47 protein-coding genes and 1 pseudogene are annotated in these 45,198 nt (G+C 63.7%); 25 read left to right on the plus strand and 23 right to left on the minus strand.

Annotation, left to right across the window (positions count from 1 at the left end; translation table 11 throughout):
- Nucleotides 1-2,061: a hypothetical protein gene (locus Pla133_RS25490; protein WP_145168567.1), complete on the plus strand. Its 2,061-nt coding sequence runs from the start codon at nt 1-3 to the stop codon at nt 2,059-2,061.
- Between the two features lie 218 nt (nt 2,062-2,279).
- On the opposite strand, the gene Pla133_RS25495 is transcribed toward Pla133_RS25490, so the two are convergent.
- Genes Pla133_RS25495 through Pla133_RS25505 form a run of 3 tightly spaced genes read right to left on the minus strand, consistent with a single transcriptional unit; the run spans nt 2,280 to nt 3,942 of the window.
- Complete coding sequence (locus Pla133_RS25495; protein WP_145168555.1) at nt 2,280-3,257, minus strand: tyrosine-type recombinase/integrase; 978 nt, start codon at nt 3,255-3,257, stop codon at nt 2,280-2,282.
- Nucleotides 3,254-3,667 carry a type II toxin-antitoxin system VapC family toxin gene (locus Pla133_RS25500; RefSeq protein WP_145168557.1) on the minus strand — a complete coding sequence of 138 codons (414 nt, stop codon included), beginning with the start codon at nt 3,665-3,667 and terminating at the stop codon, nt 3,254-3,256. Before Pla133_RS25500 ends, Pla133_RS25495 begins: the two co-directional genes overlap by 4 nt.
- Nucleotides 3,664-3,942, minus strand: coding sequence for a type II toxin-antitoxin system prevent-host-death family antitoxin (locus Pla133_RS25505; protein WP_145168559.1), 279 nt, complete (start codon nt 3,940-3,942; stop codon nt 3,664-3,666). Before Pla133_RS25505 ends, Pla133_RS25500 begins: the two co-directional genes overlap by 4 nt.
- A 65-nt stretch (nt 3,943-4,007) precedes the next feature.
- On the opposite strand from Pla133_RS25505, the gene Pla133_RS25510 reads away from it, so the two are divergent.
- From Pla133_RS25510 to Pla133_RS26870, 8 genes are all read left to right on the plus strand, one after another.
- The gene (locus Pla133_RS25510) at nt 4,008-4,430 is read left to right on the plus strand and encodes a hypothetical protein (protein ID WP_145168561.1); all 423 of its coding nucleotides are present in this window, start codon (nt 4,008-4,010) and stop codon (nt 4,428-4,430) included.
- Nucleotides 4,430-5,128 carry an RNA polymerase sigma factor gene (locus tag Pla133_RS25515; RefSeq protein WP_145168563.1) on the plus strand — a complete coding sequence of 233 codons (699 nt, stop codon included), beginning with the start codon at nt 4,430-4,432 and terminating at the stop codon, nt 5,126-5,128. The genes Pla133_RS25510 and Pla133_RS25515 overlap by 1 nt, the downstream gene beginning before the upstream one ends.
- A complete protein-coding gene (locus Pla133_RS26820) occupies nt 5,125-5,694 on the plus strand; it encodes a hypothetical protein (protein WP_419192491.1) in 570 nt (189 codons plus the stop codon). Before Pla133_RS25515 ends, Pla133_RS26820 begins: the two co-directional genes overlap by 4 nt.
- A gap of 4 nt (nt 5,695-5,698) precedes the next feature.
- The gene (locus tag Pla133_RS25520) at nt 5,699-6,658 is read left to right on the plus strand and encodes an ImmA/IrrE family metallo-endopeptidase (RefSeq protein ID WP_419192492.1); all 960 of its coding nucleotides are present in this window, start codon (nt 5,699-5,701) and stop codon (nt 6,656-6,658) included.
- 120 nt (nt 6,659-6,778) lie between these two features.
- Nucleotides 6,779-7,111, plus strand: a complete 333-nt coding sequence (locus Pla133_RS25525; protein WP_145071093.1) for a multiubiquitin domain-containing protein — start codon at nt 6,779-6,781, stop codon at nt 7,109-7,111.
- On the plus strand, nt 7,104-7,514 hold the full coding sequence (locus tag Pla133_RS25530; protein WP_419192493.1) for an E2/UBC family protein: 411 nt from the start codon (nt 7,104-7,106) through the stop codon (nt 7,512-7,514). The genes Pla133_RS25525 and Pla133_RS25530 overlap by 8 nt, the downstream gene beginning before the upstream one ends.
- Entirely contained in the window at nt 7,511-8,887 is a 1,377-nt protein-coding gene (locus Pla133_RS25535; protein ID WP_145071095.1) for a ThiF family adenylyltransferase, read from the plus strand. The genes Pla133_RS25530 and Pla133_RS25535 overlap by 4 nt, the downstream gene beginning before the upstream one ends.
- Nucleotides 8,884-9,234: a ubiquitination-like system serine protease family protein gene (locus Pla133_RS26870; protein ID WP_473091803.1), complete on the plus strand. Its 351-nt coding sequence runs from the start codon at nt 8,884-8,886 to the stop codon at nt 9,232-9,234. Before Pla133_RS25535 ends, Pla133_RS26870 begins: the two co-directional genes overlap by 4 nt.
- Nucleotides 9,235-9,238: 4 nt before the next feature.
- On the opposite strand, the gene Pla133_RS26830 is transcribed toward Pla133_RS26870, so the two are convergent.
- From Pla133_RS26830 to Pla133_RS25545, 3 genes are all read right to left on the minus strand, one after another.
- Complete coding sequence (locus Pla133_RS26830; protein ID WP_419192494.1) at nt 9,239-9,403, minus strand: hypothetical protein; 165 nt, start codon at nt 9,401-9,403, stop codon at nt 9,239-9,241.
- 700 nt (nt 9,404-10,103) lie between these two features.
- Nucleotides 10,104-10,304 (minus strand): hypothetical protein, encoded by a 201-nt coding sequence (locus tag Pla133_RS25540; protein WP_145071097.1) that lies wholly within the window; start codon nt 10,302-10,304, stop codon nt 10,104-10,106.
- A gap of 4 nt (nt 10,305-10,308) precedes the next feature.
- Complete coding sequence (locus tag Pla133_RS25545) at nt 10,309-10,635, minus strand: hypothetical protein (RefSeq protein ID WP_145071099.1); 327 nt, start codon at nt 10,633-10,635, stop codon at nt 10,309-10,311.
- Between the two features lie 478 nt (nt 10,636-11,113).
- Here Pla133_RS25545 and Pla133_RS25550 point away from each other — a divergent pair, with 478 nt between their 5' ends.
- From Pla133_RS25550 to Pla133_RS25580, 7 genes are all read left to right on the plus strand, one after another.
- Nucleotides 11,114-11,344: an AbrB/MazE/SpoVT family DNA-binding domain-containing protein gene (locus Pla133_RS25550; protein WP_145071101.1), complete on the plus strand. Its 231-nt coding sequence runs from the start codon at nt 11,114-11,116 to the stop codon at nt 11,342-11,344.
- Nucleotides 11,345-11,349: 5 nt separating this feature from the next.
- Nucleotides 11,350-11,745, plus strand: a complete 396-nt coding sequence (locus Pla133_RS25555; protein WP_145071103.1) for a PIN domain-containing protein — start codon at nt 11,350-11,352, stop codon at nt 11,743-11,745.
- Nucleotides 11,746-11,986: 241 nt separating this feature from the next.
- On the plus strand, nt 11,987-12,250 hold the full coding sequence (locus Pla133_RS25560; RefSeq protein ID WP_419192495.1) for a ribbon-helix-helix domain-containing protein: 264 nt from the start codon (nt 11,987-11,989) through the stop codon (nt 12,248-12,250).
- Nucleotides 12,247-12,603, plus strand: coding sequence for a type II toxin-antitoxin system RelE/ParE family toxin (locus tag Pla133_RS25565; RefSeq protein ID WP_145071105.1), 357 nt, complete (start codon nt 12,247-12,249; stop codon nt 12,601-12,603). Before Pla133_RS25560 ends, Pla133_RS25565 begins: the two co-directional genes overlap by 4 nt.
- A 288-nt stretch (nt 12,604-12,891) precedes the next feature.
- Nucleotides 12,892-13,617, plus strand: coding sequence for a toll/interleukin-1 receptor domain-containing protein (locus Pla133_RS25570; protein ID WP_145071162.1), 726 nt, complete (start codon nt 12,892-12,894; stop codon nt 13,615-13,617).
- Nucleotides 13,618-13,628: 11 nt separating this feature from the next.
- Entirely contained in the window at nt 13,629-13,949 is a 321-nt protein-coding gene (locus tag Pla133_RS25575; protein ID WP_145071107.1) for a hypothetical protein, read from the plus strand.
- Complete coding sequence (locus tag Pla133_RS25580; RefSeq protein WP_145071109.1) at nt 13,946-14,449, plus strand: hypothetical protein; 504 nt, start codon at nt 13,946-13,948, stop codon at nt 14,447-14,449. Before Pla133_RS25575 ends, Pla133_RS25580 begins: the two co-directional genes overlap by 4 nt.
- A 421-nt stretch (nt 14,450-14,870) precedes the next feature.
- Here the strand turns inward: Pla133_RS25580 and Pla133_RS25585 are convergent, their stop codons facing one another.
- The 5 genes from Pla133_RS25585 to Pla133_RS25605 form a co-directional block, all read right to left on the minus strand.
- A complete protein-coding gene (locus Pla133_RS25585; RefSeq protein WP_145071110.1) occupies nt 14,871-15,713 on the minus strand; it encodes a hypothetical protein in 843 nt (280 codons plus the stop codon).
- A gap of 266 nt (nt 15,714-15,979) precedes the next feature.
- Nucleotides 15,980-18,358, minus strand: coding sequence for a DUF7948 domain-containing protein (locus Pla133_RS25590; protein WP_145071112.1), 2,379 nt, complete (start codon nt 18,356-18,358; stop codon nt 15,980-15,982).
- A gap of 380 nt (nt 18,359-18,738) precedes the next feature.
- Nucleotides 18,739-19,362 (minus strand): RNA polymerase sigma factor, encoded by a 624-nt coding sequence (locus Pla133_RS25595; protein ID WP_145071115.1) that lies wholly within the window; start codon nt 19,360-19,362, stop codon nt 18,739-18,741.
- A gap of 9 nt (nt 19,363-19,371) precedes the next feature.
- Nucleotides 19,372-19,551, minus strand: a complete 180-nt coding sequence (locus Pla133_RS25600; RefSeq protein ID WP_145071117.1) for a hypothetical protein — start codon at nt 19,549-19,551, stop codon at nt 19,372-19,374.
- Nucleotides 19,548-20,177 (minus strand): tetratricopeptide repeat protein, encoded by a 630-nt coding sequence (locus Pla133_RS25605; protein WP_145071119.1) that lies wholly within the window; start codon nt 20,175-20,177, stop codon nt 19,548-19,550. Before Pla133_RS25605 ends, Pla133_RS25600 begins: the two co-directional genes overlap by 4 nt.
- 436 nt (nt 20,178-20,613) lie before the next feature.
- Between Pla133_RS25605 and Pla133_RS25610 the strand changes: the two genes are divergently transcribed.
- Entirely contained in the window at nt 20,614-20,997 is a 384-nt protein-coding gene (locus tag Pla133_RS25610) for a hypothetical protein (protein WP_145071120.1), read from the plus strand.
- A 119-nt stretch (nt 20,998-21,116) separates the two neighbouring features.
- Here the strand turns inward: Pla133_RS25610 and Pla133_RS25615 are convergent, their stop codons facing one another.
- Together Pla133_RS25615 and Pla133_RS25620 are read right to left on the minus strand one after the other, a co-directional pair.
- The gene (locus Pla133_RS25615; RefSeq protein ID WP_145071122.1) at nt 21,117-22,505 is read right to left on the minus strand and encodes a C-type lectin-like domain-containing protein; all 1,389 of its coding nucleotides are present in this window, start codon (nt 22,503-22,505) and stop codon (nt 21,117-21,119) included.
- A gap of 164 nt (nt 22,506-22,669) precedes the next feature.
- A complete protein-coding gene (locus tag Pla133_RS25620) occupies nt 22,670-23,800 on the minus strand; it encodes a tetratricopeptide repeat protein (protein ID WP_145071124.1) in 1,131 nt (376 codons plus the stop codon).
- A gap of 347 nt (nt 23,801-24,147) precedes the next feature.
- Here Pla133_RS25620 and Pla133_RS25625 point away from each other — a divergent pair, with 347 nt between their 5' ends.
- Both Pla133_RS25625 and Pla133_RS25630 read left to right on the plus strand, forming a co-directional pair.
- Nucleotides 24,148-24,426 (plus strand): hypothetical protein, encoded by a 279-nt coding sequence (locus Pla133_RS25625; protein ID WP_419192486.1) that lies wholly within the window; start codon nt 24,148-24,150, stop codon nt 24,424-24,426.
- A 65-nt stretch (nt 24,427-24,491) separates the two neighbouring features.
- Complete coding sequence (locus Pla133_RS25630) at nt 24,492-25,106, plus strand: hypothetical protein (RefSeq protein ID WP_145071126.1); 615 nt, start codon at nt 24,492-24,494, stop codon at nt 25,104-25,106.
- A gap of 165 nt (nt 25,107-25,271) precedes the next feature.
- Here Pla133_RS25630 and Pla133_RS26835 read toward each other — a convergent pair whose 3' ends face one another.
- Nucleotides 25,272-26,378 carry a JAB domain-containing protein gene (locus Pla133_RS26835; protein WP_419192487.1) on the minus strand — a complete coding sequence of 369 codons (1,107 nt, stop codon included), beginning with the start codon at nt 26,376-26,378 and terminating at the stop codon, nt 25,272-25,274.
- Nucleotides 26,379-26,997: 619 nt separating this feature from the next.
- Between Pla133_RS26835 and Pla133_RS26840 the strand changes: the two genes are divergently transcribed.
- Both Pla133_RS26840 and Pla133_RS25645 read left to right on the plus strand, forming a co-directional pair.
- The gene (locus tag Pla133_RS26840; protein WP_419192488.1) at nt 26,998-27,375 is read left to right on the plus strand and encodes a plasmid mobilization protein; all 378 of its coding nucleotides are present in this window, start codon (nt 26,998-27,000) and stop codon (nt 27,373-27,375) included.
- Nucleotides 27,365-28,816: a relaxase/mobilization nuclease domain-containing protein gene (locus tag Pla133_RS25645; RefSeq protein WP_419192489.1), complete on the plus strand. Its 1,452-nt coding sequence runs from the start codon at nt 27,365-27,367 to the stop codon at nt 28,814-28,816. Before Pla133_RS26840 ends, Pla133_RS25645 begins: the two co-directional genes overlap by 11 nt.
- On the opposite strand, the gene Pla133_RS25650 is transcribed toward Pla133_RS25645, so the two are convergent.
- The 9 genes from Pla133_RS25650 to Pla133_RS25690 all read right to left on the minus strand — a co-directional run bounded on the left by Pla133_RS25650 (nt 28,813) and on the right by Pla133_RS25690 (nt 40,653).
- Nucleotides 28,813-29,127: a hypothetical protein gene (locus Pla133_RS25650; RefSeq protein WP_145071131.1), complete on the minus strand. Its 315-nt coding sequence runs from the start codon at nt 29,125-29,127 to the stop codon at nt 28,813-28,815. The genes Pla133_RS25645 and Pla133_RS25650 overlap by 4 nt on opposite strands.
- A gap of 37 nt (nt 29,128-29,164) precedes the next feature.
- A complete protein-coding gene (locus Pla133_RS25655; RefSeq protein WP_145071133.1) occupies nt 29,165-29,524 on the minus strand; it encodes a hypothetical protein in 360 nt (119 codons plus the stop codon).
- 343 nt (nt 29,525-29,867) lie between these two features.
- Complete coding sequence (locus Pla133_RS25660) at nt 29,868-31,460, minus strand: type IV secretory system conjugative DNA transfer family protein (protein WP_419192490.1); 1,593 nt, start codon at nt 31,458-31,460, stop codon at nt 29,868-29,870.
- 229 nt (nt 31,461-31,689) lie between these two features.
- Nucleotides 31,690-33,138 carry a hypothetical protein gene (locus Pla133_RS25665; protein WP_145071137.1) on the minus strand — a complete coding sequence of 483 codons (1,449 nt, stop codon included), beginning with the start codon at nt 33,136-33,138 and terminating at the stop codon, nt 31,690-31,692.
- Nucleotides 33,131-34,300 (minus strand): hypothetical protein, encoded by a 1,170-nt coding sequence (locus Pla133_RS25670; RefSeq protein WP_145071139.1) that lies wholly within the window; start codon nt 34,298-34,300, stop codon nt 33,131-33,133. The genes Pla133_RS25665 and Pla133_RS25670 overlap by 8 nt, the downstream gene beginning before the upstream one ends.
- A 1,578-nt stretch (nt 34,301-35,878) precedes the next feature.
- Nucleotides 35,879-36,760 carry a hypothetical protein gene (locus Pla133_RS25675; RefSeq protein WP_145071141.1) on the minus strand — a complete coding sequence of 294 codons (882 nt, stop codon included), beginning with the start codon at nt 36,758-36,760 and terminating at the stop codon, nt 35,879-35,881.
- Nucleotides 36,761-37,532: 772 nt separating this feature from the next.
- Nucleotides 37,533-38,072, minus strand: a complete 540-nt coding sequence (locus Pla133_RS25680) for a hypothetical protein (RefSeq protein WP_145071143.1) — start codon at nt 38,070-38,072, stop codon at nt 37,533-37,535.
- A gap of 3 nt (nt 38,073-38,075) precedes the next feature.
- Complete coding sequence (locus Pla133_RS25685) at nt 38,076-39,032, minus strand: ParA family protein (RefSeq protein WP_145071145.1); 957 nt, start codon at nt 39,030-39,032, stop codon at nt 38,076-38,078.
- Nucleotides 39,033-40,293: 1,261 nt separating this feature from the next.
- On the minus strand, nt 40,294-40,653 hold the full coding sequence (locus Pla133_RS25690; RefSeq protein WP_145071147.1) for a hypothetical protein: 360 nt from the start codon (nt 40,651-40,653) through the stop codon (nt 40,294-40,296).
- Between the two features lie 735 nt (nt 40,654-41,388).
- Between Pla133_RS25690 and Pla133_RS25695 the strand changes: the two genes are divergently transcribed.
- The 4 genes and pseudogenes from Pla133_RS25695 (at nt 41,389) to Pla133_RS26850 (ending at nt 43,139) form a co-directional block, all read left to right on the plus strand.
- The gene (locus Pla133_RS25695) at nt 41,389-41,934 is read left to right on the plus strand and encodes a hypothetical protein (protein WP_145071150.1); all 546 of its coding nucleotides are present in this window, start codon (nt 41,389-41,391) and stop codon (nt 41,932-41,934) included.
- Complete coding sequence (locus Pla133_RS25700; protein WP_145071153.1) at nt 41,931-42,584, plus strand: hypothetical protein; 654 nt, start codon at nt 41,931-41,933, stop codon at nt 42,582-42,584. The genes Pla133_RS25695 and Pla133_RS25700 overlap by 4 nt, the downstream gene beginning before the upstream one ends.
- A 69-nt stretch (nt 42,585-42,653) precedes the next feature.
- Nucleotides 42,654-42,809 (plus strand): annotated as a pseudogene (locus Pla133_RS26845) (plasmid mobilization protein); the annotation flags it as partial.
- 189 nt (nt 42,810-42,998) lie between these two features.
- Nucleotides 42,999-43,139 (plus strand): hypothetical protein, encoded by a 141-nt coding sequence (locus Pla133_RS26850; protein ID WP_419192497.1) that lies wholly within the window; start codon nt 42,999-43,001, stop codon nt 43,137-43,139.
- Nucleotides 43,140-45,198 lie beyond the last annotated feature (2,059 nt).

Raw genomic sequence — 45,198 nt, forward strand, 5'->3', positions numbered from 1 at the left:
ATGCATGGACTTACGATAGATAAACGGACAGCCGTTAAGAGTGGGGCATTATTACTAACCCTGCTGGCGCTTTTAGCTGTGGCGTTTCTGATTGTCACGAGGCAACGCGGTGCGACGCAGTCCCCCAATCAGGTCAACCGTGAATCCGCCCAGCAGGGTCATGAATCGGCTGAAGGCGAAACTTTGGCTGAAGCTGAGAGCAATGCGGAGTCCCGCACCCCAGCCTCAATCCCCCCGGCGACACGAGGGGCAGAGTCTCCCGCAAGACCCCCCGGCATTCTGGTCGAGGTCGCTCCATGCGGATCCATCGGCTACGGGGGTCACGAGGTCGAGATCTCGATCGAGAACATCTCATCCGTAGGAGGCTGGGCGCTGAAACGATCTGCTCGAACCGAGAACCTCGCGTCGTTTTTTGAGGGCGTTACCCCCGGACGGTGGTCTGTCAAATCAGCGCTCGGCCATGATGAAGTCGTTGCCGTCGCTGCAGGCGACTTCGTGCGGGTCGAGCTAGCTGTAGAGGGCCTCACCGAGCACTGTGTCGTCGCGGTCGTTGATCCCGCCGGATCAGCGGTAGCTGAGGCAACAGTCTTTGCCGACGGCTTCGATCGAGGCAAGACGGGCGAAGACGGCACCATAGCCATTGGCTGTATCAAAAGGGGCTCACTACTGTCAGCCTCCTCAGCCGAGTATGCAAGCCCAGCGCCCATTCAGTTCTCAAACTGGAGGCCACAACCCGTTGAGATTCAACTGAGAGAAAAAGGCGCGTCGCTAAACGTGGAGCTCTCCCAGATTGCGGGAGTCGAGACCATCCGAGTAAGCGTTGGCATCATACACACCACATTAATGGCCTTTGAAGAGATTGGCTCGGATTGGTACACGTCGAATCCTCTTTTGGAGGCCGAGATGCTTCCGGGCTCAGTCCGAAAGTTTGAGGGCGTGCCCGCCGGGCGCTGGGTGGGCATTACGGCATCGGGCGCGAACGTGGCAACAGCCCAGGAAGCCATTTGGCTCCGTGAGGGTGAATCACGAACTGTTCGCCTCGATCTTCAGAAGGGGGTAACCGTACACGGAAGAGTAATCGGGGAGAACTTACTCCCGCTCGCCCAGGCATGGGTGGGGGAGGCTCCACTCGGACTGTACGGAAAGCGATCAGTCGAGACAGACGCTGACGGCTGGTACGAGCTCCACCAGATCTGCCCTGGAGAGCGGAAACTGGAGGCCATCGGCCCACCCGGATGCAGCGTTGTTGAAGTTGTCAGCATCAAGGAAAACTCGACGAGCGAGTGGAACCCCGTCCTTGCATGTGGATTTCAGATCTCTGGCCAAGTAGCAACAACCGAGGGCGAGCCCGTGCAAGGCGTGCTAGCCGCGCTCCTCGACCCGGCTCGACCGAACCTCTGGCTCTCCACGGTGAGGACCGGGCGAGAAGGTCATTTCGACCTCTGGGGGGCGCTGCCTGAGGGCAACATCATCTCCGTCGTGCGTTCAGGCGAGGGGCTAGGATACCTAGAGGGTGCCCGGATGGAGGGCCTGGTTGGGGGGACAACAGGTCTCGTGCTCGAGTGGCAGGAACCAGCCACTGGGGTTCAGGTGCGCGTGACCGACCCCGTCGGCCGCCGACTTGAGAATGTAGTGCTCGAGTTTACCCCCCTGCCCAAAGCTGACGACAGCGTCATCTGGAGACGGCTTGACGGCGAGGGGGGTGCACTCACGCCGTCCGGTCGATTCAGCCTATCCCTAAGACACGAGGAATTCGGTGTAGCGGATTTAGGAGAACACAACCTAGAGGCGAATGCTTTAAAGGATCTCGGTGAGGTCAACTTCAAGGCCCCAGCTTGGATGTCTATGCGGCTCTCTATTCAGCAGGCTAGATGGTCTATCGAGATAAGGCTGGCCGAATCAGGGCATCTCGTTTTTAAGGAAGTTGACGCAACTGGTCGGAGTTTATACGGGCCCTTTCAGCCGGGCTCCTACAGAATAGTCGCGTCGCCTCCGCATGGGAATGATTTCAGCACAACGGTCGTCCTTGAGGATGGGGAAACGTCGGTGATCGGGTGGTAGCTCGGGTTGGTCAGTAAGGACTAGGACAGCAGGTTCACCCCAGACTCGCACGCCACCAGGCTGTGCTCCTCCAGGAGCGCACGGGCCTCGTCGGCTCGAGACCGAGCTAGGCAAAGAAATAGAGTTGGGCTCACCGGGGCGTCCGCCTTCGTTTTCGGGCCCTCAGCCGGCTCCGAAGACCTGACCACCTCTTACTTGCGAAGCATCGGAGGCAGTCGCTAGTACCGGACCTTGAAGGTGGGGGAATCCTCCGGCCGCGACCGTCGGCGATCGTAGAGCCGGGTGGTGCTGATACTGGTGTGCCCGAGCCACTCCTGGACGTAGGCGATGTCCGCCTCGTGCTCGAGCGCGTTGGTGGCCGCGGTCGCCCGCAGTGCATGCAGGCACAGCCCGTCGACGTGGACGCCGGCCTTGGCGGCGTATGTCTTGGCCATCTTGTAGACCCCGTCCCCGGTGATCGCCCCGTCGAGCTTGCCGGTGCGGTTGTTGCGCACGGGGCGGAAGAGGGCGCCCTTGCGGTCCTCGCGGTGCCCGGCGAGCTCGAGGTAGTCGTCGATTGCCGCAAGCGCTGCAGGATGGATCGGAACGTAGCGAGTCTTGGAGCCCTTGCCGAAGACGGTCAGATGCATGACGCCGCGTCGCTCGGCCATGCTCTCGACCCGCAAGCCGGCGAGCTCGGATCTGCGCAGGGCGTGGAAGAGGTAGGTGCCCAGAATCGCCCGGTCTCGCACCGCCTTCAGGCTGTCGCCGCGGGGCGCCTGCAGGAGCTTGCGCGCCTGCTCATCAGACAGGGCTGGGGTTTTGCCCTCATTGGCGCCGTCCCCAGGGCGCTTGACGCCGGCGACGGGGTTGCTCTCGACCGCGTTCTCGTTGCACAGGTGGTCGAACAGAGACGAGACGGCCGAGAGCTTGCGCCGGATGGTCGCCGCAGCGAGCCCGTCAGCCTCGAGGACGCCACGCCAAGCGAGCAGATGGGCCCGCGTGACGAGGCGGAGCTCTGCAGGGGTCTCGACGCCGCAGAAGCTCACGAAGGCTTCTACGTCGCCCTGGTAGGCCCGCCTGGTGTTGGGGTTGTCGATGTTGGCCAGCCAGACCGCGGCGGCCGGCACGTCGGAGAGGTGCTGGAACTGGGCCGCTGAGAGCCGCCTCTCGCCCTGCCGCGCCGGTAGATGGGCTCGACGATCTTGCTCGCTCATGCGTCCACCCAGGGGTTGATGAGAAGGGCGCCCGTGCCCTCGAAGTCCTTCACGTTCCGCGTCATCACGTGGAAACCGTGACGCAGAGCGGTCGCGGCGATCAGCGTGTCGATCGGTGGGGTGGTCCTGGCCACCCGCGCCCTGACTTCGCCCCAGATCCGCGCTGTTTCGGCGTCGACGTCGACGATCCGGTCGTCGAAGTGCTGCTCCATCTCTAGGACGAGCCTCTCCAGTGTGTCCTTGCGAGGGCTCGGGTCGAGTCGCGCGATGCCGTGGACAAGCTCTCCGAGCGTCAACGCGCTGATGAAGGTGTCGCGGCTGGTGAGGCCGCGGACGCGGTCCTTGACCCGCTGGGCGCCCTTGGGACGCAGCGTCTCCGAGATCACGCAGGTGTCGAGCAGGACCCTCATGAGCGGCGCTCCTGATCGTCGAGTCCTAGCGCCTCGAGCGGATCGGTTGCCCGACCTGGGCCGGAGTGGCGCGACAGATCGAGGTCGCTGATGTCCGGCCAGCTCATGAGGAACTCAACGAAGTCTGGGCGGGCGCCGGTGAGTCGGTCGAACTCGGCGGCCGAGAGGACGACAACGGCGTCGTCCCGGCGCTCGATGCGTTGGGGCTCACCAGCAAGGGCGCGGCGCACCACCTCGCTCAACTTGTTCTTGGCTTCCGCCAGCTTCCAGATCATGTGCAGGTCTCCTCGTCTAGGTTAGATCATCTAGACATGATCGCACACCCTGACCCCGCTGTCAAGTGTCCCCAGGGACGCCGCCCACCTGCCCGCCATTCCGCGCCCAGACGCGCGGTTCCAAGCCACCGGCGCTGTTCTTCGACCTGACCTCGAAGGACGGGACCGCGTTCATCGCCATCGCCGATGAGGAGGCCGACCGAAGTCAGCTCAGAGAACATCGCGATGGAGCTACTCGGCGTAGCCGCGATGGGGGAGGGGGCAGCTTCGCCGGCACCAATCCTTGCCAGCCCACTGAAGTGGAGCGCATCGTCGAGAAGTGCATTCGCGTCGCCAAACAGCACCGCGGCTTGGAGCCGTTCACGGTCGCCCGCAAGGTCAAGCACTGGACCCTTCAGCAGTGGCAGGACGCTCACTTGCGTCACCGATCCACTCAGATGCGGCAGTGGCAGGCTGCCGAGGTTGACGACGAGCTCGGAGCCTTTTGATGGCCGATTCAGAAAACTCGGAATCCGATGTCCGCGAGTCCGCCGGGGCACGGCAAAGGGGAGCAGAGGAGGGTCTCGACTCTATGACAGCATCGCAACCACAGCCCGCCACGTCCCCCGAGGACGACCGCGCAAGCCCCGAAGAAGCGGCCCTGGCCATCGCCGGGCTCTCCGAGAAGGGTAAGGCGACCCTTCGGTGGGTGGCCCGATCCTATTGGAACCAAAGGATGAGCGGCCCCAACGCCGGGTCTGACCCCGACGATCTCCTCCAAGAAGCCATCGTCCGAACGCTGCAGGGTTCAAGGCGGTGGCGAAGGTCAGTCACCATTGTCAAACACCTGATCCGATCTATGCAGAGCATTTCTTGGGAGGCTCTGAGGGTCAGGAGGGCGCAGCCGCATGCCTGGGCCGAGGATTCTGTGGACGAGCTCGATCCCGGCGATCGCCCGGACGAGGCGGAGGGTTCCATCGTGGTGGATGTCGTCCTTGCTCGGGAAGAGCTCGCGCAGCTGGAGGGACTCTTCGAGCACGACGAGGAAGCGCTTGAGGTGCTTCGCTGTCGCTCGCTCGAACTTTCTCCGTCCGAGACCTGTGCTCATCTCGGCATAGAGAGACCCCGGTACGACACGGTGAACAAGCGCATCTGGCGGAAGCTCACTGAGTCAGCCAAGAACAACCAAAGCGAGGAAGGGCAATGAAGAAGAACAACGCGGAGCTCGTGGCCAAGGCCCGAGCGATGTCCGTAGCGTTCCGGGAGTCCATCCTGGAGGCGTCCGAAGGAGAGCTGAGACAGGCTCTTCAAAACGAAGGTCTCGATCTCGACGAGGAAGCTGCGCGTGCGCAGGACGTCATCGAGAAGGCCTTCGAGAAAGCCGGAGTTCATCTCCCGGCGCCGGCGAACGAGGGGCCGGAGCACCTCGGAGAGCTGCTGCTTCTCTTGCGACGCAAGAAGAAGCTGACTGAAGCAAAGCTCGCCCTACAGGCTGGCGTGCCGGTGGAGGACGTCCTCCGGACAGAATCCGACCCGACGTTCGTGCCATCACTTCGAACGCTCGCGCGCCTGGAGGACTTCTTCAAGCTGAAGGACCGAACCCTTTCGATCCTCGCTGGAGCCGTGCGTGTTCAGAAGGATGCCGCGGAGTTCCGTGAAGGCGTCGAACAGTTCAAGTGGGCAGCCTTCTCCCGTGGCATGGGGAAGCTCAGCCGGGAAGAGAAGAAGCAGCTGGACCAGATCATTCGCTTCTTGGGGGACTACACGGAATGAGGGGATGAAAAACACTCCGATTGATCCATTCGCCGCGGAGGAGATCCAGGGGATCGTCTCACGTGTGCTGCGTGAGGTGGGCGCTGAGCCGCCGTTGAATACCGACGAAGTCCTCGAACGGCTGAAGCTGGATCTTCGTTACTTCAGCCTGACCGACCCGAGCTTGCGCCAGGAAATGGTGCACCGGGCGAAGGTTGGCACCATCGGTCTTGCCAAGAAGGCTGTAGAGAGTCTGTTTGCGATCGCAGAGCGAGCACAGGTTTGGGGTTTGTGGCTTCCCTGGCAAGAGGGGTCGGGAGAGTCCACTCGCGGCCGAGTTCTCATCAGCGATGAGGCTCCGAAGCTGAAGCATCGGTGGATCAAGGCGCACGAGATCGGTCACAGCCTCATTCCTCACCATAAGCGGTATTTGTTCGGCGACCCCGAGGCACTGCTGAGCCCGGCGTGTCAGGAAGAGCTCGAAGGCGAAGCGAACTACGCCGCCGGTCAGCTCAATTTCATGCAGGGGCGCTTCGTCGAAGAGGCGAGCGATCACGCGATGGACATCAAGTCCATCCAAGCCCTCGCCAAGACGTTCGGGAACTCGTACCCGTCGACCCTCTGGCGCTTTATTGAGGAGGCGCACAGGGGAGAGCCGCTCGTCGGTCTCGTGACGGCCTTGCCACACGACCACACAGCGGCGGAACCCTGCCGCTACTGCATCGAGTCTCCCGCTTTCCGGGAGCGGTTCGGTTGCGTCACCGAAGCTGAACTCGTGGACGCTCTGCGAAGCTACTGCCGGTACGACCGCCGCAGAGGCCCGCTTGGCACCGGAGAAGTCTGCCTAGAGGACGCGAACGGCCAGCAGCACGTCTTCCACTTCGAGACGTGGGCCAACAAGTACGACGTCCTCTCCATCGGGGTCTACGACGGCCCTGTGAGGTCGTCGGTCGTCGTGCCGCCGGGGTCTCTCAGGGCGACGTGATTTCGTCGAGATCAATGTCCGCGACGGGGGCCCAGCACGGCACAGGAGGGTGAGCAGGCAGGCCTGGTGCCACGGTGGTCCAGAAGTAGCCGGCACGGCACCAATACGAGGTAGAGAACCATGACACAGAATGATCCCGAGCAAGAGCTTCAGGACGAGCTCGACGTAGAGCAGTTCACCAAGGAACACCCGGCGGACTGCGGTAAGCCCCACGCGAAGGTCTACATCATCCGCGTAGACCGCAAAACCATCCGCGTTCCGCACCCGGAGCTCACCGGACAGCAGATCCTGCGGCTGGTCGAGAAGACCCCGGAGACCCACAAGCTCTTTCAGAAGTTCAAGGGTGGCGAGACCAAGGAGGTCGCTCCTGGCGAGACCGTGAGTTTCGTGCGGCCGGGCGTCGAGCGGTTTATGACGATCCCCTGCGACACCACGGAGGGGTCCTGTGGCTGACCTTCGGCGGGAGTTCACGCTCCCGCCCGAGGACGTCGCGTTCTTGGAGGAGATGGGGTGGCCCTGGGAGGCCATCCGGGACGGCAACACGATGTGGCTCGTCATCCACGAGTACGCCATCCCGGGCGGCTACCAGACCAACTCGACGTCGGTCGCCCTGCAGCTTGCTGCGACCTACCCGGAGGCCCAGATCGACATGGCCTACTTCCACCCGGCCCTCTCCAGGATCGACGGTGCCGCCATCCGGCAGCTCACCGATCACCGGCTGGACGGCAAGGTCTGGCAGCGTTGGTCCCGCCACAGGACGGCCCAGAACCCGTGGCTGCCTGGAACCGACGGCCTTGATACGCACATGCTCCTCGTGGGTGAGTGGCTTGTGCGCGAGCTCCGGGTCGCCGCATGAAGCTTCGCATGACCGGCGGCCAGCACTCCCTGCTGGCCGCCCACCTGTTTCCAGGGGACGGCAAGGAGGCCGTGGCGATCGCCCTGTGTGGTCGCCGAGGCACCGATGCCCTGATGCTGCACGAGATCGAGGCGGTGCCATACGAGCTCTGCGACCGCAGCTCTGGCTACGTGACCTGGCCACCGACCTTCCTGGAGCCGCTCTTGTCGAGGGCGAACGACGAGGGGCTGGCCCTGGTCAAGTTCCACTCACACCCGTGCGGGTACCCGCACTTCTCCGAAACCGACGACCAGTCCGACGGACAGTTCTTCGAGTCCGTGTTCGGCTGGGTCGATGGTGATCGCCCACACGTAAGTGCCATCCTGCTCCCCGGTGGATCGGTCATCGCTCGCGCGGTTCATCCCGATGGCTCCTTCGAGGCGATCTCGAAGATCAGCGTCATCGGTGACGACATCCGAATCTGGACAGAGGACAGCGGCGGGGCGGTGCCGGAGTTCGCCGTACGACACGCACAGCTTTTCGGAGCGGGGACAACGAACCTTCTATGCCAACTCACCGTGGGTGTCGCCGGATGCTCAGGTACAGGGAGCCCTCTGGTCGAACAGCTGGCGCGTCTGGGGGTGGGGGAGCTAGTCCTCGTCGACCCCGACCACGTCGAGGAGAAGAACCTGAACCGCATCGTCGGCTCGACCATGGAGGATGCCGTGCAACGCCGGCCGAAGGTTCAGGTCCTGGCACGATCCGTGGAGGCTATGGGCCTCGGAACTACCGTCAGCACCTTCCACGCTCCGCTCCAGGATGACCAGGCCCGGAAAGCCCTCGCGTCCTGCGACGTCGTCTTCGGTTGCATGGACAGCCTCGGGGGGCGGAGTATCCTCAACCGCCTGGCGCGCTACTACACGCTGGCCTACATCGACCTCGGCGTGAAGCTGGAGGGCGACGGCCACGGTGACGTCGATCAGGTGGCAGGGGCTGTGCACTATCTACGCCCCGATGGAGCAGGCCTAGTTCAACGCGGCGTCTTCACCGCCAAAGCGCTCGAAGCGGAGAGCTTGCGCGACACCGATCCCGAAGGGTACGTCGACAGGCTGAAGCGCGGTTACATCGAGGGCGTCCAGGAAGACCGTCCAGCCGTGGTGAGCGTGAACAGTTACTTCGCCAGCCTTGCGGTCATCGAGCTTCTCTCGCGGTTGCACCCCTTCCGGTCTGGCGAGAACGCCGCCTACGCGGTCCAACGCGTGAGCTTGACCAACACGCTTTGGGTGCTCGAAGAGGACCCAGGAGCTGGCCCTCACGAAGAGCGGATAGTGGGCAGGGGAGATGCGACGCCCTTCTTGGGCATGCCGGGCCTTGGTGAGGGCGACGAGACATGAGTTGGATTGACCGCCTCTGGTCGTGGGCGAAGGGCTTCTTCGTCCGGCGGCCGGCTGCGCTCAAGACCATCCGGGTAGAAGAGCCTCCCGAGGTCTTGCGCCCTCGAACCGTCTATCTGCTTGGCGAGGGCGAGCACGTCTGGAGCGTTGTGATGCTCTGTCCTTGTGGTTGTGGAGAGGAGATCCAGCTCAACACTGTCGGTGGGCACCCAAGGTGGTCCGTGGAGGTCGAGATCGATGGAACAGTGACGCTAGCGCCCTCCGTTTGGAGGAAGGCGGGCTGTGAAAGCCACTTCTTCCTCCGTAGTGGCGCTATCCAATGGTGTTCGAGCCGATTGGAGGGTTAGGCGCTCACGCGCTTCCAGACCCAACCCGGCAGCTTGCCTTGTCGACGTTGGCCAGCCAGACCGCGGGCGCCGGGACGTCTGCCAGCTGGTGGAACTGCTCGGCCGACAGCAGCCGTCTGCTGTGGCCGCTCGAGGTGGTCAGGGCGCGCGTGCTGGGTGTCTCAGTCATCTCATCTTCGCGCCTGTCTCTCGAATGGGTCCGCGGCCGCCGAGGCTAGATCACCCGGGATCTCTGTCACGGATGGCGTCTCTGCTGACAGGAACCATGTGTCCCGGCAATCGTGCCGCGGCCAGCAGCAACAAAGAGCGCCATGAAGATCGAGCCAACCCAGTCGAGCGTGGAGGAGCTTCTGCGAGCGACTACCCCGAGCCAGTCTCGTCAGCGATCGTTGAAGACGATGCCCTACACGTTCCGGGTCATCACATGAAGGCCGTGACGCAGGGCTGTCGCCGCGGTCAGCGCGTCGATCACGGTTAGGGTCTTCAACGCGCACCGGTTCTGGCTAGCAACTTCGCCTGACGATGAAGTCGAAGGGCCCTTGAGCTACTGGCCAGTAGAGACGTAACAGCTGAGCTTTCATAGAATTCCCTAGCCTGCTCGGGGGTGCCCATGAATCCGTCGCAAAGCCTCTCGAAGATATCGGAAAGAGAGTCTCGAAAAGCGCCGATCCAGTCCAGTATCTCGGATGGGCTAGAGTCTCGGCCCAGTTCTGTGTTCGGACCGTACGGCCAGTTCAAAGGCGGGCCGACGTACTCGAGTTCCGCATTGGCCTCCGCGATCACACACTCGCGCGCACTTTCCAGGTCGTGACTGTCAAGGAGCCCGTGCGATCTTCTTCCGCGAGCGCCTCTCTTGCGTCTGCGCGCCATCAGAACACCCTCAACACCTCGCGGCGGCCGTCCTCATGCTCGAGGACGACCTGGCCGCCGTCGCGCCGAACCTTCAATAGGTCCTCGTAGACCGTAAAGGCCCGGCGCAGGACTTCGGTGAGGGACTCAGCTTCACAGTCCTCTTGTAGGCGCCCGAGCTGTTCCCGAACCCTCGAAGTAACGTTGAAGCTGAGCCTCACGCGATCATGCTTGGAGCCTCGGGGACTCCCTTCCTTGGTTGACATGGATGTAGATGCTTAGGAGGGCTATCAGCTGTCCACCGAACGCTGCCTGATAGGCGTACCAAGGCGTGTTCTGCCAGGCGGCGACAGCGATGGCCAACAGGGCCAACAGGCTGACCGCTGCCGAAGCAACGGCAGGGGACCTGGACAGCTTGATGACAAGCCACTTGCCGATGCGTGCCTCGATGGCGGAGGGCTCGACGGTCGCATCCGTGAGGCCCTCCCAGATCGTGGTGTCTAAGTCTCGTTCGGTGGTGTTGCTGGTGTCAGTGCTTGTGTCGTTCGTCAACGCTGGCCTTGGAGTCGATCTGGCGCTCGAAGGCCAGCGGAGGGAACGACCACTGTTTCCTACTCATGTGAGGTTCGGATCAGGGGTCGACTCGTCCGCTGCGCGAGGTCGCCGGTCTCCGGGGCTTCTGCGTCATCGCGAGGGGGTCGAAAGAGAGATGGTGAGAGCGTTGGTCGCGACCTCTAGGAGTCCCATGAAGAAGCACGAACGGTGACGACCGGGCAGCGGAGCCAGCTAGGGCTCGGCGTATAACGTGAGTATTGTACACGCACGATGTGTGCACTTCAAGCCAAGACTCTCACGACCCTTTCGGGCTCGCTCCATTGGACGCGTGATTCGTGATAATATATTTTATCACGACCAAAACCAGCGCGGTGGGGGGGCCCAATCGACCTTCCAGACCCCGCCAGCAATGACAGTCTTGCAGCAATGCAGAATTACTGCTATACTGCATGTGGACCTGGAAGGGAGGCCCAACATGCCCGAACGCATCATCATCAACAGCCGAGGGGTCGTGACGATCCCCGCAGCGCTTCGCAAGGCCTTCGGCCTGGAGGCCGGCGAAGAACTCTTCGCCGAGGAGACGCCCGAGGGCATCCTCCTGAGGCCTGCAGTCAGCGTCCCGATCGAGATCTACACCGAAGAGCGGATCGCGGAGTTCGCCCAGGATGAGCCCGAGATCGAGGCGCTCCTGCCCGAGCTCGAGTGAGCTCGATGCGGGTCTTTCTTGACGCCAACGTCCTCTTCTCGGCAAGCAACGCCGGCAGCGCGACCCAGAGACTGATCGCGTTGGGCACCGCCCGCGCTCAGCTGATCACCAGCGAGCTCGCGATCCTCGAGGCGCGCAAGAACCTCCGCCTCAAGCGTCCGTCCTGGCTTGAGGCCTTCGAGACGCTGCGGGAGTCCATCGACATCGTTCCGACCGTCGTCTTCGGTCTGCAGGTCAAGCTGGCCTCGAAGGACGTGCCGCTGCTCTGCGCGGCCATCCGGGCGGAGGCCGATCTCTTCGTCACCGGGGACCGCCTCGACTTCGGGCACCTGCTCGATGAGGTCGTGCACGGGGTGCGCATCATCTCCCCTCTCGGCCTCGCCGAGCGCTTGCTCGAGTAGGAAGCCGCGGATGTGCTGGACCAGGCTCCGCTCTATCGGCCGCCCTTGCGCGTCCTCTGCGGTGGCCAGATCAGCTCGTCACTCCAACCGGGTGAGCCTCCTGCGTTGCGGCCCACTCGCTGCCGTGGCTGCCTGAGGGGCCTTGAACCCCATCAAGCTGGCCGCCACAGCGTGACGATACTTGACAATATTCGTCACACAGTGCTATCTTGAGGAAGAGACCAACCACGGAGGCAAGCCAATGGCCCGATCCATCAACCTGTCCCTCACCGACGAGCTGCGCGCCTTCTTGGACGAGAACTCGGGCGACGGGACCCTCTTCTCGACCCCCAGTGAGTTCGTTCGTGCGCTGATCCGCGAGCGGAAGGAGCGCACGGACGCCGCAGCGCTTCGCCAGGCCGTTCTCGAGGGCTACGGCGACGTCCTGCACGGCCGCACGCGGCCCTTCACAGGCGACCTCCGCGGGATGCTGGACGAGTACCGCACGGAGCGCCGCGGCGGATGAGCGAACTGCGCCTCACAGACAGGGCCCTGGCCGATCTGGACGAGATCGCTCGGCGTTCGGTCCGGGAGTGGAGTTCGAGGGTCGCCGGCGAGTACCTAGACGACCTGAACGCAGCGCTTGGGCGCCTCGAGGAGAACCCGGGGCTGCTCCGAGGGCACTCGGACTACTCCGGGCGGCTGCAGTTCTACGGCGTCCGTGAGCACGTTCTGGTGTGCGATGTCTTCGACGGGCGGATCTTCATCCTGACTGTCTGGCACGGTGCGATGGACATCGTTGGGCGCCTAGAGAAGCTCGAGCCTCAGCTTGTTCAAGAGGCAGAGCTCATGGCACGCAAGCTTGAGAAGCCGCTCTGAGTTCCTTCTTCGCGTTGCGATGTTCGTGGCCCAGGCCTTGAGGTCCCCCGCTTCTCGGTAGCCTGTTTCGCCTTGCCGCGGGGTTTGGGCTACGTAATCCTGAGAGCGGCAGCCCTGGCGTGGCTGCCGAATTGGCGGGCGGGGCCGTTTTGAAAGGCCTTTCTGTCGAATTGGCAGCCACGCTCTGGGCCCAACCAATATTTACGGGAACTGGGTCGTTGGCACAGCTTTTGATTTGGCCGCTCATGAATGATTATGAATCGGACCTGGGGAAGGGAATCTAAGGGCATGGCCAGATGCACAGCACCTGTACGGGGACACAGTTCACCGAACGCAGCTGCGGACTGCCCTGCATGCGGCGGCCGCTATGGGCGATACGCCAGCTACGGGAGCTCGCCGCGGTCGTCCTATTCCTATTCAGGCGATAGAGGCGGCGGCAGTTCGAGTGGCGGTGGCGGCAGAGTCCGAGCCACTACGAAGCCGCACTGGTCGCCGCCCGGCTCATCTGTGTCCTACACGCCTACCGAGGTTCGTGCACTGACATCGGTGAGGAGCAGCGTCGAGAGCCTCGCGAAGGTCCCCGACCTCCGGGATGTTTTCCTGTGCCATGCGTGGGACGACCGGATGGGGGCTGCGCAGGAGCTTCACGGTCTGTTGGAGTCAGCCGGTGTCCGCGTCTGGTTCAGTGAGAAGGATGTCGGCCTCGGTGTTCCATTGCTCCGCGCGATTGACAAGGGGTTGGCAAATTCACGAGTTGGAGTCGTGCTGGTAACCCCGGCTCTGCTGGACCGTATCTCCGCGGAGGGCATTGCTGAGAGGGAGCTTTCGGCGCTCCTCGCCCGTGAACGGCTCATCCCGGTTGTACACAAAACAACGTATGAGGCTCTCCGCGACGTCAGCCCCCTGCTGGCCTCGAGGGGCGGGCTGAACACAGCGGAGGAGACGATGGAAGGTGTTGCGACCAAGCTCTCTGAGCTGATTACCGTTGAACGTAGCCTCACAGGTCGTTCGTAAGTCGAGGAGCCATGAGAGAGTTCGCTGAGTTCGAGTCGGATGCCGACGTTCGAGAGATCCTGAAAGGCAACGGCATCTTCGAGGCCCATCGCCTGATCGCCGAGTACAGATGCTACCGGACCCGGAAAGACGGCGGAACGCAGGACGTGCTTGTGCGGATCTTCGATGTGGGAGCGGGCAACCCCCGAGCGAGATACTCGTGGAATGTCTCCGTACCGGACGCGAATGAATCGGGCTCGGTGCCGGCGAACCCCGCGGACTCCATCATGGCCGCCGGGCACGAACCGCACTGGACCCTGCTGGAAACGGACGCAAGGAAGGGGAAGGGATGAGACTGCATACTGACACAGACAAAATCGCGCGACATCTCTGCGAGATTTCGCAAGACGGCTGCCCCGGCTCCGAACAGTTCCCTGTCGCCGGCATCCGATCCTTTCTCGGGATCAAGGACGGTGATCTAGAGATGGCCTTAGACGAATTGGAAGAGCGTGGGCTTGTGACTCTGCCGCGAGAACTTGGCGGTCAGCCCCAAGTCGTCCAAGTAGAGTGGGAGCTGTTCTTCTCGATGGACGAGTCCGTGATGGGCTGGAGCCTCGAAGGAGACGCCCTCGCTGTAGCTGAAGCGATGGCTGGCAGGTCGTCCGGATCCGCCAATAGCGCTGACCTTGCAACCGACCTGGGGTGGGGCCACCGACGTCTGAACCCGCCAACTCACTATCTCGTTGCCCGTCGTGCTCTCGACGCGCGCAAGCCAATGACCAAGCGGGGCTTCTACTATCCGAACGTCTCAAGGACGATTGGGACGGACAGGTTCATCCGCGACAACTCTTAGCGGTCCTCAAACCGCACGGTGTCAGAGTAGTTGCCGCTCGCACCCACGCTGATCGTCGGCCTTCTGCACGGGTGGATTCGCGGCCTCGAGCTCGCTGGTCGAATAGTACCCTCTCGAGTGTCGAGGAGCGTGCATTCTCAGAGGGCCCGTGGTGGCGACCCGAAGAAGGTCGTGGAGCTCCGAGGGCGGCTAGGCGTTCATACGAATTTGGCTCCAGCGTCCTCGCTGAATACACCAGCCAGCCGGCGAATCTGATTCGCCGGCTTGGCTGTACTCGTTGCACGCGGCCGTTCGGAACGGCGCGGCTCGCGCGTCCCCGAATGGGCCCCACGGATTCAGGCGCTGTGAGATTGAGATTGTGAGCCTCAAGGCAGCGTTCCAGAGGTTCAGCCGCCGGCTGAACGTGCTTCCGCTAAGACTGTCATTGCGGCGCTATCGCCGGTCGTTCGCATCGACTTCGGAGTTCCCGTAAGTTCTCTTTCAGGCCCCTCTCTTGGGAGTAACGGAGACGCTGATAGAAGCGCTCCACGGCCAGCGGCAGCTGGCGATGCAGGTGGCTTGCGTGCCTTCTGAACTTGGCGACAAGCATCCTGGCATGCATGAGGTGTGCTTCTGCGTCCATTTCGTCGACGGTCAGCGCTTCGTAGCCTGAGATGTCCGCCAATAGCTGCGCCTTGGTCGTTTTCAATGTTGGCTCGATGATCGCCAGGGTTGCCTCACTCACTCCGACGTCACGCCAGAGGTCGATCTGGGTCTGGCATCTTGCAATGCATCCCGAAATCAGTGTTTCCAATGTCCTCGATGCACTTTCGAGTTCGACGGGGTCGTCAAGTGAAGCGGGCGCCACAGACTTCGTCGTCTCCAGAATCTCGGACGGTGCGCCTAGGAGTTCGGCGCACTGGAGCATCTCGCCTCGCGTCTGCTCAAGTTGATCGATGGTTCGCGAGACCGCGCCCTCTAAACTGACCGTCTGCTCTTCGGCCTCGTCGACGCAGACAAGGTAGGCCATAAATGTAGCAGTCCTTTGGTCCCGCTCCTGCGCGGCTAAATCTCGCTCGAGCTGCGTTTCTGCCAGCTTTGAGCGAACACCGGACTCCATGAATACGTCGATGACGGTGAGTGCGAGCATTGCGAGGAGGATCGCCATCCCGATGCCGGTGATCGAGCGTCGCGGCCCTCGTGAGCCAGGCCGTGATTCAACGAGCACAATTGTGGCAAGTGCGAAGATAAGGAGTGTCTGAAGGGTGGGGATGACGTATTGCATTGGGATCTTACAGTGAGTTGCTCTTGCCCGGATTGCTTCCGCCCCTGTGGTCGCACAGCGGCGCCCGGTCGTACGAAGTTCAGACTCTCGAACCGGGCCCCTTGGCGAGAAGTGCCTGTCCCCGCTTCGCTGCGGGTTGCGTTAGTCTCTGCGGCCGTCGTCTCTCCCCCATCAGTTTCAGCGACCTCGAGCGCCTGCAGATCGCTCGTTGCCCGCCCTGCTGCGCGAGAGGGCCCAGCAGGGCGAGCTTCGGCGGAGCGGGCTCCCTAGAGCCCCAGTGTCACCGGCACCGCGTTGCTCGCGAGAGCAAGGGTGCCACCGGTCCCAAGGAGGACGTAGGCGTGATGCAGTGTCGCGCCGGCCAGACTGCCACTGAGGCCGGGCGGCACGGCGAAGGTTACGAGTGCCTGTCCGAAGCCGTCGAGAACGCCTGCCCCTGTGCTTAGGACCAGCGAGGGACTTGAGAGCACGATGTCGAAGTATGCGTCAGGCTGTAGGGGGACCACGAGGCCGTCCACCTGGATTCCAGGAGAGGTGCCCGTGATAGAGCCCAGCATGATGAAGGTGGAGCCGCCGAACTCAATGCCCGGGTCGAGGACGAGCGACTGCGTTCCTTGTCCGCTGATCGACGCCGTCTCCACCCCGAAGGCGGGCGTCAGCGGGTCGACGGCGACGCGTGCGAGGTAGGTGCCATTGCCTCCGTTGGGCGACGGATCCCAACCGGGGGCAGCAGCTGGAGCGCTCCCTGCGGTGCCTAGGTAGATCACAGCCGTCCGCTCCCCCTGGAGGTCTAGTGCGCCGGCGACCTCGGATCCATTGGAGGCGCCGAGGTACGAACTGTAAAGGAGGCTCAAGCCGCTATCGAGGCGAACGAAGAAGGCATCCAAGCCACCACCCGCGAATGCAAGCTGGTCCGCATGGATCGTGAGCGGGAAGTCCGGCGAGTTTGTGTAGCCGGTGACGAAGATCTCGCCCGAACTGTTGACGTCGACCGCACCGGCTGAGTTGTTGCTGCCCGATCCCGTCAGTTGGACCGCGGACGCGAGGACCAGGTTGGGGATGTTGATCGTTGCCACCAGTCCGGCGCTCTGCCCATCGAATGCTCCCGAAACAACGAGTTGTCCCGTTGCCGGGTTGAGCGCGACATTGCCGAACTCGTCTACGCCGCTGTTGAGAGCGCCGAAGTCCAGAAGGATGTCGACCTGCGGTTGAGACAAGAAGGCGTCGTAGCGGGCTACACAGGCATCCTGGTTCACGACGCCGACCGCGTAGACCCGGCCATCTACGACGGCGAGATCGCTGAACACCTCGGTGTTGGGGTCGGTCGTGTTGATGGATTTCTCGGAGAAGACCGACAGCCCGGAAGTCAGGAGGGCCACATAGGCAGCCCTCCCCACGCCATGCTTCGCTGGGTCTTCGATCCAGCCGGCGACGTAGCTACCTGTGACGGCGAACAGAGAGTCATCACCAGTACCGACGATGCGGTTGGCCGCAATGATCGTGTCGAGCGCGCCATTGAACCGAGCCACCAGCCCATCTGTGTTTCCCGCGACCGGCCCCGACGCTCCGGGGAAGTCGCTAGACCAGGTGGCCCCCGCGATAGTTACTTCCCCGTTCGCGGCGACGTCGAGCGCAAAGGGCGCGTCGATATCGCTACCACCGAAGAGGGTGATCGCGATCGGCGCGGTGAGCGCCGCATCCATGTGCGCAATGAAGCCGTCGGTCGAGGCTGTCGCGCCGATCGGACCGACTGTCAAGGGGAAGTTGGGCGAGAGGGTGGAGCCGCACGCGAAGATTGTCTCGTCACTCGCGACCGCCACGTCGGTGGGCGAGTCGTTGGCACTGCCTCCGATGAAGGTGGCTGAGAGGATGGGATCGATCGTCAGCGGACGGCTACGGTCGTACGGGCCGACATCGAACCCGTAGCCGCCAGGCCGAAGGACGTAGTGAACCGACGACTGGGAGGCGTCGGAGCTGAAGGCCTCGGGAGCGCTGAGCTGGAACCCGCCATCGCTCACTTCCGACCGGAGCGCGCCGGAGGCGTCCAGCGACCAGCCCTCGAGACCGTCCACGGCGACATCGATCGCCTCGGGGTCGGCTCCCGGAGGGACGTGAAAGAGCATCTCGACGGCGCGTCCGGTGTGCCGGAGCTCGACTGCGACCCCCTCCCCCGTGGCGCCTAGGCTCAGGGCGTGGCGTCCAGTTTGATGTGGCGCTGTCAATAGCGAGCCCGGTCCGAACATCGTGACCTGGGTTCCCACCGCATGCGGGCTGCCGTGCCCCTCGATTGCGGGCACGAGTCCCTCGACACGTTGCCGGATGACCCAGCTCCGCTCTGCGCCGGGAACGGGGTAGGCCTGATCCACGGACCCATCCTCGAGGATGCGCACGACGCCGCCGTCGATCCAGGCGACGTAGGCCACCGAGGGTGGGAAGGCGCCCTCGTTGCGCAGGAAGCCCAGGCTTTGGAAGAGCCCTTGCGCAGGCACCTCAAGGCGCGGCGCGGCTGCACCAGCGGGTGCCCAAGTTCCCGGCGATGGCAGCGCGAGTGTGACTGAGGGGACATCCGGGACGTGGATAGGTTCGGGCAGCAGCCGCGGTATACCGCCCTGCAAGACGGCCGCCGCGAAGAAGCAGTTCAGCATGTGTTCCTCCTTAGTGCGTTCTGTTGAGTAGCGCCGCGCGCTCGTTGCGCCCGACGATGACCCTACGCAGGCGAACGGCAGAGGATTCGAGGCTGACGGATCAATACTCCTGATCCGTCGGTTCCTCGGCCTGTGTGCAACCCGGAACATGGGTAACAGATCGTCCCGCCACGCTCGGGGGTGGCTGGCTGAGCGCCACGGCCCCGAGCGTGACATGTCGGGCTCTCCCGGACCTTTAGTGGAAGCCGCGTGAGGCGGAACGGGCGCGACGCGCAGTGGTGCTCGAGTCCGCGTACGTGCGCCACCCGGAACGCTTCGCCCGGCGGCCTCCTCTCCCAGAGGTCCTGTGGATCAACAAGCCGGCGCTCGCCACATCTAGGTCAGCCCAAGCCGGGCTCATCGAGGAGCCCGCGCTCCTTGATCAGCGCGACCAACCCATCAAGTGCCCGTCGCACGGTCTTGTCGGGGACTCCGGTCTTATGTGCGACCTCTTTCCAGGTCCGCCCGCGGAGACGCAAGATCAGGACCCGAAGCCCGAGTCGCGTCTTCGCCGAGCGAAGCACACGCAGTGGGCGCGGCAGCTCGAAGTAGCCCCCTTCAGCCGCTACAGCCGGACCGTCCTGCTGGCAGACCAACTGATCCGCCCCTCCAAGCCCCTCTTCATCGAGGGATGCCTCGCGGTTCTTCCGCAGCGCGTCGCGAGCCGTGTTCGCGGCGATCGTGCGGCCCCATGCCGCAAGTCGCCCAGGCCTAGCAAGCGACTTCAGCTTCTCGAGGGGGGTCGCCGTGTTGAGGTCCGCGAGGATCTTGGCCCATGCGTCCTGGGTCAAGTCGTCGCGGAGCCTCAGAGGTGCCTGATTCAATCCCGCGCGGATCGCTGGGTCGAGCAGCCGAGCGAGCTCGTCCATCGACGCTGAGTCTCGGAACATCGAGCTCGGAGCATCGCTCTCCAATCCGCACTGGACCTTGAGGAGCTGCAGGATGCCTGGATCGTACTTCGACATGGCGTCTCCTCAGGAGTTGGCGTCGGAGGCGAGCTCGATCGGGTGATCGGTGTTTATGACGTCGAGGGCGGCCTGCTCCAGGACGTAGGCGGTCCGCAAGATGAGTCCGTGCGACGGAGCGCTGAGGCTCTGCTCAGCGAGGCCCACGAGGGCGGCGGCAGTGATCAGCCAGAGTCGAAGATAGTTCATCGCGAGACCTCCAGGTGCTGCCCTACGCGAGTCCCCCATGAGGGACACTGACGGGCGAATGCCAGGTCGGTGTTCGTTGCGAATGCCTCGATGAGACGCGTGCACTGCTTCCACATTGGGAGATCGCTCTCCAACCTTTCGAGCGCGCTCTCCACGGCGACCTCGTCCCGTCCAAAGCTCGCGATGAGGAGCTCCAACTCAAGGACGCTCGGCCGTGAGGGCTCGAGGGAGATGGCTCGGTACAGGAGCTCCTGAGCCCCACCACGATCTCCCAGCATCAGCTTGACCTCACCGAGGTTCACAAGAGAGGCCGCTTCGAAGTCCGTCCCGCGACGAGCTGCGGCAACGAACTCCAGCAGCGGCTCGGCTTCCTGATGCCGGCAGAGGGCGTGTAGGGCGATCCCGATGAGGAAGTGCGCAACGAGATCTCCTTCGTCCTTCCAGTCGGGTCGCTCGGCCTCAACCAGGGCGATGACCTGGTCCGGCTGGTCATGCAGGAGTGGCGCAACTCGATCGAGGAACGCTTGATCCTCTGGCGAGTACCTTCGGTCATGCGCCTTGAAGTGGGTCGTATGGCGGAGGCGGACGTGCGCCGCCATGGCCGGGTGCAGGATTGAGGTCGTCATGGCCAGGCGAACGATTGGGGGCTTGGAGGTTGGCCAACATTTCTCGCCCTTTCTCTGGAGGACGGTCTTGCGGTTCAGCTCGAGCGGGTCCGCCCGAAGATTCCGACCAGAACACGAGAGCTCACTCGTTGACTGGGGCACGCCCCCTCCAGCCACCACCACCCCCGCTTCTCCATGTTCAGATCCCCGCAGCCGCCCTCCTGGAAGGCCCGCCACCGCAGCCCCAGCCGCGACTCCAGTGGTCGCATCCGTCAGCGGTTGGGCCTCCTCTCCTGGCTCCGCATCCAGATACCGAGACTCGCTGACCGCCTTCTCTTCCTTGGGGACATCCGCTCCCCCTCGGTTCTCCGACCCCGCCTCACCTAGACCCCAGCTCATCGGGGACCAGGATGGTCCTGAACGCTCTCGCTCGCTCTACACGAAAGGACGACCCGCAATGACCTCAGGCACGATGAAGTACACGATCCTGACCGACAGTGGCAACGACGGAGACAATCCGGCCGCGCTCCGAGTCGAACTCGACCAGAACGCCGTCGTGTTCGTGCAAGCGACGGCCATTCGCAAGCCCGGCAAGGCCTGGTTCAATATGGCCATCTACAAGGATGGCTCGGAGGTAGCCAGCGTCGCGACCACCGTGAACCACAAGCACGACGAGGGGAAGTACACCCTGCTCCACGTCGAGGAGCTCGGCGCTGGCAGCCACGAGTTCCAGACCCGTCGGTCTGCGCGCAAGAGCGCTGGCCTCGAGCTCGGCGGCAACCAGGGCTTCAACGAATCCTCGCTCAAGATCTGGTACCTGCCGGGGGCCTGCCTGGACTGAGCGTTGAGTCCGTCGCTGTTCTGGCGACTCTCGCACCGTCTCGCACAACTAGCCCTGCACCGCCCGGCGAGGCCCGTCCTCGTCGGGCGGCTGCGTTCGTGCCCTACAGGCGCGCGCGCCTACACCTCCAACCGAGATACACCGCTGTAGAGGAGCGCCGCCGCCGGCGTGTACGCCACCGCGCGAAACTCGAGCATCAGGCCCGGCGGCAAGAGGCCCGCCGGGAAGCTCACTGGTCCCGTCTCATACGGGTTCGACGTCGCGGGGAAGTGCACCGGCGAGAAGGCCTGGAGCGAGAACCCGAGGCTGGCTTGGAAGAGACTGTCTGCGACGAGGCCATAGCTTGAGAGCGGGCCCGAGCCTGGGCCCCCAGGCGCCGGTGATAGTGACACCAGAACGATCACGCCGAGCGTGCTCGAGGGCAGAAGCGGATCGCCCGTCGGCTGCGGCACCATCTCGAGCGTCAGGTCGCCCACCCCCCCCCCACTCGTTCGCGCGACGAAGGGAATCGGGTACTCGGCGATCCAGGCCAGCGGAGGTCCTTCGTTGCATCCGTCCGGCGGCAAGTCGTTCCAGGCCGGCGCTTCCTCGAAGAGGTAGTGCATTCGGTTCTCATTGTCGCTCGGACACGCGTTGTTGGGCTGCTGCTGGAAGTGCTTCGGCAAAGACGGATTCCCCCACTCACCGGGGTACGGATCTCCAGGCAGAGCAACCTGGGACCCGTCCGGCCACAGCCACGTCCCCTGCGGCTCGCCGGAGCCTGGCACCTGGGCCCCGCCGAGCCAGGGGCCGATGATCCCAGAGAAGTCCGCCGGCGCAAGGAGCCCGCGAATGAAGGCGTCGCTCTGCGAGTCCTTCGGGCTGCCCAGGATCGCCCCGCGCGTGGCTGCGTTTGCCTCGGCCTGGCCCCAGGTTAGCGTCGCGGCCTCTCGGACGATCTCATAGCCGCGGCCGTTGTGCTCGAGGATCGCAACCGGGCCCTCGGGCGCCTGCACACCGAACTCGATGATGTAGGAGCGATTGGGGTAGTCGCTCGGTCCCGCATCATTCCAGGTGCCGCAGCCCATGGCGAACGCGTTCTTGCAGAAGTAGGCGAGCCAGTCCTGACCACCGCTCGTGTTGCCAGGCTGTCCGGCGGCCCAGTTGGTAAAGCCCCACGTCTCCCACGGAATCTGCACCAGGGGATCCGCCGTCAACCACATCCAGGATCCACCCGGCTCGGCGCCCGCTGGATCCTGGATGCCGCCCAGCCAGGGTCCGCGCACTCCCTGCGACTGGCCTCCGCTGTCCATCTGCCAGAACGAGAGATCGTCGGCGACGAGCCCGACGATGAAGTCGTTCTCAGCAACGCTCTCCGGCGTGGCCAAGTAGCCGCCTGCCTGCTCTGCGAGAACGCGCGCCTCCGGCCAGGTTACGCTGGCTTTGACCGGAAGATAGGTATGTCCATTGCCGCCGGCCTGGACGCTCCACATCACAGCACCCGGAGGACTACTCTGCGCGGCCGCCATCGGGAGGCCTGCGATCGTGAGAAGTCCCGCTCCAACCATTGCTTGGTTCTTCATGACCTCATGAACGCACGAGAAGCGAGAACTATTCAGGTCACGGCTCGAATCCAGGAGACGGTTGACCAGCTTGCAGCCCGACCAAAGAGAACACCAGGCTTCTTCAGGGATCAGCCGCCCTTGATCTTCTCAGCGATCTCGAACACTCGATCAGCATCGTCGTTGCGCCCGAGGTATCTCAGGGCCCAACCCTTCATCCTGTGCAGGCCCTCCCGGCCCGGCATCAATTCGAGAGCGGCATTGATGTGACCAAGCGCCAGCTCCCAGGCATCTGTTGCGGCGGCGTCCTCCCCCGACGATGAGAGTGCAATCGCCTCGTTGAAGGTCGCAACTGCGATCGAGCGCTGCAACGCGGCGCTTTCAGGGAACTGCTCAAGGCCTGCCTCGGCGGCCTCTCGAGCCTCAGCGTGGAAGTTCCGGCCATCGTCGCTCTCGGACACTTTGGCGAGGTCTCCAAGACAGTTGACGAGAAGGGCGTAGGCATCCTCGGAAGGCGCGATGTCGAGGGACTGCCGCAAAGGCTGCTCGGCGGCACCGTACTGACCCGCGTCCTTCAGGCTGCTCCCGAGAGCCGTGTACGGCTCCGCGAGGTGCGGCGCCTCTTCGATCGCCTGTTCGGCGTAGTCGATGGCGCGCTCCAACATGCCGAAGTCTCGCGCGGCGCCAGATAGGTTCGCCAGCGCTGCAGCTCGGGTCCGCCGGTCGTCCAACGGAATGCGCGCGAGAGCCTCTTCATAGCTGCCTAGTGCTTCCTTAGCGTTGCCGAGGAAGTGCTGAGCAACCGCTCGGAGGTTGTGGCCGTCTGCTCGAGACGGCTCCCTGAGAATGAACTCTTCGGCGTTCGCGAGGGCCGACTTGTACTGCTGTGCGAGCAGGCACCATTGACCCCGAAGAAAGAATGTGCGCGCGTACCCTGGCAGCAGCCGTTCCGCGTCTCGCAGGAGGGCGTACACGGCCTCAAGATCAATGTCTGACAGCGTTGCGCTGGCTTCCATGGTCCGGGTGACGTTCGAGCCCATTCGCGCCGTCGCCTCGTCGAGCTTCTTGTCCACCTCAAGCAGCGTTGCCAGCTGGACATCCTCTTGATCTTTGACAGTGTTGAAGACCCCAAGAGTGAGGCCAGCTAGGGCGGCAATGGTGACCACCCATTCGCGCAGTTCCTTGAAACCAAACCCGCCCTCTACGCGTTCCGTGGTTTGGGTGGCACTGCTTTTCTCGCGGTCTCGGCTGATGTCGTGCATGGTCAGGTCGGTGGTAGGCGTGCTGGGGTATAGGCGTGCACCACCGGGACTGCTACGGTTCCGGACGCTCGGTATTCGTGGCGGCCGTGCCCTTTGCTAGCGGAAGACCCGTCGTCCACCGCCGGCGGCCTCCCCTGTCGCACACAGGTTCACGTGCGCCCCTTGCCCCGCCTTGCCTTCGGGCGGATTGAGCGTGCGCTGATCCTGGCGGGGTCCCTCGCCCTGCAAGGGCCCGTGTCCTCGCTCCGCTTCGCTGCGCCGAGGGCCGCGCCAAACCCTTGCACGCCTTCGCTTTTCCCCCACCGGTCGGACAGGCACATCAACCGCCAACGACAAGGAGAAGCATCATGGCGAACAACAAACCACACGACACCATCCGGGACGGCAACCTCAAGGCCACGATCTGGGCCAACCAGGGCAAGAACGGAACCTTCCACACGCTCGATCTGACCCGCAGCTACCGTACCCAAGACGGGTGGCGCGACACCACCGCCGGGTTCAGCAGCTCCGAGCTCCTGCGCATCGCTCGCCTGGCCTACATCGCCTACGACGAGATCGCCCTCCTCCGGGCTGCTGGCAGCGGATCCGAAGAGGTTGCGACCCCAGACGATGGGAGGCGAGGATGAGCCAGGGCCCATCCTCTAGCCGTCGGCAGATCACTCTGCCGGCGGCGACGCGGACCGGAAGCCCGGTGCCCTGGCTGACGAGCATCCACTCGACGATCAACCGTGGCCACTGGGGCGCCTCGTCCTACCGAGGGAACTGCGGTGGGTACCTCATCAAGGACCTGCTGGCCTTCTACGAGCCGACCCACGTCCTCGACCCGATGACGGGCAGCGGCACCTGCCAGGACCTCTGCAAGAGCCTGAAGGTCCCCTGCACCAGCTTCGACCTACGTGCCGGCCGGTGCGCCGGCGAGGCTGGCTCCTACGCCGACCTGGAGCCCTACGACTTCCCCCCCTACTGGCGGATGATCCGCTACGGCGACGACCCACGGTGCTTCTCGAGGGCTCCCACACTCGAGGAGTTTATGGGACGCCTTGGCGGGATCCTGAAGTGCTGCCAGAGCGGCCTGGCGCCCGGCGGCAAGATCGCCGTGCTGATCGGGGACTACCACGATCCGGGGCTTGGTCGGCAGGTGCCCCTGAGCACCCTTACGACGAGCCTAGCCATCGACCGGGGCCTGTGGCCCGCCTGCACGCCGATCATCCGGTTGCAGCACGGGAACGCGTCTTCCAGGCGCTCGCACAGCTCAGCCTTCATCCCGGGCGTCCACGACACCTGCCTGGTGTTCGAGCGCGCCTAGGAGCCGCCCAGAGGGGGGGCTGGCTCCGCGTCCTCCCCTCTCTCCCTACTCCCCACGACGGACGCAGCCCCTTGCAGCGTCGTCGAGTAGGACGGCCACATTTGCTCGTTGCAGGCGGGCTCACGGAGCGGAACATGCCCTTGCGAAGGATCGGAGCGGGCCGTTCTAGCTGGGTTCAGGGCCGTCGTCGTGGTCGACCGCATCGGGAAGCGGTCGATAAGGACTCCGCCCGATCAGCCTCTCAGCCTCGCTTCGGTGGTAGGTGCCGGAGGTGACTGTCTCGTCCCACCACTCTTCACCGGCGCGCTCGACGACCTCGTCGATGTCCTGCAGGAGACTGCTGCATGCGGCTTCAAGCTCGTGCGCACGATGGGTTGGCGCTGAAGTGACCGCCGGTCGTGATGGAAGATCGGAAGGCAGGGTCAACACCGTGCCGGCGCTCTCGCAGTAGAAGCGCGTAGTCGAACCAACGATCAGCGCGTCGAGAAGCGGGATGCCCAGCACCTCGCCCGCGGTCTTGAGTCTCTCTGCGACCCGCTTGTCCTCGATTGACGGCGCCACGTCACCGGATGGATGGTTGTGGCCCACGATGACGGCCGCGGCGTTCGCCAGTACACCGGCCTTGAACACCTCGCGAGGGTGCACCAGCGTGTTACTGGCCGTTCCGATCGAGACGATGTGGGCGTGCGTGAGCTGGTGACGGCCGTTCAGATAGAGAGCGGCGAACTGCTCGCGGTCTGACCGCCCGATCAGTCCTTGGAGCAGTTGCGCGGCATCTGCTGGCCGCAAGACCTTCCCGCCGCAGGCCTGCGCCCAGGCGTCGGAGAGTAGCGTCTCGATCATCCGGATGGCGGGCCGGGCGGCGGGGCTCGCGATCGTTGTTGTCGGCGGGCGCCCCTTCGACGGCGCTGCGTAGGTCGGCGGATCCTCTTCGCGCGCATCCCCCGGAGTCTCGCGGACCTCATCCAGCTCTCGGCGCACCTGGCTCAGCGGTCTCGAGGCGAAGTGCAGGTCACGTTCGACCCGCAAACCGCCGGGGCCTTCCAGGGCCTCGAGCTCGGCCAGGCTGATGTAGCCCAGCTCCACCTCGTGACCACTGACCAGGCCGAAGAGGGTGTCGTCGCCGTCGAACTCGGTGATGAACCACGTCCATCCCGCCCATGGCGTGAAGAGCTTCGCGTGCACTATGGGGTCCGCCGTGTGCTCGGTGGCATAGAGCCGCGGCAGAGCGGCCCGGAGTTCATCTGGCAGCAATGGCGGCGAATCGGACATCGATCAGCGATGCCACGATTCGGGCTCCAACGTCAACCGCCGCGACGCGACCTCTCCACCTGCTGCCCGGCATGGCGGACAGGGGGCCGCATACAAGCCATGCGTACGTAGGCACCCGGCCCCGTTCCTTGACGTCGGGAAGGGAGTCGGGATAGAGTGTGCAGGTAATCGGGTAGCCAGATGTGTTTTTGTCGGACAAAAATCCCCTTCGGGCCCCTCCGGGGATCTGGTCGGGGCTTCCCCCCCGAACGAGGACTCGATGCCCATGACTGAGTGCTGCGCATCAGGCCCCCGTGGGCATCGCCCGCAAGCGCATCCGGCAGGCGGCCGCTCCTTGCGGCAGGGGCTCGCCCCTGGAGGCGACCAACCCTCCGGATTGGATGGGGCCAACGGTTCGCCGTTGGATCGCGACCGCGGGGGACTTCGCTCCCCCATCGGACACCCCGCGACCAGGATCAGGGGAGCCTCCGAGCTCCCCTCCTGGACCAGTCCCCATGGCCAACCCTGCGCGGGTTGGATGCGCGCCACCGGATCGACGGTGGACCCCGACCAAGGGCTCGCTCCTTGGATAGCGACCAATTCTCGGTCCTAGGCCCGAGCGAAGGAAAGGAGAACGGCGATGGCCAGACCGGCGAAGCAACCTGAAGAGCGGCGCTCAGCGCGTGCAGAGACGCGCCTGACCGTTGCCGAACACGAGTACGTTCGCCAACAGGCCAGGATCGCCGGGCTCGAGGTTTCTGAGTACATCCGCCGCCGAATCCTCGGGTACGAAGTGCCCTTCGGCGCGACTCGTCGCACCGACCCCGCCCTCATCACCGAACTCAACCGCCTGGGCCTTGAGCTCAGTGCGATTGGCAACAACGCGAACCAGCTCGCCCGCTCGAGCAACGCGGGCCGGCAAGCTCGATCTTCCTGGACGGCTACCGCGAGCCGGATCAACGCGCTCGGGGACCAGGTCTCCGCTGCCCTCGAGGCGCTGGTTCTCCGTGATTCCTAAGCTGCACAAGAAGGGACGTAGTTTCGCCGGGGCAGCGGCCTATCTCCTGCACGACAAAGACCATGCCGAAACCAGCGAACGAGTCGCCTGGACCGCGACGCGCAACCTAGCGACGCACAACCCGGAAGCCGCGTGGCGCGTCATGGCCGCCACAGCCATGGATCAGGCACGGCTCAAGGAGGAAGCCGGGATCAAGGCTACTGGCCGCAAGTCCAAGGAGAGCGTGCTCCACATCACACTCTCCTGGCACCCGGATGAAGCCGACAAACTCACGCGCGAGGAGATGATGGCGGCGGCTGACGGTGCCCTGATGACTCTCAAAGCCGACCGGCACCAGGCCCTGATCGTCTGCCATTCAGATGAGCCACAGCCGCACGTACACATCCTGCTCAACAGGGTCTCCCCCGAGGACGGGCGGCTCCTCTCCTCCTCGAAAGAGAAGCTCGCCCTCTCGCGTTGGGCGGAGCGCTACGAGCGTGACCGCGGGCAGGTCCTGTGCGAGGAACGCGTCCTGAACAACGCCGCTCGCGACCGTGGCACGTACGTGCGCGGCCGCGCCGACAGGCCTCGGCACATTGTCGAGCTCGAAGCGGGCGCGCCGGGCACTCTATGGGCGACGCGCCTGCGCGAACAACAGCGCGAGAAGGACCTCAAGCTCAGCCGCAAGTCGAGAGAACTGCGTGAGCGCCATGCCCAGGCGTGGAGAGATCTCGATCTCAAGCACGACACGGACAAGGTCGCCCTGAAGGTGTCTACGAGGCGTCAGGTCACGGTCGCCAGGCAGGAGGCCGGCGCCAGGTTTCTGGACCGCTTTGCAGCGCTCGCCGTCGAGCAGGAAGCGGAACGAGAGGCTTTCGCGGCGCGAGAGGCGACCCTCTTCGGCAAGGGCCTCAACACGCTGCGCGCGATCGATTGGTCCGGACTTCTTCGCCAGGAGCGGCGAAGCGCAGCGATCCGGGAAGCGTTTGGGCTCCTCGCTGGCCGTGTCGGTCCGCGCAGCGAGACGCTCCGCCGGAAGCAGCAGCGCGAGACTTTGGCGCTCGAGCGGGAAGAGCACGCAGCGAAGCACCAAGCGGCCGCCGGCGTGCGAGGCGAGGCGGGGCAACGCCTACAGTCCCTACGGGATCGCTACCTCCTCGACCGGGCGGGGCTCCAGGTCGAACACGCGGTCGATCGTGCCGAGCTCGCGCAGGACTGGCGTACGCGGCGCCAGGAGCGCGCTCAGGCGTGGGAGAAGGCGCGAGAGTACGAAGCCACGCACACGTTCGAGCGCGTTGCGACACCGGATGATGAGCGTCGGCGGGCCGCAGCGGCCTTCATGACGCGGATGCGCAAGGCACGGTCTGAACGGCAGCGCTCTGAGCCCCTCTCGCCCGGCGAGGCCTTCCGCAAGCAAGCTCGGCGCGCCGAGCGTGATCGCGAGGGCGGGATAGAGCGCTAGGTCGACTCCCCACCACTCTTCGCACGCTCCTCATTCTCACGAACCATCTCTGCAATCCGGTAGACGACGCGTGGGTAGACCAGTTCAAGCGGGAGGCCGTTCAAGGCGGCTTCCCGAAGCGCCGTATCGCTGATTGACCTGGAACACACCCCGCGCTCCGAGGCGTAGTCGTGGGCCCTCCAGACCACATCAGGCATCCAGAGCATGCGCCGCCTCCCCTTTTCAGGAAGGGGGATAAATGAAGGTTCGAATCGGAGCATCTGCTCGATCTCCTCCTCCGACTCAGGCTTCTCTACAAGAAAGACACGCATGTCTATGCGTAGCACAGGTCTGGCCTACAACGCAAACTTAGAGGCCCGCTCCACGATCTAGCTCTGGCTGAGCAGCCTGGTTGAACCGCGCGCGCAGCGAAGCCTCCCGATTGAATCTCGCTGATAGAAGAGAGCCCTTCTCCCTCTCCTTCGCCTCTCCAACCCTGGATGCAACCTCGTTGAAACGCTCGTGGAGCCGGAACCGCAGGTCAGGCGGGCCGCCCGCGGCCACGGGCTCCCAGACAACTCCCTGATAGCCGCCTCCAGGAACGGGAGCCGGACCAACCGGAGGCCTGTACTCGAGAGTAAGACCCCCAGGATCTTTCGGAGGGGCCCCGCGGGCCGCTTCGTTGAAGTCTTTGGTCAGGTCGCCATCGACCTTGATCTCGTCGCTCATGGCTGGTTCCTCACGATGTTGAGTCGGTCCGCGGCTAGTTCCAGCCCGCGATGCAGGACCATCGCGCTGTACTCGCTTGGCTTCGGGTCCATAGGGATCAGGAGAAGAAGGGGGCGGTTGCCCGCGTGAGGTGAGCGCGGCTCCCGTGCAACGCCCGTGACACTCCAGTAGATGGTCTCCGCCGCACGGCCGCGTCTCGGCTCTTCAGTCCAACGCGCGTGCGGGAGACCAACATGTTCAGCGAAGAACAATGCCGCAACGAACATAGCAGCGCGGCGGCGGAAGGCCCGCCACCGCAGAGATCGCTGAAGCCCGAGAGCAAGATCTACATGCTCGTTGGATTTCATAGGAAGACCTTGAGCAAGCGTTCCCACACGCCGCGGCGCCGGTAGTACGGATTGTGTCGCGCGCGCACCCTAAGCCTCGGGTTGTCCAGGTAGCTCTGGCGGTGGGATCTAACCGGAGGAAGGTTCGAGATCAGGGAGACCTGCTCTCGATCACCGAGCGTCCGCAACTCCCCTACCGACAGGAGCGGTCGCCTGCCTTGATTCATGTTCGTCGTGAAGCCCGTGCTTAGATCGGTAACCAGCGTAGGGTCGCTGTTCACGGAGTGCTGGTTGAAGGTCGCCTCGCCGCTGAGCTTGCTGAAGGTCTCCAGCGTCTCAACGTCGCTCGTCGACCCAAAGAGCGTCACAACATCGACGCCGAGGAACTCCCTGTAGGAGTCACCGTAGAGACGCTTGAGCGCAGCCAAGAACTGGACGAGCATCACGATGCGTAGGTGCTGCCGATAGAGGGCCAGCGAGCGGAGCAAGGTCGACATCCTCGAGATGTTCTGCAGCTCATCGACTAGAAGTGTCACCCTCCTGTGCGCCTTGTCGCGCGCGATCAGCTCGGCCGCAAGGGAGATCACAAGCGCGATGTAGCCACTGAGGTTTTGAATCCGCTCGGGGGGGACCCCGAAGTACACGGCGACAGGTTTCTCCCCACTCTTCAGCGTCGAAAGATCTACACCTCTCATGCTTGTACTCCGCGCCAGCGCACCATCAGCATGGAACGGCTGCAGGGCATCGCACGCCGTCCCAAAGACCCCGCTCCACTCCTTCGGGCTCCGGGTGTAGGTCGCCCCGATGCGGTTCCCGAACCGCGCCAGCTCGCCGTGGAAGGCTGTCGAGTCCATCATCTCTGCGACGGCCGCCTCGAACGTCTCGGGATCAGAGAGGAGAAGAGCGCGCAGACCCGTGAGGGTGACATCGCCGTCCCGGTGCCACAGGAGAAGAGCAAGCCCGGTCAAGAGCTCGCGACCAGCAGACAGAAAGAAGTCGTTGTCGGAGTTCTGCCCCTCCCTCTCCGGTACGAGGAGCTGACACACCATCCACATGTCGTCCACGGTGTTGCGATCTGTGATGAAGCCGAACGGGTTGAACCCCGCATCGACGATCGGATCAGCACCCGGAAACCTGGCATTGTAGTCATCGGCGTAGGGGCAGATGCAAAGCACCTCGTGCCCCATGGCGCGATGCGCTGACGCCGTGACGTAGAAGAGCTCCATCTTCACGTCAACGGCGAACACACTCTCCGCCTGAGCTCCATCCAGTGCCGAGCGCAGCAAGATCTGCGCAGCGCAGCTCGTACTCTTTCCAGCCCCGGGACCGGCCAGAATGAGCTCTGAGACGAAGTCGTAGCTGATCTCTCTTCGGCTCTCCGGCTCGATGCCAAGGAACACCCCCTTCCCACTCAAGAGCCCCTTGGCCTTGAGCTCCTTCCGCGTCGCAAACTTCGAGGAGGGCTGTCCTGCGTTGGAACGCGTCGCCCGCCCTCGCGCTTGCCGCACAGCGGCGGCCACGTCCCACCTCTCCCATCCAGCGGCGAACCGTGTGACGGCGACAATCCACCCGATCGCAGCCGCGACCGCAGCCACATCGTCCCCAGCCATCGCCTGCGGCCAGAACCACCACCCTATGCAAAGTCCACAAGCGGACAGGAACCACGAACCAAGCCAGCCTATCGGTTCCGCGCGCGTTACTGCTCGGCCAGACATCTCACCACTTCTCACGACGACCTCGTCTCAACACGAACGAGTCTGCCGGACTCAGCGCTCAGAGCCAGCGCACACAGCGCTGCGTGCGCCGGCCAGAAGGCGCTCTGTTTGTTGCGCCGGGTGATCACCGTGTGCCACCGGCGGCCTGGTGCGCGGCCCGAGCCTCGTCGAACGCGGCTCCCACCCACGGCTTCAGAAGGCCCACGCTGTTCGCGATCGTCTCGCCGCTGGCAACAGCCCGGAAGAAGTCCGCCTGACTTTGCGGCCCGGCGTCGAGGCCCTCGAGCCCGGGCGTGAAGATCGACAGGATGCGCGTCGCAGGGTTGGCGCTCCGAAACGACTGGACTCGCTGCAGGGCCCGCTGTCGGTCAACGTCCGTCACGCCGCTGTGCAGGCTGCCATCGTCGCCGATGATCACGAGGATGGGGAGCGCACTTGCATCGCCGCGTTCGAGCTGGTTCACAGCGACCCGGACACCGTGTGACATGTCGACCGTCGCGCTGATCGTCGAGAGCTCCGGTTGAGCGCGCGTTCCATCGGGATTCTCTCGGCCTTCGACCAGATCTCGCAGCGCCTCAAACCCAACGTTCCTGCCGCCACCCCCCATCGAGCGTAGCGGGAAGACCTTGGTATCAGTCGGACCGGCACACATCACGATGCCGAGCTCGACCAGGTGCCCCTCGCCGACCATGCTTTCCACAAGGCTCAGCGCCGCTGCGCCAGTCTGCTTGATCTCCGCCGCTTGTGAACCGCTGCAGTCCTGCACGACCACAACCCGGACTGATAGAGGCGCCACGACGGGCTTCGGCTTGTAGATCTTGACGCCGATGCCTTCGCTCGGATTGAGTGGTGGGTCGACCGGGAACGTCGCGACGCGACCTTCTCGTGCGGCGCTCATGACGGCGGTTGCGTCGCTCCCCCACCCTGCAAGCGCGCCGCCCTGAGCACCCAACCACGCCGACCAGAAGCGTTGCACGCCTCGCTCGTACGTACCGGGAAGGGTCTCCGTATCCACCATGTGGAACCGCATCCCCTCCAACTGCGTGGCGCGTTGTCGGGTCCCGAGTGGTGTCTCGAGCGCAGATGCGCCGATGTGGCCATCTGTCCCAAGCATGTCTGGGCCCCAGATCCAGTCAGCCTCACGCGGGACTCGATAGAGAGGGCTTCCGACGAGCACAACGTCGCCGCGTGCCTCGGACTGCGCGATCAGGTCGACCACCCTCGGAAGGTCGATCACGTTGAGGTGCTGCGCCCGCTCTGGATCGAGGGCGATGCGCTGCACGATTGCAGCCTTCATCGCCTTGATCTTCGGCGCGGCGAGCCGCAGGCGACGTTGCTCGTTTCCCTCCGGCACCTCGAGCGTGGCTAGCCCTGACGGCGCCAGCCCGTCGAACAGCTTCAGTTCCCGTCCGGGCTCCTCTTCGAGCACAATTGCGACGACTGCGATGAGCACGGCTTCAGCCGTCTCAACGCGCATCTCGGACGGCACCACTACGGAGAGGGACTGCGCATGCGAGACGGCCATGAAAGGCGTCAGTAGCAAGGACGCGATGGTTGTGAGGGTCTTACGCATGGGTTCGGGTACCTCTCAAGAAGGGGTTGTCGTCTTCGTCCGTGTCAAGGTCTTGGATCGCGTGGGTCTCGTCTTCCGAGACGGCGCTTCTAGGGCTGATCTGGAGTTCTCTGTCCTGCAGTCGGTCCGCGTCTCGGGCGATCTCCAGCTTCGCGCGCCGCGTGCGGTAGACGACCACGGCGTCTTCCGCCACGTTCCGGCGCCCGATCTCGATCCGATCCATTCGCCCTTGGAAACCCGCGAGCAGCTTGCCTGTCGCGATGCGCTCTTCAGCCGCAGCCTTCGACTCGCGCTCGAGCGTGCGCACGATCTTCGGTTTGCCGAGGGTCCAGCTTCCGTGCTGGTGGAACTCGCGCGAGATGCACAATCCGAGCGCTGCCGCACCGCAGATCTCGCCGAGGACGGCAAAAAGCAGCACAAGAGGTGGTCCCGACCGCGAGCCTGGGGCTTCTTCCTCTTCGGGAGGCGAATCGCCCCTCTGCTGATCAAGCAGGTCGCCCAGGTCGATCGAAGCGAGGCTCTCGATGTCGATCTGCGCCTCCGCTGTCATCGTTGCGCCGTACTCCGTCAAGAACGCGTAGGCCCACATACCAATGAGCGACACGCCGATGACACACAGCGCGGTCAGGAGCCGAGTCTTCGCTTGCTCACTCTGCAGAACCTTGTCCCCCAGGACCTCCAGGAGGATCGCGGCTACGAGAGGGAGAAAGCCGAACCGAAGGCCCACATGGAGGTCATCAACGAACCCGCCCTCGACGAGAAGCTGGCCGAGCTGCACAACCGACATCGCCATCAAGATCAACGCCCCGAGGATTGCAGCCAGGACCCACAATCGCTCGAAGGCGCTCCACGGTATGCGCCCATCTCGCGGCACCGGCTCGTAGCGCCAGAAGCGCTTCAGGTCGCGCTGCCGCGCTTCATCTTGATTCTCGTTTACCGCGATCTGGCGCCCGAGGGCCTCGATCGCGAAGACGGCCTGGGACCGCACTTCGGCAACATCCTCGTCGTAGCGCCGCTCATGCACGTCGCGTAGGAACGCCTCTGGATCTTCGGTCTCGGGCGAGAACGCGATGGAGATCGCGTCCGGCGAGACTCCTCGAAAAGGAAGAAGTGGGCGCGCGAGCTCGGCAGCAAGTGCGGCCCAATCAGGGGCTTCGATCACGCCCCCGAGAAGTTCATCTGTGGCACGTTCCGGAGGACTCTTGGGCCTGTCTTCATCGTCTCGATCAGGTTCTTGGGGCAAATCTTCCACCTCGAACGCTTGCGCGCTCCACTTCTCCCGCCACCACACGGGCGGCGCCTTCCATGCCGGCACGCAACAACGCGCGCCGGTCGTTCCTCCTCCGCCGTCTGAGCCAGTCAGCTCATCGCGTGGCCTCGATGCCTAACGCCGCGTCCACGGCTGCCTTGGCCAGCGATTGCGTCACGGCGGCAAATGTCAGTCCAGCCGACCTGCCCGCCGTCATGCCGCCCGCATGCCTCGATCACCGCAGCATGGACCAGGCGCCTCGCCGTTGGCTCGGCCGATTCACCGCGCAGAAGTCGCGTGCTGGCCTCGGGTGGCATCGGGGCCAACGCGTAGCCCATCCACTCCAGCGTGACGATTGCGAACCGCTCCTCTATCCCGCGACGGTTCACCCCTTGGTCTCCGTCGTTGAGGCAGCTTCTGCCGCTGGGCTCTGCGCAACGTGCTGCGGGTCACCGCTGTCCCCCTCCGGCCGCGCCCCCTCCCCCATGGGGCTGCGTGACCGCCGGGGCTTGCGCAGCCGCGGTCGGATCTCGACCCGAAGGCCTATCCCTGCCAGCGAACGGGCGAGGCTGTCACCCAGCTCACGCAGCACGAGCCGCCGCCGGTCTTCTTCGGCGATCTCAAGCGGCCGGATTGCCGCCCGCTTGGCGCGGGCAGAGAGCGGGGCTGCCTGGATCTGCTCGATTAGCGCCCGTGATGAAGGATCGGCCGCCTGACGCGCTGTGACACGCCCCTCAGCAGCACGGGCGAACTCGTCGGTGAAGGACTGGAAAGGCGGCGACGTGGGAGAGCTGGGCTGCGAGCTGCGCATAGCACCCATTGTAACCCACGGGGTGACTTTGGTCCGCCAAGAACGGCACCGCGCGGGTGCCTTGCTCTAAGGTGCTACTGATTCGTCGCTTACGCCGCCTAGCTGCCGCCGGGCCTGAGACGGGCGCTTCCGAAATGATGGCGCCGCCTTCCTTCTCACCACCAGCTCGACCTCGTCGAGGCCAAGCGTAGTGCCACCGCCCGACAGGCAAACGCGATCATTCTTGATGGTTAACGAAACGACTCTCTTGCTGGCCCCCTCCACGAGCTCCAGACGACGGGACTCCAAGATCAGGCGAACATTGACGACAAAGTCGACCCGTTGGGGCATTGGGATCCCATCAGTGACGCCACCTGCACGCGCAATGAGGTCAGCAAGCTCCTCTATTTCCTCGTCAGCCGTCTCAGTGACCATCCGAACACGGAGATGTTTAGCCGCTGCAGCGAAATCATCCCGCAGCCCGGCATCTAGAGGCCGCTTCTCTCCACTTGGAATCGCCCCGACTCCCTCATCTGCACATCCCTCTCCTGCGCGGGGATACCTAGCGCTACCAGACTGCTCAATAGTGCCAGAGTCCCGAGCCGATGTCAAACTTGAATGGGCCTTCAGACTTTCCCGCAGCGCGCGCGCACTTTCTTTGTCGGGAAGGAACCACTTCCCGTTCTTGCTTGAGGTGGACTTCATGCGGGATCGATCACATTGAGTAGGTCAATAAACCCACGCTCGTTGACGACGTAACGGTCTTGATGGTCATCGTTATAGTGCACACCTCCACCGCCAAGGCTTCCGGTGTCCAGCAGCCCACCGTACCACATCTTGTCGAACGCCGTGCCCACCACTCTCGGTCGTCCGGTGGTGACAGCTATGTCGAGGATCGAACGGAATGCCACCTCAGAGAGAGCCGCCGCAGCGCAGCGCTTCTCAGGCCCGTCGAGCATTACGACGTAGCTTAGCGCATGCGCGATGTTCGAGATTGTCCGTGCCCACCGGAATGAGACCTGTACCGGTTGATTCAGAAGTCCAAGATACACGCGCCATACGCGATACGAGGTGCGCTCCGCATCGAGTGCGAGCTCGACGCTCTTGTCTTCGAGCGAAAGCGTAGGGGTGGATGCGCCTGAATGTGGAAAGCCGCGCCGGAGTACCTCAGAGGTCGGTGCTAGCTGCCCTGGATTGAAGTTCAGGTCACTCCGGAGTAGGCGCGCCGTCTGAGCTTGAGCCATCGCCAGGCTGCTCTGGCTGGCCGCCCATTCCGCGAGCATCATGGGGTCCCCAGACCAGCGATAGAGCCGTGCAAATTCCTCGGAGGCAAACGTCAAATGCCGGATGCCGGCGCCGTCAATTTGCATTGGCCGTGAACCGTCTAGATAGGGAAGCTCGTCGGACGCCTTCGACCAATGAAGCGTTCCGACATGCACATCGCCCGCGTCCCGCTCCCAGGCCGCGATCATCGCTCCGGGCACCGATTGGTCGCTGCGCAACTCCTCGATCTTTCCGCGCTGCCCCTCCAGCTGCTCAAACGCAGCGGCTAGCTCGGCGTGTTCCCGCGTGTGATAGGCCAATCGGGCCATCGCATTCCCCAGGAAGGCGTGAGCCCGGATGCGCGTAATACCCCCCCCCGGCAACTCCCTCCATTGTGCTCCGTCCTCTAGCCAGTCCACAAATCCCCGGATGAGGTCGACGCCCTCGTGGAGAATGCCTCTACCGTCCCCCAGGGTGCCCTGCGTATCTCCCATCCATCGCCCACGAATTGACAGACATTCACCCCGCGCTGCGCCAAGGGCAGCGTGGCGATCAACCTCCTCGCGCGACTGCAGCCCACCCCTCTGGTGCAGGGCAGTTTCGGTGAGCTCCTGGACAGTATCGAGGAGCGCCTTTGACCCTGTTAGCCGGGCCTCATTGATCATCAAGAAGACATTCCGGAGGACCGGAGAACTCTTCTCGAGATCGGTGGTCGAGATCGGGCACTGCAGCGGCGCGAGATGCCTACCATCGAATAGACCAACCCCGAACACGCCTACACTCCGCCTCGCTGCAATTTCTTCCCTTCCGCGTGGCGTACACGTCTCCGTCGAGCCCACACCGCCGCGACGCGATCGGCGCAACGGGTGACCATTCGTCGATGTGTGGATGCGGAGTAGCCTCCCGACTCTGGGGACGGCGAATTCCTTACGGACCAAGGTGACCCAGGGAGGGACTGCCCACGATCCGAGCCACGGCCAGGGCGTACCACTGGCCTATCGTAGCATCGGGAGTCTAAACGAACCGACACGCTTCGCGCCCCCCTCCCCCACCGTCGCGCAAGCGCGCAAGCAGAGGTGGTCGGGGAGGGACTCACCCCCCCTCCTGCCGCTCGAGCTCTGCGATCGCCTTCTTGATGCTCTCCGCGATGCTCACGGGGAAGTTCTTGTGGGCGACCGATCCGTACTTCCCGCGCCTGCGGACGTTGTTCAGGTCCAAGTAGTCTCGCGCGTCGTAGAGGGCCATGATCGCCGCCTCGAGGACCTCTCCCCCATGGAGGTTCGGCTCAGGGCCCAGGTGGACCATCTGGTCGACGATGATCGCGAGTCTCTTCTGCCCCTCTGGGCTGATGTTCGGTCGCGCACGGCCACCGATCGAACTCGTTTTATGTCGCCCTTTGCGGCGGGGCGCAGCTTCAGTCTTGTGAGCGCCTTCTAGTGTGGTCTCAGTCTCGGGCTTGGGGGAGGGGACGACTGTGGTCTCAGTCTGGGGCCGAGGCGGCACGACAGGTTTGGGCCTCCCCTCCCCCATCATCTCGTCCAGGTAGTCGCCGCTGCGGATCGGCTTGTCTCGCACGGGCTTCTCGATCCCGTCCAAGAGTGTCAGCCCCTTGGGTATGCCGCGGCGCGCCATCTATCAGGCCTCCACAGACGCGTCAGCGGTGCGTGACGGGGCGACCGGCTGCACGTCGACCACGGGCTCAGAGTCGCCGAGCGCCTCCTCCCCCTCTGGGCTCTGGTCGATCGGCTTCGGGTTGCCCAGCTTGGCGAGCACCTCGTCCGCCAGCATCATGAACTGTTCCGAGGCCGGCTCTCCAGGTGCGTGCTCGTGGATTGATTGTCCGTAGAGCGTCGCCTCTCGATGTCGAACACTGTCAGCGATCTCGACATTGAAGAGGTCTTGTGGATCGAAGACCCCCTCGAGGTAGTCGCGGATCTCCTTGTCGAGGTTCGTTCGCTTGACTTTTGACAGGAGAACTCCGAGTAGCGTGAGGTCCGGGCGATACCGATTGCGAATCTGAGAGACCGCCTTGAGCAGCATCTTCAACCCCTTCAAGTCATAGCCGGACGGGATGACCGGAATGATGAAGTAGTCCGCGGCAATGAGGGCCGTTGTCATAACCAGACCGAGCTCGGGGCCTGTGTCAACGAGGACGAAGTCCCGCTTGCCTCGCAAGGTGTCGAGCGAGTTCTTCAGGCGGCGACGCTGGTCATCCTTCAGCCCATCCGCATCGAGATCCGTGATCTCTTGGGTGGCGAGGCGCTCTTGAACATGGGCATCGAACCTGAACTGCACCGTCGAGATTCCCCGGCTCCCCGGGACCAGGAAGAGCCGCCCGCCAAGCCGGTCCGGGAACGACATCTCGATCTGATCCGCCCCCTTCCCCGAGAGGTAGGCGTCCACGACGGTGTACTGATCCTCGTGGAGCTCCTCAGCCTCCTCGCCGAAGGCTTGGGTGGCGTTCGCTTGCGGGTCGCAGTCCACCACCGTTGCGGTGTAGCCCCGCATCGCGAGGGCCGAGGCCAGGCTGATGACCGAGGTCGTCTTGCCGCAGCCACCCTTCTGGTTGGAGATCGTTATCACTGTCGTCATCGGGGCCCCGCTGGTTGTTTCCGTTGTTCGACCTGAGTGTGCGCCTCCAGAGACCCTCGAGTCAACGGTCTGAGACCATAGTCTCAGACTTGTCCACAGGGACTGTGAGACTCTGGTCTCAGACTGGCTTGCCTGGTGCTGGTGGGGACGTCGGGGCCCTCGCCCTGGCTCTGTGGGCTGCTTCCCGTTTGGTGGGCCCCACGGGTGAGCTCCCGGGTGACTGACTCGGGCGCCTCCTGAGATCCGCCGGCCAGCCCTAGGGCTCGTGCTGTTCGGAGAGCCAAGCCCCCCCTCCCCCACGATCCGGTTCCTGGGGGGGTCTGGCCGATGTGCAGTGTGAGACCAGTCTTAAGGGGCCGCGCAGAGTCTGAGACTACAGTCGTTGCCCCACTCGCTGCGATGACGGAATTGTGGTCTCAGACTCACATCTCGGGCGCAAGGACTGCAGAGGTGGAGCTCTGAGCACATCTGTGCCTAGGCGGCTCCCGGCGGCCGCCGGGCCTCTGGAAGACGCTGCCGGGTCCGACGGTTTCACCGAGAGTGTGTGGCAGGCTAGGAGCCTCCGGGGGGATCTAGCCTTAGTCGGGTTGGAGGGGAGGGGGCTGGCGCCTGTTCATCCACAGGTTTTTCTGGGCACCCGCTTCTGAGTGTGTGACCGCAACAACTGAAGGCGCTTGGACTGAGACTATAGTCTCAGTCTAGTTTTTAACTGAGACTATAGTCTCAGTCATGTGCCCCGCTGCTGGTCGCTAACTCAACCTGCGTAAGCACTTCGACTTTGAGACCATAGTCTCAGTCTCGATTCTGACTGAGACCGCTCTACATTCTGACTGAGACTACGGTCTCAGTCTACCTCGACTCTGAGACCACTGCCGAGGCTAAACCCGGGCCTCTTCATGGGTTGCAGTCGTTGACGGCTCCCTCGCGAATCACCTACATCTGGTGTGTAGAGATCCGAGCGCCCCCACGGGTGGGGGTGCGATCAACGACCAAGAGGAGGCGCGGAGCCGCTCAAGGACCCCAGATACGAAAAGACCACCCCTGCGGGTGGTCCTTCAGAGCCTGTTCCGCTCCAGGGAAAGAGCGACGCCAGTCAGGCGGGCGGGAGATCAGATACCCGAACCTAGCCCAGATTGTGCGTCGTCGTCAACCCCTGGAGTAGACCAGCTCCAGGGGAACTGTGTGCCTTCCGTGCCTCGCCAAGGAGGCGCACATGCCCACGACGACCACCCTAACGGCCCCAAGAAGGCCGAAAACCCCCTCAGCCTTCCAGCCAGGACGACACACCGTCCCGGCAATCGAGGGCCGCTACCGCAGCATCAAGGCCTGCGAGCTCGCGCTCGCCTGGTGGCTCCTGCGAGAGGGCCATCTGAGCTTCAGGCAGCTGCGCTGCTACTTCGCGATCCACGAGATGGCAGAGCGGCGCAACTACGGCCGCACCAAGTCCACCACCGAGAGGCCAGTCTTCCAGCTTCGAGAGCTCCGGGCCCTGGTCGGTGGCGCAAAATCCGACACCGCCATGCGCGCCCTCGCCGGCGATGTCCGCCAGCTGGCACAGATTGGCCTGGTGAGCCTCGAGGACCACGCCGTGCGCTTCGCGCGGAGTTTTGAGGACATCCACCTCGGCGGTGGGGGAGGGGAGGGGCAGCCCTGCAGCGCTTCTCAGAGCTGGTGGGCCATGTTCCAGGCCACCCCGAACCGCCAACGCCGGGTGCCGGTCCCACGCCGGCTCCTGCGGGCCTTGGCTGGAGGCTTCCGACGCGCCGAGACCGGCTACGCCCTGGCCGCCCTCATCTGCTCGGTCTTCTGGGACCGCCGTACGGGCCTCTACGCGACCGATGGGCGCATGAAGGGCTCTTGGGTCTCTGAGACCTTCGGGCTCAGCCGGCGCGCTGTGACGGATGCCAGGGGGCGTCTGATCACCTTGGGGTGGCTGACGCCCCTCGAGGTTCCGCAGTGGGCGGCCAACCGCTACGGCGTCCACGACGTCGTCAACGTGCACTGGAAGCCGGCAGACGCTGAGGGGCAGGCCAGCTCGGAAGTGCCTGCAGAAGCATCCACAGGTGCTGTGGACCGAGCTGGGGGCAGGTCTGTGGACAACCCCGAAGACCCGGTTTGCCCTGCAGGTGAATCTGCTAGCCCTCAGCCTCAGATTGCAGGTGAATCTGCTAGCCCATGGCTAAACAGGTTCTCTTCCTCTACGAGGAATCTAGAAACCAGAAGGCTTGGGGCAAGACCCCCAGGCCCCCCTGTTGTTTCAAGAACGTCGAAGGGGAAGGGGGCCCCGAAGGCACCGCCTCGACCAGCACGATTGCAGGATGTGCAGGTAGCTGATCTCACCAGAACCGATCGGTTGATGGAGCTCTACGCTCAAGCTTGCAACGCTGGCTTGGCCCAGGGCGGAGAAGCTGGACAACTTGAGTTCTTCTCCCTGACCAATCGCGCTTTGTGTAGAGGCAACCGCCCTGGCGCTCTGTTGACGTGGTTGCTGCGCGAGAAGCGCGCCGACTGGATTACCCAGGCTGATGAGGATGCCGCAGCGACCCGGCTGCGTGAGTTTCGCGATGGCCCGGCAGTTCGCTCGTCAGCACTTGCCGACCTGACAGCAGGGGTCGCCGGACGTGGTGGGGGAGATGAGGGGCGCCGCCGCTTGAGCCCCGAGGAGGCCATCGTTGAGCGCTGCATCCGCCTCGCCAAGAACCACCGGATCGCAGACCCTTTCACTATCGCCCGTCGCGCAGAAGGCTGGACCCGCGACCAGTGGGATCTGGCCTCTCTCAGCTACGAAACCACCCAGGCCCGGCAGTGGTACCGCGAGGACGACCTCGGCGATGAGATCGACCGAGACTTCGCGGCGGTGGCCGCGGTAACCAGCACCTGGAAGGAGGAGTACGACCGATGACCTTCTACTTCGGGTTTGCGACAGACGACCGTTTCTACTTGGCCGCCGATCGGCGGCGGATCTGGAAGGACCCCGTTGAGAAGGTCGAGGACGACAATCCGAAGCTCCACGAGGTCAACACCTGGACCTACCTCGTGGGAGCAGGCTTCATGTACTTCGTCGACGATGTGGTGGCTCCACAGTCACCCGAGGCCTTTGGCTCGCGCCGAATCGACACCACCCGTCTCGCGGAGGCGATGCCGCTGATGAACGAGCAGTTGGCGGGGCAACACGCTGACGTCGCTCGACAGACGACGGTTGGAGACCCTGAGAAGCTGTTCTCTCAGTTCACGGTTGCCGGGATCAACGCCAGCGGCATGCCGTTCAGCTGCGATTGGCTCTCCACGGGTGGTTTCCAGCCTCCTCGGGTGGGAGGAAGGCACTCTCTGTTCCTTCCACGTGGAGATGCCAAGGAGAACACAGCGCTGCGGGCGATGATCAACGAGCTCCAGCGCCTGGCATTCCAGAAGCGATCGCTCGAGGACCTTGCGGCCGGGGCGCAGCAAGTCCTCGCGTGGGTCGCGCTGCGCGACGAGTCCGTGAGCGCGGCTGGGGACTTGGTCTCGATCGGACCCGACGGAAGCAAGGAATTGGAGCTACCCCCAACGTGAGGGTCTCAGAGAGGGTGGATTCTCACGATTTGTTGTGGGCCAGAGAATTCGTCGTGTCATGCTCCCGGAATGCAAACGCCGCGAGGACGAGGGCGCCCGAAGCTGTCCGCCGGGGAAGGTCGCGAAGTCGTGATCAAGGTGCGGGTGCGTGCTCATGAGCACACCCAGATCCAGAAGGCAGCGGCGAGGGAAGGGGTCTCGGTTTCGGGGTTCGTCCGCGAGGCAGCCCTCGGCAGCGGTTCCCAAACGAAAACACCCCGGTGGGCGGTGGTACGCCAACCGGGGCTTGTGCATGCCTGGGGGGATTTCCGGGGAAGACCCCAGGCTGTCTGCAGGGGGCAGACGCAGCAGTTGTGTACGCGTCATTCTGGTCCCCTTGTTGATTCTCAACAACCCCCCGGGAAAGGCCATTCCATGGCCAAGAACGAGAAGACCTCTAAGAAGGTCGCTTCCAAGGCTTCGAAAATCCTGAGAAACCCCAAGTCGACGAAGGCTCAGAAGGCCGTCGCTGCTTCGGCTCTGACCCAAGCTCCGGACAAGAAGAAGCGGAAGTAGACCCGATATTCGGGTCTTGTTAGGCGGGGGCGGGGAGGAGACTCTCCGCCCCTCAGCTTCGAGGTCGACTAGACGAAGCCTTGTGCACAGCCAGTCGATCGGCGTCGGTTGTCAAATTCAGACGTGCCGAAGAGGGTCCATGCTGCCGTGCAGCACGCGTTGGATCAGGACTTCGTCATCGGCGAAGGTGTAGAAGGCGGTGTGGGTGGGTCGGTACCGCACCTTGAAGGTGGGGGAGTCCTCTGGGCGCTCGCGCCCAGGCGCGGAAGACCGCCATGTCGGGTCCTGACGGGTGCATGGGAGGAGAATCTCTCCCGGTGTTGCGAAAATCACCGACCGCCTCTTCGAATAGGTCCCGATGGCGAGATTGCCTTTCGGCTCACCCGGCCGGATCGAAATCGAGTAGCGTCCTGTTCAGAAGAGGTTGACCTGTCAGCCTGACCCCCGGTCAGTGGCAGCCTCTTCACGACTGCTACAACCCCATTAACTCATGAAATACACCCTAACGACCCTGATTGCCGTCGCCGCCCTCTTCTCACCACTCACAATAGCTAGCACGGCAACACCTTCTCCTAGCGAGACGAACGGAAAGTGCTGTCGACCCTCATATGTAGGGCCCCCTCCGGGCTGCTCCTTCGTGGATTGCCTCGACGCCGCAACCCTCACATGCCAAGGCAGTGAATTCGAGGTTGCCCACGCGGGCGTTTGTGAGGTTCAGCGTCCAGCAGACAACTGCCAACCCTCTGGAACGACGCCGCACACAACTAAAGAGGTTCAATGTGAAGTGTACACCGGAGGCTGCGAGCCGGGCGAGGCGCGGTGCATTTGGACTCTCTACCCCAACGCAGATGAAGAGACTGAAACTGTCGCCGAGTGTAGCGGCAACACGTGTTCCTAGCCGGCTATAGATAGACCACCAACCGCGGCCACAGTCGAAGAATCAGGACCTCACAAGCCCCTAGGCATGTACATCATCGCTCTACTCGTAGCGCTTGCCCAAGGCCCCGCTCAATCGACCGAAGCCGCGGACCACAGCCTTGGGCAAGCGCTGGCCCAAGCTGTGGTCTCGCCGCTTCAAGCTCTTCCTCGGGAATACCAACTGATAGAGTCGGTGAGGTCGCTCGCCCTTCCAGCGAACGCCGGAGGAAGGCCACTCCCCTTCGACCCCACCCATGCTATCGGGGCGATGTCAGTCTCCACGGATAGCAGCGCCTTGATAGAAGCATACTTCGAAGAGCAGCTCGGCAGGCCGAACTCAAGGGCGATCTCGAATCACACGACACAACTCCTTGTATGCGGCTCTGGAGTATCCCTTCAGCTTGGATTCGCCGAAGGTGAAGTGGTTCAAGAGCTCGCCGTCCGGCCACCATTTGCCCTAGTGACTGCAGATTCAGGCCGGCAGGTCAGCCTTCTTCCCAGCCCAGCTATCACTGCGGCGTCACTCAGCCGCACGATTCAGCCGCTAAACCTTCAATCAGACTTCCTGCTATGGCTTGGCAGCCTACCGTGGGACGTGACGGCGACAGACGAACCCCGAAGCCATTATAGAATTGAAGCCAAGACCAACAAAGGGCTCTCCCATTGGATCATCGATCTCGCGCTAGAGCCCCCTCGGATCCTTGCCGTTGAAGCCCGCGCCGAGAGTGGCTTAACTCTAGGTAGCATCTGGCATTACGGTGATCACCAAGGCAATTCAACTGAACAGGCCAAACCTGTTACCGCATCTATTCTTCCAAATTCAATTCTAAACTACTCATTTGTTCCCAATGCGGAGAACGTCGTTCACCTTCGGGACATCGAAGAATTCGTCGCAGCAGCGGACCTCTATTCTGAACCCTACATTGCCGCCCTGCCAGTCTTAGCCCTCTACCCAGAGACAGTTGTCGCTGACTTGCGACATCAGTCACCTTCCGTGTATCGCCCGGGAGGCGATCCGAGTGTCTTGCCCGATGCACTCCACGAGTTCTTTTGCCATCGAGAGAGCACCCAGCATACCCCTTGGTCTCGGGCAAGCTTCCTTCGAGTACCACGGGAGCCTAGCCTCGGCGACTAGGCGAAA

Source organism: Engelhardtia mirabilis (assembly GCF_007748095.1).
Classification (GTDB): Bacteria; Planctomycetota; UBA1135; order UBA1135.

What these genes read in the sequence shown, in the direction of transcription:
- Pla133_RS25515 (WP_145168563.1), top strand. Translation starts at nt 4,430, where the DNA reads ATGGCCGATTCAGAAAACTCGGAATCCGATGTCCGCGAGTCCGCCGGG.
- Pla133_RS25610 (WP_145071120.1), top strand. Translation starts at nt 20,614, where the DNA reads ATGACCTCAGGCACGATGAAGTACACGATCCTGACCGACAGTGGCAAC.
- Pla133_RS25660 (WP_419192490.1), bottom strand. Translation starts at nt 31,460, where the DNA reads ATGGCTGGGGACGATGTGGCTGCGGTCGCGGCTGCGATCGGGTGGATT.
- Pla133_RS25535 (WP_145071095.1), top strand. Translation starts at nt 7,511, where the DNA reads ATGAAGCTTCGCATGACCGGCGGCCAGCACTCCCTGCTGGCCGCCCAC.
- Pla133_RS25490 (WP_145168567.1), top strand. Translation starts at nt 1, where the DNA reads ATGCATGGACTTACGATAGATAAACGGACAGCCGTTAAGAGTGGGGCA.
- Pla133_RS25685 (WP_145071145.1), bottom strand. Translation starts at nt 39,032, where the DNA reads ATGACGACAGTGATAACGATCTCCAACCAGAAGGGTGGCTGCGGCAAG.
- Pla133_RS25520 (WP_419192492.1), top strand. Translation starts at nt 5,699, where the DNA reads ATGAAAAACACTCCGATTGATCCATTCGCCGCGGAGGAGATCCAGGGG.
- Pla133_RS26870 (WP_473091803.1), top strand. Translation starts at nt 8,884, where the DNA reads ATGAGTTGGATTGACCGCCTCTGGTCGTGGGCGAAGGGCTTCTTCGTC.
- Pla133_RS25550 (WP_145071101.1), top strand. Translation starts at nt 11,114, where the DNA reads ATGCCCGAACGCATCATCATCAACAGCCGAGGGGTCGTGACGATCCCC.
- Pla133_RS25575 (WP_145071107.1), top strand. Translation starts at nt 13,629, where the DNA reads ATGAGAGAGTTCGCTGAGTTCGAGTCGGATGCCGACGTTCGAGAGATC.
- Pla133_RS25565 (WP_145071105.1), top strand. Translation starts at nt 12,247, where the DNA reads ATGAGCGAACTGCGCCTCACAGACAGGGCCCTGGCCGATCTGGACGAG.
- Pla133_RS25695 (WP_145071150.1), top strand. Translation starts at nt 41,389, where the DNA reads ATGGAGCTCTACGCTCAAGCTTGCAACGCTGGCTTGGCCCAGGGCGGA.
- Pla133_RS25605 (WP_145071119.1), bottom strand. Translation starts at nt 20,177, where the DNA reads ATGACGACCTCAATCCTGCACCCGGCCATGGCGGCGCACGTCCGCCTC.
- Pla133_RS25655 (WP_145071133.1), bottom strand. Translation starts at nt 29,524, where the DNA reads ATGAGCGACGAGATCAAGGTCGATGGCGACCTGACCAAAGACTTCAAC.
- Pla133_RS25625 (WP_419192486.1), top strand. Translation starts at nt 24,148, where the DNA reads ATGGCGAACAACAAACCACACGACACCATCCGGGACGGCAACCTCAAG.
- Pla133_RS25615 (WP_145071122.1), bottom strand. Translation starts at nt 22,505, where the DNA reads ATGGCGGCCGCGCAGAGTAGTCCTCCGGGTGCTGTGATGTGGAGCGTC.
- Pla133_RS25555 (WP_145071103.1), top strand. Translation starts at nt 11,350, where the DNA reads ATGCGGGTCTTTCTTGACGCCAACGTCCTCTTCTCGGCAAGCAACGCC.
- Pla133_RS26835 (WP_419192487.1), bottom strand. Translation starts at nt 26,378, where the DNA reads ATGTCCGATTCGCCGCCATTGCTGCCAGATGAACTCCGGGCCGCTCTG.
- Pla133_RS25590 (WP_145071112.1), bottom strand. Translation starts at nt 18,358, where the DNA reads ATGCTGAACTGCTTCTTCGCGGCGGCCGTCTTGCAGGGCGGTATACCG.
- Pla133_RS25700 (WP_145071153.1), top strand. Translation starts at nt 41,931, where the DNA reads ATGACCTTCTACTTCGGGTTTGCGACAGACGACCGTTTCTACTTGGCC.
- Pla133_RS26840 (WP_419192488.1), top strand. Translation starts at nt 26,998, where the DNA reads ATGGCCAGACCGGCGAAGCAACCTGAAGAGCGGCGCTCAGCGCGTGCA.
- Pla133_RS25495 (WP_145168555.1), bottom strand. Translation starts at nt 3,257, where the DNA reads ATGAGCGAGCAAGATCGTCGAGCCCATCTACCGGCGCGGCAGGGCGAG.
- Pla133_RS25560 (WP_419192495.1), top strand. Translation starts at nt 11,987, where the DNA reads ATGGCCCGATCCATCAACCTGTCCCTCACCGACGAGCTGCGCGCCTTC.
- Pla133_RS25650 (WP_145071131.1), bottom strand. Translation starts at nt 29,127, where the DNA reads ATGCGTGTCTTTCTTGTAGAGAAGCCTGAGTCGGAGGAGGAGATCGAG.
- Pla133_RS25680 (WP_145071143.1), bottom strand. Translation starts at nt 38,072, where the DNA reads ATGGCGCGCCGCGGCATACCCAAGGGGCTGACACTCTTGGACGGGATC.
- Pla133_RS25585 (WP_145071110.1), bottom strand. Translation starts at nt 15,713, where the DNA reads ATGCAATACGTCATCCCCACCCTTCAGACACTCCTTATCTTCGCACTT.
- Pla133_RS25600 (WP_145071117.1), bottom strand. Translation starts at nt 19,551, where the DNA reads ATGAACTATCTTCGACTCTGGCTGATCACTGCCGCCGCCCTCGTGGGC.
- Pla133_RS25525 (WP_145071093.1), top strand. Translation starts at nt 6,779, where the DNA reads ATGACACAGAATGATCCCGAGCAAGAGCTTCAGGACGAGCTCGACGTA.
- Pla133_RS26820 (WP_419192491.1), top strand. Translation starts at nt 5,125, where the DNA reads ATGAAGAAGAACAACGCGGAGCTCGTGGCCAAGGCCCGAGCGATGTCC.
- Pla133_RS25580 (WP_145071109.1), top strand. Translation starts at nt 13,946, where the DNA reads ATGAGACTGCATACTGACACAGACAAAATCGCGCGACATCTCTGCGAG.
- Pla133_RS25595 (WP_145071115.1), bottom strand. Translation starts at nt 19,362, where the DNA reads ATGTCGAAGTACGATCCAGGCATCCTGCAGCTCCTCAAGGTCCAGTGC.
- Pla133_RS25505 (WP_145168559.1), bottom strand. Translation starts at nt 3,942, where the DNA reads ATGATCTGGAAGCTGGCGGAAGCCAAGAACAAGTTGAGCGAGGTGGTG.
- Pla133_RS25665 (WP_145071137.1), bottom strand. Translation starts at nt 33,138, where the DNA reads ATGCGTAAGACCCTCACAACCATCGCGTCCTTGCTACTGACGCCTTTC.
- Pla133_RS26830 (WP_419192494.1), bottom strand. Translation starts at nt 9,403, where the DNA reads ATGACTGAGACACCCAGCACGCGCGCCCTGACCACCTCGAGCGGCCAC.
- Pla133_RS26850 (WP_419192497.1), top strand. Translation starts at nt 42,999, where the DNA reads ATGGCCAAGAACGAGAAGACCTCTAAGAAGGTCGCTTCCAAGGCTTCG.
- Pla133_RS25620 (WP_145071124.1), bottom strand. Translation starts at nt 23,800, where the DNA reads ATGCACGACATCAGCCGAGACCGCGAGAAAAGCAGTGCCACCCAAACC.
- Pla133_RS25570 (WP_145071162.1), top strand. Translation starts at nt 12,892, where the DNA reads ATGGCCAGATGCACAGCACCTGTACGGGGACACAGTTCACCGAACGCA.
- Pla133_RS25500 (WP_145168557.1), bottom strand. Translation starts at nt 3,667, where the DNA reads ATGAGGGTCCTGCTCGACACCTGCGTGATCTCGGAGACGCTGCGTCCC.